We start from the raw sequence: 57,671 nt of genomic DNA on the forward strand, positions 1-57,671 counted from the left end.
AGTGAAAGCTTAAGCAACTCCGTTTCAATGAGTGAGAGTTTAAGTAACTCCGTTTCAATGAGCGAAAGCTTAAGTAACTCAGTCTCAATGAGCGAGAGCTTAAGCAACTCCGTTTCAATGAGTGAGAGTTTAAGTAACTCAGTCTCGATGAGTGAGAGTTTGAGTAACTCCGTCTCAATGAGCGAAAGTCTCAGCAACTCGGTATCGATGAGCGAGAGCTTAAGCAACTCGGTATCAATGAGCGAGAGCATGAGTAACTCGGTATCAATGAGTGAAAGCTTAAGTAATTCAGTATCGATGAGCGAGAGCTTAAGCAACTCCGTCTCAATGAGTGAAAGCTTAAGCAACTCCGTTTCAATGAGTGAGAGTTTAAGTAACTCAGTCTCAATGAGCGAAAGCATGAGTAACTCAGTCTCGATGAGTGAAAGTTTGAGTAACTCAGTAAGCATGAGCGAAAGTCTCAGCAACTCGGTATCGATGAGCGAAAGCTTGAGTAACTCAGTCTCAATGAGCGAAAGCATGAGTAACTCGGTATCAATGAGTGAAAGCTTAAGCAACTCCGTATCGATGAGTGAAAGTATGAGCAACTCAGTCTCAATGAGCGAGAGCTTAAGCAACTCCGTCTCAATGAGTGAAAGCTTAAGCAACTCCGTTTCAATGAGTGAGAGTTTAAGTAACTCAGTCTCGATGAGTGAGAGTATGAGTAACTCAGTCTCAATGAGCGAAAGTTTCAGCAACTCGGTATCGATGAGCGAGAGCTTAAGCAACTCCGTTTCAATGAGTGAAAGCTTAAGCAACTCCGTATCGATGAGTGAAAGTATGAGCAACTCGGTATCAATGAGTGAGAGTATGAGTAACTCAGTCTCAATGAGTGAGAGTCTCAGCAACTCGGTAAGCATGAGCGAAAGCTTAAGTAATTCAGTATCGATGAGCGAGAGCTTAAGCAACTCCGTCTCAATGAGTGAGAGTTTGAGTAACTCAGTCTCAATGAGCGAGAGCTTGAGTAACTCAGTAAGCATGAGTGAAAGCTTAAGCAACTCCGTTTCAATGAGTGAAAGCATGAGTAACTCGGTATCAATGAGCGAAAGCTTAAGCAACTCCGTTTCAATGAGTGAGAGTTTGAGTAACTCGGTATCAATGAGTGAAAGCATGAGTAACTCGGTCTCAATGAGCGAGAGCTTAAGCAACTCCGTTTCAATGAGCGAAAGCTTAAGCAACTCCGTTTCAATGAGTGAGAGTTTAAGTAACTCAGTCTCAATGAGCGAGAGCTTGAGTAACTCAGTAAGCATGAGTGAAAGCTTAAGCAACTCCGTTTCAATGAGCGAAAGCTTAAGTAACTCAGTCTCAATGAGCGAGAGCTTAAGTAACTCCGTCTCAATGAGTGAGAGCTTAAGCAACTCCGTATCGATGAGTGAAAGTATGAGTAACTCGGTATCGATGAGTGAGAGTCTCAGCAACTCGGTATCAATGAGCGAAAGTTTAAGTAACTCGGTATCGATGAGCGAGAGCTTATCTAACTCCGTCTCAATGAGTGAGAGCTTAAGCAACTCCGTCTCAATGAGTGAAAGTATGAGTAACTCAGTCTCAATGAGCGAGAGCATGAGTAACTCGGTATCAGTGAGTGAAAGCTTAAGCAACTCGGTATCAATGAGCGAGAGCATGAGTAACTCGGTATCAATGAGTGAGAGCTTAAGTAACTCGGTATCGATGAGCGAGAGCTTGAGTAACTCCGTCTCAATGAGCGAAAGCCTCAGCAACTCGGTATCAATGAGTGAAAGTTTAAGCAACTCGGTATCAATGAGTGAAAGTATGAGTAACTCGGTATCGATGAGTGAAAGTTTGAGTAACTCCGTTTCAATGAGTGAGAGCATAAGTAACTCGGTATCAATGAGCGAAAGCTTAAGCAACTCGGTATCAATGAGTGAAAGCTTAAGCAATTCAGTCTCGATGAGTGAGAGTTTAAGTAACTCAGTATCGATGAGCGAAAGTTTAAGTAACTCGGTATCGATGAGCGAGAGCTTATCTAACTCAGTATCAATGAGTGAAAGTCTTAGCAATTCGGCCTCAACCTCACTCAGTCAAAGCACCTCCGCCTCATTAAGCACCAGTGAATCAGTTTCCGCTTCAATCAGTGGTTCAACTAGTGATTCGGCAGTAAACCCACACCCAGATAACCCGTCTGAGTCAATTAGCGATTCAGTATCAATGTCGATTAGTACGAGTGAATCGATTTCAGTAAGCTCAAGCACATCTGCTTCGACGAGTGCTAGTCTTTCACCTTCAACAAGTGGAAGCACCTCAATTAATCCTAGTGAAAGTACTTCAACTTCAATTAGTAATTCTTCATCGATAAATGGATCAGAATCTACTAGCGGTAGTCAATCGCCAGTAACGCCACTCCCAGATAACAGTGGCTCTGGTTCAATGTCGACGAATGGGTCTGGAAACGGCTCAGCTTCATTGAGTTTGAGTATTACTAATAGTACAAATGCTTCCGGCCTTGAAAATACAAATACATCTATTGCTGATAAACACACAACTGTTGACTTAACTGCCCAAAATTCAGTTGAAAACAGTAATGTAAATAAGGCCAGTCAGCAAAACAAGAAGCTTCCACAAACCGGTAATGCCAGTCAAACAACGGCTGAATTGCTTGGCCTGATGTCATTAGAAGCAGTCTTACTCTTGTTAATGGCGAAAAAGAAAAAGCACAACGAAGATAAATAATTAGGTGCATAAGAAAAGCAGCCCCTAAGCTGGAAATTCCAACTTAGGAGCTGCTTCTTTTTTGTCTTACAGGTTCTCGTCCGTATTAAAGTTTAATTCACAATAATCAGTCATCTTTGTAATTAGCTCAAGGCTTAATTTCTTATATGCGTTCAATGTATCGGTGGCATAGCCGTCACTTTGCCGCGTTAAGAAGGTTGCTCGTGCTTCTCCTTTGAGACTCGGGAGGCGACGATCAGTTTCGGCAATCATCTTAATGGCCGCGGCGTTTCGTTCCTTTTGTACGTCCCGTAATAATGGAAGAAAATCGTGCAGGTGGCTGTCAACTAGCACACTGGCATGCTTGAAAATCCAGTAAGCAGAGTTGAGCTGGGCCGGCAGCTTCCCACGCTTGTAAGGGGCTGGCGTATCAGTAATGCCGTTGAAGAATGGCACATAGGTACTTTCAGCAGCGACCCCCATTGCTAACCAGTGAATGTTAGCACCGGGCCGCCGGTTCATCTGTAAAATATGTGACTCTTGGGTCTTAGCTAAACTGATTGGCCGGTACTTATGGGCGTGTTCACCGTGACCAAGGGGATCGAATTCGGTTCCCTCATAGTGGTTACTGAGATAGTTCTGGGCATCAAAAATCGATAACTTATGATCCGGCTTCATGATAAATGGTAATTCAGTTGATTCTGGGGTCTCCTCCGTTGCTTGCCGGGGACTAAACATTTGGTGACCAGCCCATACCCGCGGTTCAGAGTAAATTGCGTCTGACCGATCAGCTGTCCCAAAGATTTTGCGGAAATTGAAGGTGGATGGATCAGGATTTAAGTCATGCTTTTCCACAAACTCTTGAATCCCTGGGTGAAACATGAAATTATTCGGATCATTAAAGTCAATTTCTTGAATTGCCAGTTGGTTGGCAACCACCGCGTATGAATCATCCGGAATTCGTTGTGCAACCCAGTAGTGACCTGCACCGGTTTCGAAGTACCAAGCTTCATCATTATCAGCAAAAAGTACCCCGTTTGTTTCGCCGGTCCCGTACTTCGCGATCAAATTCCCGAGGCGTTGGACCCCTTCACGTGCCGTCTTAACATAAGGTAAAACCACGGTAATCATTGCCTCTTCGTTTAGACCATTTTCAACTAGTGGATCATAGCCCAAAACGAGAGGATTAGAATAAGCACTTTCAGTCGCACTCATTGCTACATCATACTCATTAATCCCGTCTTCTTCAAACAGCCCGTCTTTATCTGTCCATTCCGGAGTTGCCGTATACTGAGCGCTTTCTTCTGGCAAGTCGAGCTCTAAACGGGTATCCTTAGAGATGAAGTGGCTGGGCATCTCCCCACGGCGGTGAACAACCATATGCTTGGGCCAGGCAGCTTTGGCATCTTCATTTCGACCGATCATGATTGTGCCGTCGATGCTGGCCCCTTTACCAATTAAAATACTTGTACATGCAGTTAATTTATTCCCCATAGATAATACATTCTCCTTTTGCGTATTGTATTAATTGTACCGCGAACCGTGATTTAAGTCGATTTAGTTGGAATATTTTAATTTCAAGTTAAGGAGTATATAATATTGCTGTATAAAATAGGAAAGGAGAGGATAATATGCAACAATTATCACTGTTAATTGTTATGTTAGCGGCGTTAATTATTCCTATTATTATGGCACGGTTTAAGGTTTCCTCGATTCCGACGGCGATTGCGGAAATCTTAACCGGTATTATTCTCGGAAAAAGTTTTTTTAATATCGTTAATCCCAATTGGACATTGAATTTCTTGTCATCGTTGGGAGTTATTATGTTGATGTTTTTGTCGGGGATGGAGATTAATTTTGATCTTTTTCGTAAGACCCCCGGGAAAAAACGGGATAGTAAATCGCCAGTAATTATGGCTTCACAGGCGTTTGGCCTCATTGTTGTTTCTTCATTTGTGATTGCTTTAATTATTAGCCGTTTGCACTTATTTAGCGATATTTTGTTAGCGACAATTATTTTTTCAACCGTCGCCCTCGGAGTTGTTATCGCAACGTTAAAGGAAAAGGATATTTTACAAAAGCCAGTGGGGCAGACCCTGCTACTGACGGCGGTATTAGGGGAAGTGGTCCCGATGCTTGCATTGACCTTCTATGCATCCATTAATGGGGGCAATGCCAAGCGCTTGGGCTTAATTGTCTTCCTTTTCTTGGCAGCCTTTTTCCTCTTGAGGCGGTTCAAGCAACCGTTTATTTGGTTTAATAAAATTTCCAAATCAACCACTCAACTTGATATTCGGTTAGCTTTCTTCTTGATCTTCGCCTTAGTAACAATCGCCGAAACGGTGGGAGCGGAAAATATCCTGGGAGCCTTCCTAGCCGGGATGGTCATGAAACTGCTTGAACCAAGTGAAGCCACTGAAGACCGGTTAAACTCAATTGGTTATGGTTTTCTGATTCCGTTCTTCTTTATCATGACGGGTGACCGCCTTGACTTAAAGAATTTATTTGCTAACCACCAAGCGCTAGCCCTGATTCCGATTTTGGTCATCGGCTTTTTGCTTGCTAAATTGCCAACCATGTTCATTTATCGGCGACGTTTTAAGCCTCGCAATTCATTTGCCGGCAGCTTTTTAGTAGCGACAACGATTACCTTGGTATTACCAACCTTGCAAGTTGCACGGAATTTGCATGCAATTACTAGTGCGCAATCCGATGCCTTTACATTGGCCGCCGTAATTGTCTGTATCATTGCGCCAATCGTCTTCAATTCAATGTATAAGCTTGAAAAATCTGATTTGATCAAGCAAAAGGTTAATTTTATCGGAGCCAATACCTTAACTGTTCCGATTTCCCAACAATTATATAAGAACTGGTATGACGTGCGGATGGTTACGGATAATGAAAATAACTTCAAGACCTATAATAGTCAGGTGAAGCATTTAGAGTATCTGCCTAAGCTTGACGCGGAGGCCCTTGAGCAAGGGGGATACTTTGATTGTGATATTGTTGTTGTTGGGTTCTTAAATGATCATAAATCAGCGCGTCTAGCTCAGATCGCCAAAGAACATGGGGTAAAACGGGTTATTGCCAGCCAAAATAATCCGCGGCTGGATCCGAAAGATATTAGTGCGCTTCGTGAAAAAGGGATTGAAATCTTTAATAGCTTCAATGTCCAAAGCAGTGTTCTGCGTGCCTTGATTGAATCACCATTGATCTTGCAGATGCTGACCGATACCGAAGCCGGACTATATGAAGCAACCGTCCTTAATTCACGTTATACAGGGCGCGAACTGCATACATTGCCATTTGTTAATAACATTACGATTAGTCGGATCTTCCGGAAACGCAAGCCGATCGACCCGCATGGTGATACGATTATCGAGTATGGTGATCATATCCTCTTTACTGGAGACCGGAAAGCAGCCGAAGAGGTTCGTGAAGCCTTGCGCGGCGTTAATTAAAATATTTTTCGTTAATGTAATTGCCGTAAAAGCGCTATTATGGTAAGATTTTAAATGAATTTAGAAGGAGGCACGGATTATGCCATTAGTTCATATTGACTTAATTGAAGGCCGGACCGATGAGCAGTTAAAGGCTCTCGTAAAGGATGTTACAGCAGCAATTTCAAAGAATGCCAATGTTCCTGCCGAACGGGTGCATATCGTGTTGAATGAGATGCGCAAAGACCGCTATAGTGTAGCTGGTAAGATGGTCAGCGACAAGTAACAACAAGAGAGTCATCGGGGAGGCAGTTCAGTCTTTGCACGGTGGCTTTTTTGTATGATCCAAAATCCATCAAGTTTCTTCTTATTATATAGGTAGAAACTGCTCGCAATTAGCAGCGAAAGGATGAATATAATTGAGTGAACAACAATATATCATGGCGATTGACCAGGGAACGACGAGCTCACGGGCGATTATCTTTGACCATGACGGAAACAAGGTCGCAATCAGCCAGCAGGAATTTCCCCAATACTTCCCGCAACCAGGGTGGGTCGAACATGATCCTCTGGAGATTTGGGATAGTGTCCAGTCGGTGATTTCAAACGTAATGATTAAGTCCCAGATCAAACCCTATAAGATTGCGGCGATTGGGATTACTAACCAACGGGAAACGACGGTTATTTGGGATCGCCATACCGGGAAGCCGATTTATAACGCAATTGTCTGGCAATCAAAGCAAACGAGCGATATTGCTGAACAATTGATTAAAGATGGTTATAAGGATATGATCCACAAGAAGACCGGCTTAGTGATTGATTCATATTTTGCGGCCACTAAGATCAAGTGGATCCTTGACCATGTCCCTGGCGCCCGGGAAAAAGCGGCGAAGGGAGACTTGATGTTCGGGACCATCGATACCTGGTTGCTATGGAACTTATCGGGACGCCGGGTCCATGCAACAGACGTGACTAATGCCAGCCGGACGATGCTTTTCAATATTCATACCCTCGACTGGGATCAAGATATCCTCGACTTGCTTGAGATTCCGCAGTCGCTTCTGCCAGAAGTAAAGCCAAGTTCAGCCATTTACGGTTATACTGGCGATTACCACTTCTATGGGGTGCAGATTCCAATTGCCGGGATTGCGGGTGACCAACAAGCGGCCCTCTTTGGTCAAGCAGCCTATGATAAAGGTTCAATCAAGAATACTTATGGGACGGGAGCCTTCATCGTTATGAATACGGGGCTGGAACCCACGCTTTCGGATAATGGCTTGTTGACAACGATTGCGTACGGCCTGGACGGGCAAACCCATTACGCGCTTGAAGGAAGTATTTTCGTGGCCGGTTCAGCCGTTCAATGGCTGCGGGATGGCCTCAAGATGTTTAAGAAAGCCAGCGAGTCCGAACAAATGGCTGTCGATGCCAAGACAACTGGTGGCGTTTATGTCGTTCCCGCCTTTACGGGATTGGGAGCACCGTACTGGGATCAAGAAGTGCGGGGCGCAATGTTTGGTCTTACCCGGGGAACTGAACGGGGACACATCATTCGTGCAACCTTAGAAGCAATCGCCTACCAGACCAAAGATGTTGTCGATACGATGGTCAAGGACACCCAATTACCACTAACAGCCCTAACGGTTAATGGGGGAGCATCACGGAACAACTTCATGATGCAGTTCCAGGCCGATATCTTACAAACGCCAATCAAGCGGGCAGCAATGGAAGAAACGACCGCCCTTGGAGCAGCCTTCCTCGCTGGATTGGCCGTTGATTTCTGGGAAGATCAGGATGAGTTACGGCAGCTATCACGGATTGGCGACCAGTTTGATCCGCAGATGAATCCGCAAAAGGCAGCTGATTTGTATCGGGGATGGCAACGCGCCATTGCAGCTGCACAGTTTTATGGGAGAAATTAACTAAAAACACCGATCACCATTCAACAAACTAATATAAAAGGAAAATGAGAGAAATGAAAATGAAAACACCGGCTCAGATGACTGATGATTTGGCACGCTTTATTAAGGAAACCCGAGAAGACACGGCTTTCCCTCATGAATCACTCTATGTTGATTTGTTAGAACAATGGAAAGTTTTAAGTCGTTATCAGTTAGAATACGCTGATAAGGAAAGCAAACGCCTTTATAATGCCTACTGGAACTCCATGGCACGGTGGTATGAGGTTTTTAATAACGAACGAAACCACTTATTAGAGCCAACCGCTGTGCCAAGTGAAGATTTAATGGACTTCTATGCTGGTTTGATTGAAGACCTCATGGATCACGTCCTTGATTTGGTACCACCATCGCCCCATTCGACGATTATTAAATTAACTGACTTCCGGGTCTTATTGAGTAATGAGTTACAAAAGATCACCCAACTCGACCTCGGAATTCAAGGCCCTATCGACTTTGCAATGATCATGGATTATTGGAAGATGTTGGGGGAAAGCTTTGATCGGGAAAGTATCAAGTAAGAGAATAGAAAGGGAGCGAGACAGAAGTCACTTGTGACTTCGTTTTCGAGCCCCCGCAAGCAACAATAGGCCTCCAACGTTCGGTTTTACCGGGCGTTGGAGGCCATTGTTGTACTGCGCTATTTGTCTTTTATGAAAGTAACTTGGTTTAAGTCACAGACCCTTTCTATTCTATCCACTTTTGCAAGTAGTCAATCAATACCTTTGCGTCCTCTTTTGTCAGTGCAAAAGTATTATCATGGCTGATATTATCAAAATCAATATTTGACACCAGCATTTGCAGTTCTGACTCATCAGCGTTCTGATAAATGCTAAGCTCATTAGCGCACTCATCATCACGATCTTCGCCATCATATTTAATATGGAGCCACTTAGCTTGATGGTCGATTTCATGTTTTTCCACATTCTCACCTCAAAACTCTCCTTTCATTTTAGCACGAAGCTGGTGGGCACGAGTAATTACTCCTCGTCGCCATTGCGAAACGGCTGCCCGACTGACCCGGTATTCATCCGCAATCTGCCGGTCACTCAAATGGTGGTTGAGTTTGGCAATCAAATACCGTTGTTGAACGCGGGGACAGTGGTGGTAGAGGTAGTTAAGAAAGTCGCTATTTTCTAGATGAGCAAATGGCGCGGTCGCTGAATGATCAACCATTGTCTCATCGTAGTCATGATCATCTTCTTCGTTGTTAAGGGTGTAATTAAAGAGGAAGCCTTCAAGTTGCTGCCGCCGTAACCGGTCCAGTAAACGCCACCGCATCCGTTGGTAAGCAAAGCACATCAAGTCCCGTTCGTTTTCGACTTCATCTTTCTCCTGCAAGAAATCAGCGTAGGCCTGGGCAAAGATAATCGAAGCATCTTGGACAAAATCATCGTAGTCGTCCCGGCGCGGTGAGATCCCGAGGCTCTTTAATACCCCATGAACAATCGTGATCCGCTTATCGCTCATCAGAAAAGTTAAACCGTCAGAAATTTTTTTATAATTCATTATTGAGAACATCCTTTGAAAATATTCTCAAGAGCTCTTGAGTACCGTTAACTTACCAAAAAATCTACCGTCTTAGCGAACGATAAAATAGGGCGAAAGTATCCTAAAAAGACGTTGACAGGGAAAATTTATCCCAGTATCTTAATATTCAAATTAAAAGTGAATCGTTTTACAGCGAATTTGCACTTTTTTAAGATTTGCTTGGAGGAGATAATTGTGGTACGTAAAACCATTGATATGAGCATGCTGGATAAATTAAAAATTGATGGGGAGGTGGCAAACTATCTGGTTCAGTGGGATAACACCTTACTGTTAACGGCTTACGATCAAAATCGAACGTTTGTCTTAACTGCCGACGGGGAACAGCTGCTTATTCGGGAACGGTTGAAAGATGTCCTTAGTCGCTTTGCACAGACGAATCTAATTTATGAGTATGAAATGGAAGTGCATTTTGCTAAGGTTGGCTGTCAAACACGGGGGTATGTTGCTGGTCACCATCGCCTAGTGCCAACCTGTGGATCATCAAATGAGCAGGTTATTTATTACATGGTTCATTTAATGGAAGATGCTAGTGAGTTAGAAAGTGATAAGAGGGTAGAAATGATTATGAATGGCCGAGCGGGAGATAAATACCACGTCCAAATTGCTACTTCTGAGCGCACTTTTCGACGAATTGTAAGTGCTGCTGATGAAGTTGCTAATGACCAGCTTTCCCTCTTTGAATACTGGATGCATCGCCTTGGAAAGGTGAAAAGAGAGATCTTTGAACGAACCTACTTTGGTGATTATTGCGTTTATACGAAACTTCGGAAACTGGCACTTGATCTCTTTATCCGCACAGTTTTGCATATCTTGAACAAGGCTCATAAGAAGGTATATGGCGAAGAAACACCCGCTGAACTTGTTAGAGAAGTAAAACGGGTGATAAATAAGTTCTGAGAGAAAAAGCAGCACAAAAATGCACAATAATTAAACATTAGTCCATTAGCTTGTTATAATAGGTGGTGAAGAGGAGTAGCTTAAGTAATAGAATGGAGCATTTTTATGACTGAAAAGAAAGATGAGTGTGGCGTAAAATACACACTAGATGTTTTAGAAGATCGATGGCAACCACGGATTATCTTTTGGTTAGGCTTTCGGCCATTTGCCATTGAGGAATTACATCAATTGCTACCAGATTTAACAGATGTTGCTCTTAAAGAAGAAATAACATCCTTGCAGAACTTGCGAATTGTTAATCCAGTTGTTGATGAAGAAAACAAGTATTCATTGACCGATGATGGTAATGACTTGCGTAACATGGTCCTAACCATGAGCGTCTGGGGCCGGCAACAAATGGATGACTCTGCTAACCGAGTTTCCACGCAGATTGTTGAGCCGGAAAAAGATGCCAGTATGGCGGAATTGATAAAGTATAATGAGAAGCTTAATGAGTATATTTAACGAACGGTGAGCGCCTAAGGAAAGTTTCCTGGGCGCTTTTTTTATTAGGCAAAACAACCAAATTTGAATTTGTAACTAAAATGAAATAAACAGGTGATTACTGATCAGAATTCACGATTGGCCCGTTAAAAGGCTGATATAATCACAAGGAAAGCGAGAAGGAACTTGATGATTTGCCGAAAGTGTGAAAAAGTTATGAAATTCGTCCTTGACTATCCATGTTACATTCTTAATAATGTATTAAGTAATTATAAAATTTGATTGACTGACAACTGATATTAAAAAGTTCGCAACTCGTTATTTACAATTGTTAGTGTAGGTTTCCAGTAATGTAACTTGTTGCACTAGTGGATTTTTTTAATTACGGCGTTAGTCAAAAATGGGAGAAATTTTTTATGTCAGACGAAAATAATCGACCCTTGAATAATAATGATGATGGTATGCAACAACCGGAACATCACCATCATCACCACAGACATCATCGGCGTCACCGGGGATGGAAGATCTTCTGGTCAGTTGTAGGGGTATTAGTCCTCGTCGCCCTGTTCTTTGCGGGGATGGCATGGCACAACCTAAAATCAACGACCGATGATATGTATAGTAGCGCGGGTGCTACCAAGTCACGGGATGCACAAAAGGTCCTTGATCAAAAGAAACCCGTTTCAATCCTCCTATTAGGGACTGATACCGGGGCGCTTGGTCGGGACTATAAGGGTCGGACGGATACGATCATGGTAATGACCTTGAATCCAAAGACGAAGACCACCACGATTGTTAGTCTTCCTCGAGATATGAAGGTTAACTTACCAGGTTATCCGCAATATTCACCAGCAAAGATCAATGCTGCTTATACCTATGGGGGAGTCAAGGAATCGATTAACACGATCCAGGACCACTTCAACATCCCAATTGACTACTATGTGTTAGTTAACATGGGTGGTTTGGAAAAGGCAATCAACCAAGTCGGTGGGGTTGATGTCAAGTCCCCATTGACGTTTGATTATGAAGGCTATCACTTTGAAAAGGGTGAGACCTACCATATGAACGGAAAAAAGGCCCTTCAATTCAGTCGGATGCGATATGACGATCCAGACGGTGACTATGGTCGGCAACAACGGCAACGGTTAGTAATTACTGCTTTGCTTAAGAAGTCCGTTTCATATAAGACGGTTCTTAACCGGTCATTTTTACGGTCAGTATCTGATAACTCGCAAACTGATTTGACCTTTAATGATATGATGCGGTTAGCGCAAAGCTATCGTGATACTAACGAACACATCGTTCAAGATCATGCGCAAGGACGCGGGCAAAATGAAGATGGTCAAGCCTTTGAAATTGTGCCAACAAGCGAGCAACAACGGATCACTAATTTATTACAAAATAGTCTAAAAAATTAAATACATGAGGAGTAGAAGTCGTGAATAGTTCACAACAAACAGCGAATAATACAATTGATTTGCATCGGTTAATGATGCTCTGTCGTAAACATATTAAGATGTTAATTATCTGGACATTGTTGGCCGGAGTACTGGGGTATGTCGTGGCTCAGTTCGTCGTGGTACCAAAGTATACCGCAACGACGGAAATCTTGGTTAATCAAAAGCATGAAAATAACGATAATGGTCAGGCCTATAATAATCAGCAAGCGGATATCCAAATGATCAACACCTATAAGGATATTATTACTAACCAAGTGATTTTGAGTAAGGCTAGTAAGCAACTTAAAAATCCAGTAAAGGTAATTAAGCCTGCGCAGCCAGCAGAATACCGTCGTAATGCAGACGGTACACGGAAGTTGATTAAGGAAGCCCAACCAACAGTCGTTGAACGTGGTGGCAAGAGCTATAATCTTTCAACCGACGAATTAAAGAAGGCTATCAGTGTGCAAACTCAACAAAACTCACAGGTCTTCTCTCTTCAAGTTAAAACTGATGATCCGCAAGAGTCAGCAGTAGTTGCTAATACAGTTGCTAATGTCTTTAAGCAACAAATCAAGAAGATCATGAGTGTGAACAATGTAACAATCGTTTCACGGGCAAGTACGCCAGATGAACCATCATTTCCTAATAAGAAATTATTTGCCTTAGCTGGTGCGGTCTTAGGCTTGATCCTTAGTTTCTTATACATCCTGATCGGCGACTTAATGGATACCAGTGTGCATGATGACGATTACCTCACGAATGAATTAGGCTTAACTAATCTGGGCCATGTGAATCATATTGAGATGAGTCGGGACTTTAAAGTTAATAATCAAGAAAGTCGGCGCCAAAATAACGGTAATCGACGGGTCTAAGGAGGAAAGAATATGTCATTATTTCATCGAACACAACAACAATCAACAGATACCATGGATAATGGGGCCAAATTGATTACTGTCGCTCATCCGAAGAGCCCAATTTCCGAACAGTTCCGGACGATTCGGACCAATATTAATTTTATGGCGATCGATAAGCCAATCAAGACTTTAGCGATGACCTCTGCCAATGTGAGTGAAGGTAAGTCTACGGTTACAGATAATGTGGCAGTAGTATGGGCACAAACTGGTCAAAGAGTATTATTAATTGATTCGGATTTAAGACGCCCAACTCTTCATGCCACGTTTAGCAAGAGTAATCAACATGGACTAACGACGATTTTGACTAGTGGAAATAATTCCGTTGATTTACGCGAAATTATTCAACCAAGTGGCGTTGATAACCTTGATATCTTAACCGCCGGTCCGATTCCACCTAATCCAGCAGAATTGTTAAATTCACAACGGATGAAAACATTGTTAGATACGGTTAAAGGCATTTACGATATGGTGATAGTGGATGTGCCACCAATGCTAGAAGTTACTGATACGCAAATCCTTTCACGTCATCTTGATGCAGTTGTCTTAGTTGTGAAGCAGGGACAAACCCAAAAGCTAGCCGTTAAGCGAGCCGTTGAATTATTGAACTTAGCACATGCTAATTTGTTAGGTTATGTAATGAACGATGTTAATGCCGATGGTGATGCTGCTTATGGTTATGGATATGGCTACGGTTATGGAGAGGATACGAATAAATAGATATTCTTAAATTAAAGGGGGAGATTCTTAAAAATGGACGGAAAATTGCAAAATGCTAATGTTGAGCAAATCAGTAATTTTAGCTGGTATCGGGATGTCTGTAAACGATTCTTTGATTTTGTGTTTAGCTTAATTGGAATTGTAGTGTTGGCTGTCCCTATGTTAATTGTTGCAATCATGATTAAGATAGACTCTCCTAAAGAACAAATCTTATTCCGGCAAAAACGAGTTGGTAAAAATAATCATGAGTTTACTATCTATAAGTTTCGGTCAATGCGGCAAGATGCGCCACACGAGATGGCAACGAAGAATTTTGAAAATCCTGAAGCCTATATTACCCCGGTTGGTAAGTTTATTCGAAAGGCTAGCCTTGATGAATTACCCCAACTATTTAACGTATTTAAGGGGGAAATGAGCATTGTAGGGCCACGGCCGTTAATCCCAAATGAAGGGAAAGTCTTAGAACTCCGTGATGAATATGGGGCTAATAAGATTCTCCCAGGAATTACAGGTTTAGCTCAGGTCCACGGGCGTGATGAAATCACTGATGAAAATAAAGCTGCTTATGATGGTAAGTATGCTTTAAATATGAGTTTTTTAGTAGACATTACAATTATTTGTAAAACTTTTTTTGATGTTTTACGGAGTCGAGGAATTAAAGAAGGAAAGTTAAATAAGTGAAGGTTGTTTATGAGTAGAAATACTTCTGAATTTTCTGTATTAATGACAATTTATGAAAAAGAAAAGGCTGAATATCTTGATAGATCTTTAGAGAGCTTAGAGAATCAGACGGTTCTTCCAGTACAAATCGTGATAGTCAAGGATGGCCTCTTAAATGAGGCGTTGGATACGGTGATAGAAACTCATGCTAAGAAATTTAGTAATATTTATACAGTTATATCACTAAAGAGGAATTGCGGAAGAGGTTATGCTTCGAAAGTTGGGATAGATCATATATCTAGCAAATGGTTTGCAAGAATGGATTCTGACGATGTTAGTTCTAAAGATAGATTTGAATTGCAAATTGCTGCTATAAAAAAATATATTAAAGTTTATCCTAAGTTAGCTGTAGTTGGTGGACAAATTAGTGAATTTATGAATAATGAGAATAATATTGTTGGGTATAGGCAAGTTCCACAAGAACCAGAGCGGATTAAAGAATTTGCAGCTTATCGAAGTCCAATTAATAATCCTACAGTAATGATTAATAAAGAAGCGTTACTTGCAGTAGGAAATTATTCGGAATTGAATGTTTTAGAAGATTATGATTTATGGGTACGATTCTTAAGTAATGGATATACATTAATAAATATTCCTAATATTTTGGTTAATATGCGAGTAGGAAATGGAATGTATAAACGCCGCGGCGGAATTAGGTACTTAAATACTTATATTCGACAAAAGCAAATATGGAAAAAGCAGGGGATTGGGACGAATAAAACTGTCATTTTTAGCAGTATTGTCATGATGGGGAGCATTTTAGTTCCACCATCTGTTCGAAAAATCCTGTATCAAAAAATTTTACATAAGTGAAAATGGGAAAGAAAATAATGGCTGACATAAATTATAAAATTATTTTACCTACTAATGTTAAATACTTAGATATAACGCATAATTTTATTGAACTTCTAAAAATTACTTGGCCTGAAGCAATAAAAAATTTGGTTATTTCAGTTACTGGACAAGAAAAGGACAAAAGCATTTCAATTGGAAATATTCCAGTAGTTCTGAATGAATCTACAAGTAGTTTACCAACTTGTATTTATAACGCCGTTCAAAATAATCCAGCAGAGTATTATCTTATTTTTCTTGGAGATGCATTTATTTCTAAAAGAATTGATAATAGAGAGGTTGACTCATTACTAAAAAGACTAATTGAGAATTCGATTAATTATTGTCGATTACTTCCTCAATTTTCTCTATATCGAAAAGGCATAGTAAAAGAATATAGAAAGCTTAATAGTGACGAACGTTATGGTCATAGTTTTGTGGCATTCGGAGCATCTTCTGAATTTATCAAAAGTGAGTTTGCTAACGGTATAACTGATCGTCAATTTGAACTGAATTATCTTGAATTGGCCAGTAAAAAAAAGAATATCTATTTTCCAGATCGAGTAGTTTTAAGACAAAATATGTTTCATATACTTCCAAGTATTCAAAAAGGAAAGTGGGATCGTATAAATATTTTGTACTTAAAAAGAAAATACCCACAGATCAACTTTTCAAATAGAGGAGTAATTAGTTTAAAGTATGAAAGCATTTTGCTGATAAGGAAGGCTATTTTACCATTTATATCAGATAGTTTACGACTAAGATTAAAGGCAAATAAAAGAAAGTACTTTGATACAGATTTATAATTATGAATAGAAAGAATAAATTTGCTTGTGGAATTGTAACATATTTCCCTAACAATGATGTGATAGATAAAATAAATAGATATTCTAATGAGTTTGATGAAGTATATGTTTTTGACAATACACCACAAGAATCAGATGTTTTGAAAAAGCTTGAACTAAATCAAAAGATCCATTTATATAGTAATAAAGAAAATAATGGCTTGTCAGTAGCGTACAATTACTTTATAAAGGAAGCAATTTTTAATTGTGATTTTTTGTGTACATTAGATCAAGATAGTGATTTTTCAAAAGAAAATATTAGGAGAATAGCAAATTATATCAATAATAATAATCTAGATAATATTGCTGTAATTGGGCCAAAAATTATTTATAACGATAATCATGAGATGATTACTCGAAATTGTGATATTACTGATAAAAGATATTTAATAAGTTCTGGTAGTTTTCTAAACTTATCTATTTTGAATAATAATAATATTAGATTTGACCCGCAATATTTCATAGATCGTGTTGACGTTGATTTTTGTCAAGAGTGTATAAGAAAAGGATTACGTGTTGTTGAGTATACAGGTTCAGTATTGTATCAGACACTAGGAACACCGACAAAACATATGAATAAAGGTAATCATTCATATAAACGTCATTACTATATGTTCAGAAATAGATTTTATTATAATAGAAAGTTTAGTAATAGTTTTTTACAGCGAGAGAGTTTAAATATAATTCAATCATTAAAGCAATGTTTAAGAATATTGACCTTTGAAGATCAAAAAGTTAATAAGCTTAAACAGTTGTTACTAGCTATTCATGATTATCGACACAATATTATGGGATCTGGAAGATATTAAAAGGAGCAAAAAAATGAAGATAGGTTTCGTTTTGCCTATGCCAACCACTAAAATAGTTGGTGGTTATAAAGTAGTGTATGAGTGTGCTAACTATTTAGCCCAAAAGGGTCATGATGTTACTATTTTTTACAATAGTGATAAAGGAAGAAATTCTAAGTCATTGCCACCTTTTCTAGTTTATTCCCTTAGGCAATTAATCTGTTTAAAGGAGCCTAGTTGGTTTAGATTGTTACCAGAAGTAAAAAAAGTGAATCTTTATTCATTAGATAAAAAATATTTTAAGGATTACGATGTTGTAATCGCAACAGCTGCTGAGACTGCAATTTTTGTTAACGAACTTTCCGTAAAAAAGAAAATCTATTTAATTCAGGATTTTGAAAAAGATTGGCAGTTAAGTGAAGAACAACTTTTTAAAACCTACAATTATCCAGACATGACACTCGTTGTTGTTTCAAAATGGTTATTGAAGAAAATATCAGAACATACTAACAAAGAAATTCATTATATTCCAAATGGGATAAATGAAAGAGTATTCAGGGACTACAAACAACCTCGAAAAAAATATAGTATTGCTATGCTATACCACCTTGATCAACGAAAAGGTGCTGAAGTAGGATTAAATGTAATTTTTAAATTAAAACAAAAATACCCTAAATTAGAAGTCAATTTGTTTGGTACTCCTAAACGTGATGCGAGTTGGCCTAGTTGGATTAAATACACTAGATTTGCAAAGCCAGAACAGGTAGCGCAAATTATGAATGGCTCTAGTGTATTTTTATGTACTAGTAGGTTTGAAGGATTTGGTCTAACAGGATTGGAAAGTTTATTTTGCGGTTGTGAATTTGTAACAACAGATTGTGGTGGAGTTAGAGAGTACGCTTCTGAAGATAATTCAATAATTTGTGAAGTTGATGATGTTAATGGATTAGTCCAAGGAGTAAGTAAAATATTTGAAAATTTAGAACAAAAGAACAGCTCGACTAAAGAATTGGCAATAGCTTTTAGTCGAGCATCAGCAAATAAAAAATTTGCGCAATTAGTGGAAAGTTAGGAGAAGAGCTTTGATTGATTTAGGCATAGGAATATTTATCACGATTATTATATTAGAACTAGTCTTAAAAGTTAAAGTTTATAGTCCGTCTTTTTTATTTGTTCTATCTTTTCTAATTTTATTTGTTTTAGAAAAAGTTCAACTGTATGGACTTTTTGCCGCAAAAAGTAGTGCTTATGTTGTAGTAATCATAGGTGTTCTTAGTTTTTGTGCAGGTTGTATTGCTGTTGTACCATTTTTTGACCACATCAAGTTAAGGGATACTCAAGCGAATTTAGATAAAAATTATGCCTTGCAGATAGATGAAATACGAAGAACATTATTAGTGTTAATATTGTTTTCTCTACTTATTGAATTTATATATGCAATTCCTTCCATTCTTTATTTGAGAAGTGGTGGTAGTCTGTATGATATGAGGTATGTTCATCAAGATATAATCCAACGCAGTGGAATTGTATCATTTCTCCATGTTTATGTTGCGTTACCTATTTTGTACATAGTTCTTCCTATCTCTACCTTTGATTTCTTTGTTAGTGGAAATAAAAAAATATTTTTACTAACATTAATTACCACCTTGCTTTATTTTATTGGAAATGGGGCAAGAATGCCGCTTATATATTTAATATTGTCTTATATAAGTATATTTTTGCTGTTTTTTAATTCGTTAAAGGAAAATAAAAAGCTAAAAAAAATACTTTTAGGTTTAATTGTTATAGTTTTCATAATTAATTTGTTAACAATATTACGTAAAAGTGGACAAGAAATGTCATCCGACGACCAGACTTTCTTTCAAGGAATATATTATTACATTACTTGTAGCATGATAAATTTAGGTGAAAAGTTAACTTATATATCAGCTCAGCCAAATTTATTTGGAACTGCCACTTTTTATGGCTTCTTCTTACCGTTAACTAATATAATAAAATTTCCTATTAGTAGTAGTACAAAAGATTTTTTTGACCTTATTCAAAATGGGATTATAAATATTTCTAGTGTTGATAGTAGTCCTTATAATTTTTGTGTTACTGGTTTTTTACCATCGTATGCAGATGGTAAAATTTTAGGTGTCGTACTACTAAGCTTTCTTATTGGAAGTTTTATACAATTTATTTTTGAAAAATTAAAACAGTCCAATAAGCTAAAATGGTTGGTTTTATATTCTCTAATGATGGAAGCAATAATGATGTATGTAATTACAAATATGTTTTCTAGTATTAGTTTCTGTATGGCAATACTTTTTACTTTATTTTTCTTAAATATCAAGGGCGTTAGGGTGAATAATTTTGAAAATAAATATTTCCAAAAATGATATTATTTGGAATTATATTGGTATTATAGTTTCTTTAATGGGAAACTTTTTACTAATACCATTTCTATTAAAATTTCTTTCTACTGATTATTACGGTTTATGGAATGTTTTCATTAGTTTAGGAGCAGTATCTGCCCTTTTTGACTTCGGCTTTAATTCACTATTTGCTAGAAATGTTGCATATAGTTGGAGTGGAGTTAAAAATCTAAGTAAAGAAAATGTAGTTGCTACTGACAATGACGGTGTTAACTATCCTTTACTGAAGAAAGTTATAAAGACCTGTCAATTAATATATTTAATCATTTCTTCAGTAGCACTTCTTATATTGGTTTCAATAGGAACTGTTTATGTGAGTCATGTTGCAAAAAGTATTAGTAATAATCTTGTTGTTATTATTGCATGGGAGCTTTACGCAATAGGGATCTTTTTAGATTTACTATATGGATATTATGATGCTTTTTTAAGAGGAATTGGTGAGATAGGTGCTGATAATAAAGCTAGAGTTATTGCAAAATTAATTCAAATAGTTTTAACTGTTGTGCTATTATTTCTTAATTTCGGAATTATAAGTACTTCTATTGCTAATATTGTATATGGTTTAGCTTTCAGGGAATTATGTAAAAAGAGATTCTATAGTTATAAAAACATGAAAACTAGGTTAAATGAAGTTGGTGCTGTGCCAATCAGTGATATCTTTGAAACCTTTAAGATTGTTTGGCATAACGCATGGCGCGAAGGAATTGTATCAATAGCCAACTATATTAGTAATCAAGTTACAACTTTACTTTGTTCATTATATCTTGGCTTAGCTGCCACAGCTAAATTCGGACTGGCAGTACAATTCACTTCGGCTGTAGCACAAATAGCTACAGCATTACTTATTTCCTACCAGCCTGCCTTACAAGAAGCGTATGCACATAGAAATAAAGAGGTTATTAGTGCAAAACTTTCAATGGGAGTTATTTCATATGTAATTCTATATCCATTAGGTTTAATTGGATTAATGCTTTTCATTCCTGTTATCAATATAATTAAAGGCAGTGCAATATTGACCATACCATTACTTTTTTCGGTAGGATTCTATCAATTTATTTTAAAGTTCAGAGATTGTTATGCTTGGTATCTTGGGAGTACGAATAGGGTGATATATTATAAATCATTTATATTTTCTTCAGTTTTATGCACTACTTTATCTGTACTATTTGTAGGTTACTGGCATTTAAATATTTCTGGCTTTGTCTATGCTCAAATTATCAGTCAACTTGTATTTAATGTTTGGTATTGGCCACTGTATGTGCATAGGGAATTACATTTAACACTAAAAAATATGATTTTAAGGTTTAGAGTCCAATTAATGAGAACTATAAAGGAGGAGCTTTAAACAATGAAAGGAATAATTTTAGCCGGTGGGTCAGGAACCCGCCTCTATCCAATTACGCGTGGTATTTCAAAACAATTGATTCCGGTTTATGATAAGCCGATGATTTATTATCCTTTATCGACTTTGATGTTAGCCGGTATTAGAGATATTTTGGTGATTTCTACTCCAGAATATATGCCCCTTTTTCAAGAACTTTTAGGGGATGGGATCAATTTAGGACTAAACTTCTCTTATAAAGTTCAAGAAAAGCCAAATGGACTCGCCGAAGCTTTTATTCTCGGCGAAGATTTTATTGGTGACGATAGTGTTTGTTTGATTTTAGGAGACAATATTTATTATGGAGCTGGTCTGTCCGACTTAGTTCAATCAGCAGCAAAAAAAACTGATGGCGCCACGGTCTTTGGTTACCATGTCAATGATCCAGAACGTTTTGGGGTAGTTGATTTTGATGACCAGATGCATGCCTTATCGATTGAAGAAAAACCGGCTCATCCCAAGAGTAATTATGCGGTGACTGGTCTGTACTTCTATGATAACCAAGTAGTTGATATTGCTAAAAACATCAAGCCATCAGATCGGGGCGAACTTGAAATTACTGATGTTAACAAGGAATACCTGCGTCAAGGCAAGCTCGATGTCAAGTTAATGGGGCGTGGGTATGCCTGGTTAGATACTGGCACGCATGATTCAATGCTTGAAGCAGCTAATTTCATCGCCACGATTGAAAAGCGGCAAAACTTAAAAGTGGCTTCCTTAGAAGAAATTGCTTATCGGATGGGTTACATTAATAAGGACCAGTTAGTTGAACTTGCTCAACCATTAAAGAAGAATGACTATGGTCAATACTTATTACGGTTAGCACAACAGAACTAGGAGTGAACAGATAATGGGAAAATTAAACGTTCAAACAACCAAACTACAAGACGTCAAAATTATTACCCCCGCCGTCTTTGGTGATCACCGGGGGTTCTTTGAGGAAACTTACTCTGATCGGGACTTCAAGGCAGCTGGGATTGATTTTAACTTTATTCAAGATAACCAATCACTTTCAACGCAGGCGGGTGTTCTGCGCGGATTACACTTTCAACGGGGAAAAGCAGCCCAAACAAAGTTAATCCGGGTCGTTACCGGTGCCGTTCTTGATGTGATTGTTGACTTACGGAAGGGTTCCCCAACATATAAGCAATGGGAAGGTTATATCTTATCAGCAAGTAATCACCGTCAACTCCTGGTTCCACGGGGATTTGCGCATGGCTTCTTGACTCTAACTGATAACGTTAACTTTGTTTACAAGTGCGATAACTATTACGATGCAGAAGCCGATGGGGGAATCTCCTTTAAGACGCCGGAATTAAATATTGACTGGCCAATTGAATTTGATAAGGCCATTACTTCCGAAAAAGATGCTGCACAACCAACCTTAACTGAATTTGAAAAAGACAACCCATTTGTTTATGGTGAAATTTAAGCGAGGTCGTTATGGAAGAATTTAAGAATATTATTGTTACCGGGGGAGCTGGCTTTATTGGCTCTAACTTTGTTCACTATGTTGTTAACCACCACCCGGAAGTTGAACACATTACGGTTTTAGATAAGCTGACTTATGCTGGTAATCCGGCCAATCTTGATGGCTTGCCAAAGGATAAAGTTGAACTCGTAGTCGGGGATATTTGTGATAAAGATTTAGTTGATAAGTTGGTAAGTCAAGCTGATGCCGTTGTTCATTATGCGGCGGAAAGTCACAATGACAATTCCTTGATTGATCCCACCCCGTTCATCCAAACCAATATTGTCGGTACTTCAATTTTAATCAATGCTTGTCGGAAATATGATGTTCGCTACCACCATATTTCAACGGATGAAGTATATGGGGATTTACCATTACGGGAAGACTTACCCGGTCATGGTGAAGGGAAAGGAGAAAAGTTTACTCCTGAATCACCATACCGACCATCAAGTCCTTATTCTTCATCGAAGGCTAGCTCTGACTTGTTAGTGCGGGCCTGGGTTCGGTCATTTGGCTTACGGGCAACTATTTCCAATTGTTCTAACAATTATGGTCCTTACCAACATATTGAAAAGTTCATTCCCCGTCAGATTACTAATATCTTGAGCGGTATTCGCCCTAAGCTTTATGGATCCGGTAAGAATGTGCGGGACTGGATTCACACCAATGATCATTCGCGCGCCGTTTGGGATATTTTGACCAAGGGGAAGATCGGTGAGACTTACCTTATCGGGGCCGATGGTGAAAAGAACAACAAGGAAGTTCTGGAAATGATCTTAGAGCTAATGGGCCAACCTAAAGATGCCTATGACCAAGTTAAAGATCGTCCCGGTCACGATTTGCGTTATGCCATTGATGCCACGAAGCTCCGGACAGAATTAGGCTGGGAGCCCGAATTTACTGATTTCAAGACCGGTTTACAACACACCATTGATTGGTATACCGAACACCAAGATTGGTGGAAAGATGAAAAAGCCGCAGTTGAAGCGAAGTATGCGAAAAACGGTCAATAATAGATAAATTAATAAATAATCAGTTTGTATTACGATGTAAGATTATTTTATTTTTCGATTAAAAGGGTCATGTTATTTCCATCAACTTGGATCATCACGACTCTTTATTTATATAAAAATTGATTAGATTATAAGGAGATAATAAAAGATGATTCCTAAAATAATTCACTATGCTTGGATAGGGACAGAGTTGCCAAATGATATAAAAAAAAGGATTGATATGTGGAAGTATAAATTACCTGAATGGGAATTTATACTTTGGAATGAAAACAACTATGACTTTGGAAAATTTAAATTTACAAAACTTAACTATGACCAAAAACGATGGGCATATGCTACAGATGAGTTAAGATATGATGTAGTGAATAAATATGGTGGCTTTTATCTTGATACGGATATGGTTATAAAAAGGAATTTAGATGAGTTTAGGAAGAACAAAATGACAATGGGCTTTATGTATGATAATAGTATTTTAACGTCATTTTTTGGAGCTGAAAAGGATCAACCTTTATTAAATGAATTATTAGAATTTTATGAAGCTAATTATTCGAAATTAAATAGGACAACAAATAATCCTATTGTCACATATTTTCTTTTACAAAAGTTTCAATTAAATTTTCGATTAAATAATGAGTACCAAGAAATTGGACCGGGGATTAAAATATATCCCCGTGAGTATTTTTGTTGTCCCAATAAAAATACTCATGCTAATTATGCTGAACATTTATTCGATAACTCTTGGGGAAATGCAAACGAAGGGATATATGGTTTCTTAAAAAAACAGTTTAAGCAAAGTTTACCGTCTGTTTATTGGAATGTTTCCAATAGACGTGGTATTAAAGGGGCACAAAATGATTTACAAATATTAAAAATGTCAAACCTGAAAATATAATTAACGGTATAGAAAAATATATAGTAATATTGGATTTTTGATGGGGAGAGTTAAAAATGACAAAAATTTTAATCACTGGTGCCAATGGCCAACTCGGTTCAGAATTAAGGAAATTATTAGATGAACGTGAAATTGCATATGACGCCTTTGATTCTAACCAAATGGATATCACTGATCAAGTTGTTGTAAATGAAAAGATTAGTGCGCTTAAGCCGGAAGTAATCTATCATTGTGCTGCTTATACCGCCGTTGATAACGCGGAAGATGTTGCTAAAGACCTCAATTGGCAAGTAAACGCCGATGGTACGCGCAATGTTGCCGAGGCCGCTAAAAAAGTTGGCGCTAAGATGGTTTACATCAGTACCGATTATGTCTTTGATGGGACCAATGAAGGCGAGTATGAAGTTGATGCGCCCACTAATCCACGAAATGAATATGGTAAAGCTAAACTTGCCGGTGAAAAAGCAATCCAAGAAATCTTAACTGATTACTACATCATTCGGACATCCTGGGTTTTTGGTAAATACGGTAAGAATTTTGTCTACACAATGCTTCGTCTTGCCAAAGACCATGATAAGCTCACCGTCGTCAACGATCAATTTGGCCGCCCAACATGGACTAGAACCCTTGCAGAGTTTATGACGTACTTAGTCGATCATGATCAGCCATTCGGTACCTACCAGCTATCTAACGAGAATAGTTGTTCCTGGTACGAATTCGCTACCGAGATCTTAAAGGATAAAGATGTTGAAGTTGCTCCAGTTGATTCATCAGCATATCCAGCCAAAGCTTACCGCCCTTGCCATTCAGTTATGAGCTTGAAGAAGGCAGAAGCCACTGGGTTTGAGATTGTGGATTGGCAGACTGCATTGAGTAAGTTTATAGAGGAGATTGAGGAGTAAAATACTGAAACCGGTTTGGATTGGATACTGTTTTTTATGGGCGGCGCAATAAAGCTAGATCTAACTGGAGAATACTGTGAACTAAATTGAAATTTAGTGTAAGCAGCTAATATCCTTGATCAACGTAGTATAATTGCAATTTTTTTACTAGGTAAGAAAGTATACTGTGGAAACATTTAAGAATATTGTCGTTACCGGTAGAGACAATTTTATAAGTTCTAACTTTGTTCACTATGTTGTTAACCCTTACTAGGAAGTTGAACATATTACGGTTTTAGATAAGTTAACTTATACTGGCATTTAGTCAATTCTGATATCTTTGTTTAAAATTACAAATTTGAACTTTGTTTGAAGAAAATGTGGGAAGAATTTGAAAATTTCCTTTGAAAAAATTAAACATCATAGTATTATAATATCGATAATTAATTGTTTATTCTGACATGAAGGAGATTAAAATGGAAATAAAGAAACATTTTAAGTTGTATAAAAGTGGTAAACAATGGGTGACAGCGGCAGTTGCTACTGTTGCTGTTTCAACCACGCTTCTTTACGGGGGAGTTGCGCATGCTGATCAACAAGTTCAGTCTTCCACAACCCAAGAACAAACTTCTACTGTGAATGCTGATACTACTAAAACAGTAAATTTAGATACTAATACTGACCAACTAGCCCAAACAACTGATAAAAATCAAGTAGCAAATGACACTACTACTAACCAAAGTAAAACTGATAGTACATCAACAACTGTTAAGAATCCTACTTTTACACCAGTTTCTACTTTGTCTTCATCAGATAATGAAAAACAAAGTCAAAATTATAATAAGCAGGATAATGGAAACTATGGAAATGTTGATGCTGCTTACTTTAATAATAATCAATTGCATATTTCAGGATGGCACGCAACAAATGCATCTCAAGGAACAGATAGTCGTCAGGTGATTGTACGTGATATCACAACTAATACTGAATTAGGACGTACTAATGTAACAAACAATGTTTCACGCCCAGATGTTAAAAATGTCCACAATGTTTATAATGCTGATAATTCTGGATTCGATGTCAATATCAACATTGACTTTAGTAAGATGAAGGACTATCGTGATTCAATTGAAATTGTTAGTCGATACAGTGGAAATGGTAAATCTGTTGATTGGTGGTCTCAACCGATTACCTTTGACAAAAATAATTACGCATACCTTGACACATTTGAAGTTAAAAATGGGGAATTGCATGCAACAGGATGGAATGCTACTAATAAGGCAATTAACTATAACCACCATTTTGTGATTTTATTTGATCGAACAAATGGTAAAGAAGTGACTCGTCAAGAAGTTCGTGATGGTCAATCGCGTCCAGATGTTGCTAAGGTATATCCACAAGTAGTTGGGGCAAATAACTCTGGCTTTGACGTGACATTTAATATTGGTGATCTAGATTATACTCATCAATACCAAATTCTTAGTCGTTACAGCAATGCAGATAATGGCGAAGGTGATTATGTTACTTACTGGTTTGCTCCACAATCAATTGCTCCTGCTAACCAAAGTAATCAGGGTTATTTAGATTCATTTGATATCAGTAAAAATGGTGAAGTGACAGTAACTGGTTGGAATGCTACTGATCTATCTGAATTACAAACTAACCATTATGTAATTTTATTTGACCAAACTGCTGGTCAACAAGTTGCATCTGCAAAAGTTGATCTAATTTCTCGTCCAGATGTTGCAAAAGCTTACCCAACAGTAAAAACTGCTGAAACTTCTGGCTTTAAGGTAACATTTAAGGTTAGTAAGTTACAACCAGGTCATCAATATAGTGTAGTAAGCCGTTTTTCTGCCGATGAAAACGGTAATGGTAATGATAAACGTCATACCGATTACTGGTACAGCCCAGTAACCTTAAATCAAACTGCTTCAAATATTGATACTATTACAATGACATCGAATGGATTGCATATTACTGGTTGGATGGCAAGTGATAATTCAATTAATGAAGCAACTCCATATGCCATTATTCTTAATAATGGTAGAGAGGTTACTCGTCAAAAATTAACTTTAATTGCGCGTCCAGATGTAGCAGCAGTATATCCTTCACTCTATAACAGTGCTGTTAGTGGATTTGATACTACCATTAAATTGACTAATGCTCAATATCAGGCGCTTAATGGTCAACTACAAGTATTGTTACGTTTTTCTAAAGCTATTGATGGTAATCCAAACGGCACTAATACTGTAACAGATCAATTTAGTAAAAATTATGCAACTACTGGTGGTAACTTTGATTATGTCAAAGTAAACGGCAATCAAATTGAATTTAGTGGCTGGCATGCAACTAATCAATCAAATGATAAAAATTCTCAATGGATTATTGTTTTAGTTAATGGTAAAGAGGTAAAACGGCAATTAGTTAATGATACTAAGGATGGTGCTGCTGGGTTCAACCGTAATGATGTTTACAAAGTAAATCCGGCTATTGAAAATAGTATTATGTCTGGGTTCCAAGGTATTATTACTTTACCTGTAACAGTTAAGGATGAAAATGTTCAGCTTGTTCATCGTTTTAGTAATGATGCAAAGACTGGTGAAGGTAATTATGTTGATTTCTGGTCAGAAGTAATGTCTGTTAAGGACAGCTTCCAAAAGGGTAATGGGCCGCTTAATCAATTTGGTTTACAAACTATTAACGGCCAACAATATTATATTGACCCAACAACTGGCCAACCTCGTAAGAATTTCTTATTGCAAAATGGGAACGATTGGATTTACTTTGACAAAGATACTGGTGCTGGAACTAATGCTCTTAAGTTACAATTTGATAAGGGAACAATTTCTGCTGATGAGCAATATCGTCGAGGAAATGAAGCCTATAGTTATGATGACAAGAGTATTGAAAATGTAAATGGTTACTTAACAGCTGATACTTGGTACCGACCAAAACAAATCTTAAAGGATGGTACTACCTGGACTGACTCTAAAGAAACAGATATGCGCCCAATTTTAATGGTATGGTGGCCAAATACTGTTACACAAGCATATTATCTTAACTATATGAAGCAATATGGTAATCTATTGCCGGCTAGTTTACCAAGCTTCAGTGCAGATGCTGATTCTGCTGAATTAAATCATTACTCCGAACTTGTTCAACAAAATATCGAAAAGCGGATCAGTGAGACTGGTAATACTGATTGGTTACGTACATTAATGCATGAGTTCGTTACTAAGAATTCTATATGGAATAAGGATAGTGAAAATGTCGATTACGGTGGTTTGCAATTACAAGGTGGATTCCTTAAGTATGTAAATAGTGATCTTACTAAATATGCAAATTCAGATTGGCGTTTAATGAACCGTACAGCTACTAATATTGATGGTAAGAACTATGGTGGTGCGGAATTCTTATTAGCTAATGATATTGATAACTCAAATCCAGTTGTTCAAGCTGAAGAATTAAACTGGCTTTACTATTTAATGAATTTCGGTACAATTACAGGAAATAATCCTGAAGCTAATTTTGATGGCATTCGAGTGGATGCTGTTGATAATGTAGATGTTGACTTATTGAGTATTGCACGTGATTACTTTAATGCAGCATATAACATGGAGCAAAGTGATGCCAGTGCTAATAAGCACATTAATATTTTGGAAGATTGGGGATGGGATGATCCTGCTTATGTAAATAAGATTGGAAATCCTCAATTAACAATGGATGATCGTTTACGAAATGCAATTATGGATACATTATCAGGAGCACCTGATAAAAACCAAGCATTGAATAAATTAATTACTCAGTCATTAGTAAATCGTGCTAATGATAATACTGAAAACGCGGTTATTCCAAGCTATAATTTTGTTCGAGCACATGATAGTAATGCTCAAGACCAAATTCGTCAGGCTATTCAAGCTGCAACTGGAAAACCATATGGCGAATTTAACTTAGATGATGAAAAGAAGGGTATGGAAGCATATATTAATGATCAGAATTCTACTAATAAGAAGTGGAATCTTTACAATATGCCTTCTGCTTATACTATTCTTCTAACAAATAAAGATTCAGTTCCTCGTGTTTACTATGGAGACCTCTATCAAGATGGTGGTCAATATATGGAACGTAAAACACGTTACTTTGATACTATTACTAACTTATTAAAGACACGGGTTAAATATGTTGCCGGTGGACAAACTATGAGTGTTGATAAGAATGGTATTCTTACAAGCGTTCGTTTTGGTAAAGGCGCTATGAATGCTACTGATACTGGTACTGATGAAACAAGAACAGAAGGTATCGGTGTTGTAATTAGTAACAATACTAATTTGAAGCTTAATGATGGTGAATCAGTAGTCCTTCATATGGGAGCTGCTCATAAGAATCAAAAGTATCGTGCTGTGATCTTAACAACTGAAGATGGTGTTAAGAATTACACTAATGATACAGACGCACCAGTTGCATACACTGATGCTAATGGTGACCTTCACTTTACTAATACTAATTTGAATGGTCAACAATATACAGCTATCCGGGGATATGCAAATCCTGATGTAACAGGATACCTAGCTGTTTGGGTACCAGCTGGAGCAGCAGATGATCAAGATGCACGTACTGCACCAAGTGATGAAGCTCATACTACAAAGACTGCTTATCGCTCTAATGCAGCCCTTGATTCTAACGTTATTTATGAAGGATTCTCTAATTTCATTTACTGGCCAACTACTGAAAGCGAACGGACTAATGTGAGAATTGCACAAAATGCGGATCTATTTAAATCATGGGGAATTACTACCTTTGAATTAGCTCCACAATACAATTCAAGTAAAGATGGTACGTTCCTTGATTCAATAATTGATAATGGATATGCCTTTACTGATCGTTATGATTTAGGAATGAGTACTCCTAACAAGTATGGATCTGATGAAGACTTACGTAATGCTTTACAAGCCTTACATAAAGCTGGTTTACAAGCAATTGCCGACTGGGTTCCTGATCAAATTTATAACTTACCTGGTAAAGAAGCTGTAACAGTAACACGTTCAGATGATCATGGTACTACATGGGAAGCTTCACCAATAAAGAATGTTGTCTACATTACAAATACGATTGGTGGGGGTGAATACCAGAAGAAGTATGGTGGTGAATTCTTAGACACTCTTCAAAAAGAATATCCACAATTATTTACTCAGGTATATCCAGTAACTCAAACGACAATTGATCCTAGTGTTAAGATTAAAGAGTGGTCTGCTAAATACTTTAATGGTACTAATATCCTTCATCGAGGTGCTGGATATGTATTGCGCTCTAATGATGGTAAATACTATAACCTTGGCACAAGTACTCAACAATTCTTACCGTCTCAATTATTAGGTCAAGATAATGAAGGATACGGATTTGTAAAAGAAGGAAATAATTACCATTACTATGATGAGAATAAACAGATGGTAAAAGATACATTTATTCAAGATAGTGTTGGAAATTGGTATTACTTCGATAAAAATGGTAATATGGTTGCTAACCAAAATCCTATTGAAATTAGTAGTAATGGAACTTCAGGAACTTACCTTTTCTTGAACAATGGTACATCATTCCGTTCTGGATTAGTGAAAACTGATGCAGGTACGTACTATTATGATGGTGATGGTCGAATGGTTCGTAATCAAACAGTAAGTGATGGTGCGATGACATATGTTCTTGATGAAAATGGTAAACTTGTTAGTGAATCATTTGATCCATCTGCTACTGAGGCACACCCATTAAAACCTGGTGATTTAAACGGCCAAAAATAGTTACAATATGAAAATTGGAACTTGTATTTTACCTTCTTTGAAATAATAAGTTCTACAATATCTGGTATTGATATAGAGATACTACTTTCTATACCAATACCAGATTTTTGTTTTTAAATAAAAATCTATTTAAAATTAACATGAACTTCTAAAGAAAGCGCTTGCAATAAATACAATTAGTGTTAATATGTACTTGAGTACTCAAGTAGTAAGGATGAGAAAAATGTATTTAGATAGAAATGGTAATTTGCGTGCGCAAATAGTTTCAGCAATTCAAAATGATATTTTTACAAATAGGAAGGTTGGAGATAAGCTGCCTTCAGAAGCAGAATATGCGTCAGCTTTTAATGTTACTAGATCAACTATTCAAAAAGCTCTCAAGGATCTTGAACAGATGAATCTTATAGAAAAAATTCAAGGTAAAGGATCTTTTGTTCATCAAACAAAGCCTCATGTAAAATTATTTAATTTCAAAGGTTTTACCGACTATGCTCATCAAATTGGAGCAGAGGCAGTAAATAAAATTATTTCAACTAAGGTTAATAAGGATCACTATATCCTTCGGCGGTTACGATTGATTAAAACTGATCAAAGTTTAACCCCGATGACACTTGATGAATCAATTATTAATTTAAAGAAATTTCCCGGATTAGATAAGTATGATTTTTCGAAGCAATCACTATATGAGGTAATTCGACAAGAATATAAGACTTATCCTTCAACTTCATCCCTTCGAATGACAGCAATTTCTGCTAATAAAGAAGAAGCAAAATTGCTTGATTGCAGTGAAAAGTCAGCTTTATTACAGGCTGAAGGAATCGTTCATGATCAAAGTGGTGAAGTTGTTGAAAACGTTAAGGTTATTTACAGTAATTATGCAGAATTTGATTTAACACTTGGTATGTAGGGAAGTGCATAGTGATGAGGAATAAAGATAAAATTTTAGGTGCATTATATGGGCAAGCAATTGGTGATGCAATGGGAATGCCTACCGAATTATGGCCAATCCAAAAAATTCAAGCAAAGTTTGGCAAGAATATTACAACCTTTTTAGATGGAACAGAAGATAATGACATTGCAATTAACTTCAAGGCTGGCGAGTATACGGATGATACTAATCAGGCATTTGCTATCCTAGATGCCCTAATTGAGACTGATTGGCAACCAAACACGAAAGTACTTGTTAAACATATTATGCAGTGGGCTGACCGTGTTGGGGCGTGGACTAATAATATTTTAGGACCAAGTAGCAAAGCGGCTCTTACTTTGGTTAAGGAAGGGAAAGATCCTTCTGAAGTTACAAAATCAGCCTTAACAAATGGGTGCGGAATGCGTATTTCACCAATTGGGACACTATATACTCCAGAACAACTTGACGACCTCATTCAAATGGTTTATGAGGTTACTAAGATTACCCATTCTAGTGATGTTGCAATTAGTGGTGCAGCAATGATTGCTGGTGCAGTAACGGCTGCTGTTGCTGATTACAGCTGGGATGAAATTATTGAATATGCGGAGAAAGCCAATAACGCTGGATTTAAATTGGGAGCACCAACTTGGGCAGCTCACAATAAAGAACGCTTAGAAATAGGTTTATCACTTGCAAAAAAGTATGAGGGTAATGATGAAGCATTTAGCCGAGCAATTTACGATACTGTGGGAACAGGGACGATGATTTCTGAGAGTATTCCTGCCGCTGTTGCAATTGCTTATTATGCAAAAGATGTAAAGAAGTGTGCGATCATCTGTACTAATTTAGGTGGTGATACTGATACAATCGGAGCAATGGCAACTGCAATTTGTGGTGCTAAAAATGGTGCTAGTGCTATCCCAGAAGAATGGAAGAAATTAATTGATAGTAAAAACCCACAACATAATATAAAGGAATTTGCTAATAAGATTGCTGCTTTGAACGCTTGATGTAGAATACGGGGTGTGATTCTAATGGATAATGATTTTGTTAAAGTTCCCGAAAAAGATAAAACATTAAGTCCTGGTAAACTATTCTATAATTGGTTTGCCGCTAATATTGGGATTATGGGATTTGTTTATGGTGCAATCATAGTTAGTTATCATTTATCATTCTGGCAGTCAATTTCCGCGGCCCTAATTGGTGCGTTGACATTTGCTATCCCAGGATGGGTAGCAATGATTGGTCGTCGCGAAGGTGTAACAACTTTTAAAATGAGTCGGGCAGCCTTTGGAACTTATGGTAATAAGATTCCGAACTTTATGGCCTGGTTAAATATGGTCGGTTGGTTAGCCGTTAATGTTATTACTGGGACACTTCTATTTTCCGCTATGTTAAAAACAATTAAAATTCCACAAACTGTTTTTACAAAGTTTATTTGTTTAGTGATTTTTGCGGGATTAGTTATTCTATCAGGTGTTTTTAAGGAAGACACATTAGCCAAAATTCAAACATGGTTAAGCTGGATTTTTGGTGCATTAACACTTGTAATGTTAATTATGTTTCTGATGAATGCTAATTGGCATGAAGCATTTACGATGAAATCAGGTAGTTGGTTAACGGGATGGTTGCCAGCTGTAGCATTTATTGCTGCTGGTTCAAGTATTTCATGGTCGATGGCTGCTGCAGATTGGGGAGCTTATGTACGGCCTAATACTAGATTATCAGCAACGTTTTGGAATACCACGTTAGGAGCAGCTACACCTCTGTTTATTCTGATGGCTGGTGGAGTTTTACTTAGTACAATTTCTCCAAGTTTGGCTACTGCTAGTGACCCATATCAAGTAATGTATAATGCTATTCCTGGCTGGTTTGGTTTTTTGTACTTCTTAGTAGCTGCGGGTGGTATTATTCCACAATGTTTAGTATCATTTCGTTCAGCTCGAATCAATCTTTCGACAATTGGGATTGAAGTCAGTCAAAAGACATCGCTCACTATTCATGCCTTAATTATTATTGTAATTTCTGTTTATGTTTTATTCATTTCAGGTAACTTTTTAACTAACTTTGAATTGTTTCTGAACTTCTTAGGAATCTGTTTAGCTTCATGGGTAGCAATTTTCTTAGTTGATAATGTTATTTACCGTCATGATGGATATGATGTCTTCTTGATGAAGGAAGATTCTCCTGTTCATTATAATTGGCCAGGAATTATTTCGTGGATTATTGCAACTGTCTTTGGGTTCTTATTTACTTCTAATGCCGCTTATAGAGGACCATTTGCATATGGTATCTTTGAAAATAATAGTAGTTTGGCTGTTTTTGTTTCGGGAATTGCCGCTATCGTTGTAATGTTTGTGATTTCTCTATTTGTAAAGAAAAATAAGACAGGGGATGAAACTGCATGAACAAGAAAAGTTTAATAATTGGCGCTGCATTTGTTGATGTAATTATGGATGTTCCTAATATGCCCACATCTGGCGGAGATGTTACTGCCAATTTTAAATCTAATGATGTTGGTGGTTGTGCTTTTAATGTTTATGGTGCGATTAAACATTCTCTTGGAAACGGTAGTGCTGATTTATTTGTCCCCGTTGGTAATGGTCAATATGCACAAATTGTCCAAAAAGTAATGGAAAAACGTTCTATTCCAGTTTTACTACGCGATCAAGGAAAGGATAATGGTTGGGATCTTTGCTTGATCGAGCCATCTGGTGAAAGAACGTTCATTACTGTTCCAGGAATTGAACAATGCTGGAAAGATGAATGGTTTGATAAGATTGATTTAGATGATTATGATTACTTTTATCTAAGCGGTTATGAAATGGAGGATGAACAAGCTGCTAAGGTTATCTTGAGTAATTTAAGTAAACGTAATAAAGGATCATATCTTTTATTTGATGCCTCTCCCCGTATTAGCTATATTAGTAGGAATATTTTATCTAAAATTTTGAAAGCGAATACAATGGTGAATGCTAATCAAGATGAAATTGGGTATTTAAGTAATAAAGATTCTTTAGAAGAACAATCCGCAGATATTTACAGTAAAACCCATGCTCCTGTAATGATTACTTTGGGAGCAAAGGGAACCTATCTATATGATAAGCATGGTGGTCGATTAATCCCCGGCGAAAAAGTAAAGGTCGTAAATACTATTGGTGCAGGTGATACCCATTGCGGTGGTGTAATCGCTGGTTTGCAGAAGGGGATGGGCATTGACGAGGCTATATCGCTTAGTAACGTATTGTCAGCTAAGGTTATTCAACAAGAAGCAGGAAGTTTGTAGGAGTATAAAAGATTTTCAATTATTAGGGGTTACTCTAAGAATTGAGAATCTTTTTATAAAAAGTAAGTGCTTTATAATATTAAACTATGATACTATAAGGATATTGTGTTAATGGTAGGCTTGGTTGAGGAATATATAATTCTAATAAATATCGAATTCTTACAAAAATTACTTAATATTGTTATGAACAAATGTTAATATTCTGATATAATAGGGTTATCAGATTTATAAAAAGCAGGTAATTGAAGATCTGAAGAAGCTTATAGCTTAACATTAGAATAATTTCAACAAGAATTTTAATGATTCTAAGAAGTTCTTCTAGCGTGGAGGCTTTACTCCAAATGAGTAAGCAAGCACTTAAAGTAATGATTAATAGATTCATTGCGGTCAAGTCACCTCTACTTATATTAAGTAATTTGAGAAAGGCATTACTTGCCATGACTAAAATGAACCGACTAAGCCTGTAAGGTCAAGTTCAATGCAGCCCTCATAATTTTTCTTATTTTCTCGTAAGAATTGAGTGGTTGCTTTTTACATTTTAAAGGACGAGTTTTATGGAAAAGAATATTTCATTTAGTGATATAAGAGTTACAGTTTTAAAAAAATGCTGTAAAAAAGATGAATTAGAGAAAATGACAACAACATATAAGCATTTTGATAAGCCCTTATCTAATAATATTAAACGTAAAATAATAAAGGAAATTCTAAGGGATAATAATTATGTTGCTCGGTACCGTCATCTTCCATTTATTGAATTTCCAATTGTTTTTCAAAAATATAGTAGAAAAAGGAAAAGATATGAGAAAAAAAGAATTATATCACTTCCATCTCATCATGATGCCTTCTTATATAAAGTATATTCAAAATTATTAAGCGATATGAGATTTACTTAAGACAAAAAGGACTTTCAGAGGTACCGCTAGCTTATAGAAAAGGGCATTCAAATATTACTGGTGCTAAAGAGGCAATAGATAAGATGTCAACTCAAGATTCATGGGTAATAAAAGGAGACTTTTCGCATTTCTTTGATAATCTAAATCATGATGTTTTGCTAAAAAATGTAAAGAAAGTAATTAGAAACATTAATGGTGGGGAATTTTCAAATGATTGGCTAAGACTTTTAAGAAACTTAATGAATTATAGATATATTAACCTTGAAGATATTTCAAAAGAAATAATGTCTAACCATAATAGAATATCCTATATTAATTCTCTGTCAGAACTTGATTCACTTTTAAAAAACGATAAATTGAAAGTTTCTAAAAAGCATAAAGTTGGAATCCCTCAAGGTACTGCACTTAGTGCAGTTTTAGCTAATATATATATGATAGAATTTGACGAATGGGTTAGAGATTATCTACGACAATTTGATGGGTTTTATAGGCGTTATTCTGATGACTTTATAGTTATAATACCTAAGCAACAAATTGAGACTGGAGAAATAGGTGAAGTAGAAGAAAAAATAATAGATAAAAGTCGTGATAAGTTATCATTAATTATAAAAAAAGAAAAAACACATTTATATTATTATAGTAAACAAGATAAAAAAGTTTATTTATATAGCTCTGACAAAAGGTTGCATGAAAGTGAATTGAATTATTTAGGTTTTTCTTTTAATGGGATGGAAGTTAATGTACGACCTAAAACTATATATAAATTTCGCTATAGAGGAAAGAAAGCAATAAATAAGCTTGTAGAAAATATTTCAATATATCGGCAAATACAAAATAGTACGTATAATATGGATAATGATAAATTAAATGGTTGGCAAAAGTATGTTAAAGAAAGTGCAGAAAAAGGATATGCTATACCGAAAAGAAGACAATATACAAAAATGTATTTAATCTCTCATCCTGTTAAAAGAAAAAACTTCCTTTCATATGCTTTTAATGCCGAGAAGATATTTTCGGAAAATAGTGGAAACTACAAAGTTAATATCCTGAAACCGGCTCTTAGACAAGTGGGATATTTACAAAGAAACTTTAACAAAGAGAGAGTACCGATAAAATAGATTTGTTGTTAATTCTAAAAAGAAAGACTATTATGCTCCTCCCTAAAAAATAATAGGTATCCCTATATGCTTTTTGCTAGCTAATAAATTAAATAGTTTAGCCTATACTTATGTAAGTACAGTCGGTTTAAATGAGGCCATGATCAGGAAGTATATTCAAGCCTGAGAAAAACATGACATGATTATAGATAAAGTTAGCAAGTACAAAATACTCAGATCTTTTAAGGGGAGGTGAAGTAATACAAACGCTACTTAAAACAGTGGTAAAGTAGTCCGGGCATTTTTGCTTGAGCAAAGCGAAAGGCAGCGCTTAGAGATGCCGCCTTTTCTAATTGGCTTATAGTCTTAGCCTAGATAATTTTATAAAAGTGAACAATTCACAATCTAAATTTGATATAATCTTACAGTCAAGGTCAACCAACGCATACACGCTGATTGACTTTTTATTTTTGTATTATGAAGGGGTTATATTATTATGATTTGGGTCCACTACTTTTATGAAGGACAAGCATTAGTAATTTGGGGAGCATTATTATTAATTAGTATCTGTGTTACAGAATTTTTATTAAAGTTTGTAACTAAAATTGTATTTTTAAGGCCTTATACTAATGAATTAATTATAGGGCTTTTTGGAATTTTACTACTTATGAGGGGCTATCTGTTTAGTGCAGGATTAGCTTCTTTGGTTGGACTTTTATCTATTGTAGTTGGAATTATCTTAGCTTTACTAAGGAAAAAACATTATAGGCTTTTGAAGTGGGAAAACTGGATAATTGGAGTTGTCTTTCTATTAGCAGGACTTTGCTTTAGAGCAGTTGACTTACTTCTTGTTGGTATTATATATATAGGGTTTATCTTTTTTGGAAAGTTCCTAAAGAAAAAAGCTGTGAATAATTTTATTGTACTGAGCGAGATATTAATATTTGTAGGAATCGGACTATGGTCTGTATCTTATATTCAACTAAGGTCCCCTTTCCTCGAAATCAATAGAAATATTGTTACTCTTGACGAAAAAGAGGCAAATCTTAAAATAAATGCTAATCCCGATAGCAAAGTTGAAGTATGGAAGCATCATAAAAATAGGAGGGAATACACTACTGACAAATATGGTATGACAAAAGTGAAGTTCTATAGTCCGGGAGATTATGAATTAAAAACAAGTAAAAACAATCATATAGCTAAAAAGAAAGTCTATGTTAAAGCTTCTAAAAAATATTTAAGGCATAAAGCTCATGAAGAATTGCTGAAGAATAATAAAAATGGAGTTAAAGAGAAATTAATAATAACATCGAAAGCTTTGACTTGGAATAAAGAGCAAAATGATAGTGAATATTCTGTAAATATTGAGGGAACAACTGCTCCTAACATTCCTGTAAAGATTAGTGAAGGATATGATGAAAAAAAGATATATTCTGATAGGAAAGGTAATTTTAAAATCAAGTGGGAAAGCTATAGCAATGATGCAAGCGAAATTACTGTTTACGTAATTAATGATAAAAAGACTAAGGAAAACAGAAAAAAAGTTAAAATAAAGGTAAATGAAGAATTAAAGAAACAAGAGGAACGAAAAAAGCAAGAAGAACAAAAGCAGAAAGAGGAGGAAAACAACGATACAAGCAGTGATAGTGCAACAGGTCTTTTAGTTAATAAACATAATGATGATAATAAGTATAAAAATAGTTATGCATTAAAAGTAGCTGTTGAAGACTATATAATGGACCACCATCCAGGGTCCGAAGTTGATCCATTTAATTATGAAATTAAAAAAGTTTCTGACGGGATGTACGAAATATACGGATCTTATGATAATGAAAATGGTGTTAAACAGCATTATGTTGCCCTTGCAATGGATGATGGTTCTAGTAAGGTAGAGATTTTGCAATTAGCAAACCAAAATTAGTAATAAGTCGTAATTTATTAGTCTTGTCGAAAAAAATTAGGCTCTTCGTCAAGTAGTGCTGATGAGAAAAGAATAATGTTACTAAATAGCTCGTGTCTTTTCGCCAGGGACATGAGCTATTTATGTCAATGTAATTACTTTTTTGATTACAAATGGTATAATAAAAGAAAGTGAATGATAGGATGTGAGTATATGGATACTACAAAAGCTAGAATTCAAGGAAATGCAGTGGTAGTAACAATCCCTAAGTCGCTAGGTGTTGAACCCGGCACAGAATATCGGTTTAGTAAAGAATCTGATGGTTCATTGAAATTAACACCAACTAAAAAAGTACCCGAAACCATGGCTGAACTTTTTAAGGGATGGCATGGTAAATATGAAACACCAACTGATTTGCAAGATTGGGATAGCCATGATCCAGCAGGTGAAGAGTTATGGTAAAGACGGATGAAGCTACTAAACTAAAACGAGGAAGTATTATTTATATTAACTTTGATCCTTCGGCAGGAGCAGAAATTCAAAAGCGTCGCCCAGCTGTAGTAGTTAGTAATGATATTCTTTCGGAAACTTCACCTTTTGCATGGGTAGTTCCCATTTCGCATGGCACTTTTAATGGTGAAGACTATCCTTTACACGTCCAATTGGATAATCGCACACAGACAAATGGAACGGTTTATGTTGAGCAATTAAAATCATTTGACTTTCATCAACGCAAATGGCAATTTGTAGAAACAATGCCGGCTGATTTGTTTGAAGAAATCCAGAAAAAGGTTCAATTAGTGATTAAATAAGATTGTAATGCTTGTTATAGAAAAGGCATCCCCGTATTCTTTAGTGAGGATGCCTTTTAACTTATCCAACAAGCAAACAGGAGAGAAAAACGTAAAGGTATTCCCTTGGCGTGTTGAATCTTACTCTAACTTAATTTTACAAACAGCGATAAAATAATTGACAAGTTAAGCTCTTAGTATTAGGCTTAACACAGTATTGAAAAGCAATATTTGTTTTTGTAGGGAGTAAGATTTCATCTTACTTCTGATTTTTTATAATGAACATGATTTACTAAATAAAAACGAGTAATTATTGAGTTTTTGTATAAGAGTGCTGAACAGATAACAAGAATATTTGTTAGGTAATGATGTGAATAGGCAAGTATATTTACTTGTAAAGATTGTAACTCTCAAGATGATTAAAACTCTAATATATAACGTTTGATTGACGATGACTAATTTTAGTCGTCGTTTTTTATAGAAAAAATCATAAATCTTATATTAATATCATTAGGTATTACAGCAGTATGCCTAGTAGCATTTGCAGGAATTAGATCAAATCAGCATCACGCGAAACATAACTATGCAGAAACATCTAAGACTAATGCCAAAAAGAAAAGTTCTAGTGAAACTATAGGATCAAGTGAAATTGACTCAGAGAAGGGAAACAATAAATCAAACCAATTATCTGAGAATCATAAAGATAGGCCAAATGCAGGGAAAATTATCAAACTTGATAGCGTTGAAGCAGCAGAAACAACGATAAAAGAGCATGAAGCAACTTGTTCATATGGCAATGAACCTTTTTATCCAGGGTTGGTTTATACAGGAACATACACTTGTAAATGTGGATTGAAAATTATTTGGTGGGATAAAGCTATGAAAGAAAGTGTTGATCGGGATATGGAAAGTTTCTCTAGTAGGGGAATTCATGGACCGGAAGAATATAGCTATGGAACCGATGATCCGTGGGAGAAAAAGACGGGTAGTAATCCATTGCCAGAAAATCAAGAGAATACAGAAATAAGTAGTACTAACTAAAAGGAAAACTTAAGAGGAATTGGCTATAATGCCTTTAAGCAGCTACATAAAATAGCAATTGTATAGTATAGACTTTATATTTAAGAGTATGGTAAATTCGTTCTCGAATATGTGTTCGATAGCAAAAAATGCTTGTGGGTATGGTCTGCTCATGAAAAGAAACGAGATAATATTCTAAAAGAAGGAGGCAATAAATCATGATTCAATTAGTCGAATTAGTTACAGTTGATAATGAAGATTTGGCCTACCATTATGGTTCAGATAACATAGATGAAGTGTTTGAACATGAAAGATTCTTTAATGAATTGATTAAAGATATTCCATTATCGTTTAGTTCGCATATTCTTGCTACAGAAGATGCTTCATTTGATTCTTTATGTGAAAAAGATCCATATTTTAAGCAGTTTCTTGCATATCACGACTTGAAATTTTTCATAAAAAAAGTGAAAGAAAAAAGTCAACTTACAGATGAGGAAGTGGCGGGTTATTTAAAGACTCAGTTTAACTTACATGCATTTCCTCTTCAAAAAGTTCTATATTATAGTTATGCTGACTACTTAGAGAGTAAGGGACATCGTCTTTTCTTAGCATCATTTCAAGCTTTCGACCATGGCCCTGTTGATCGAAAAGTATGGCGAAAGGCCCAGGATAATTTAAAGGAGTTGCAAGAAAAGAATTATGATTTTATCCAAAAAGCAGCATTAAATCCTTCGATTAAGGAATTTATTGATAATTCAGTCAAAAAATATGCTAATTTTTTTGATTCTGGACAGCGATTTGAGAATTCAGATCAAAATCCAACTCATAATAATGGTACGCCATGGGATAGAGCATATAGTAAAGGACGAAATACGCTACTATCTGATGATGATATAAAAAAGTATCATTACCTAGAACAGGTACCTTAATTCTTTATCACCATTAGTCAAAAATATGGAGGTACAACAATGTTATTCATTCATCAAAACGGTTTTGCATAAGTGGCCTAAGTTAATTGGGCCCTGAAAGGACTATTATGCAAAATGTTCAATTGTTATGTTATTCATGACTATATTTACAGTCATGATGACAAAGTATATATGTATTCTGAATTGGTAAAGGCGCTGAATAATGCTAAGCCGCTAATAGATTTTACATTCTTTAGTACGGTGACTCTTTACCAAAATGTTCACAGTATTAAACGTGTAGTGTCAGGTGCAGGTTCCTCCTTTGAAATTGATTGTGATGATTGCAAAAAAATTGAGGAACAAAACTTAAAGGACTTGCACAAAAAAGCTAAGCAATGGTATGAGGTTGCCAAAGCGCATGAAGCTTGGGATGGTCAGCTTAACTACCTGGCTCAGTCAAATCAACTTGGTCAGGAAATATCAGTTGAAATGATTGCTAAGCCTTGCAAACCGTGGAGGCCAGTTCATTATTTGACTCCTCACTCTAGTAGTGGAATTAAGCATGGACGGGTCAATCATTCGATGAGTGCAAATGCCCGTTATACTCACCGCAAGCGCTTATCTGCAAGAGAGTTAAAAGACTATCCACTTACTCACCACAACCATAAAGATCGTCGCCATTATTTTAGATTTCCAGTTTTTGATGATGACGAATACTTTACTGCTAAGCATTCAACTGGCTGGAAATATTCAACTAAGTATCGCCATCAATATCAGGTTAATTTCTAAATTAAAATCACATTAAAAACACCCTTGACGAATTCGCCCTCGCTCGTTATACTAATCGTAAATTTATATGAGAATTTGCTGAGATCGAATGAGTAACTAATGATAGATTTATCAGAGAGCTGTGACTGGTGCAATGCAGTATTTCTAGAGTTAGTGAAGATGGTTCGTGAGCGATTGATCGGTGAATAATTAGCAGATCACGGCGTTGCTACCGTTACCCAAGCTGCAAATTTATTACTATGAATAAGTTTGTTTGAGTGCAGGATTTTAACTTTCCTGAATTTGGGTGGTACCGCGTATTGAGCGTCCCTTGAAAAGACTAGTTTCTTTTTGAGGGGCTTTTTTATTTACGAGGAGGGGATAAAGATGACAAAGATTACTGCAGAATTAACTAAACCATTATTAATTGACGGCGCAATGTCAACGGCTTTGGAACAATTAGGTGCTGATACCAATAACTCATTATGGACGGCGAGTGTTTTAGCTAACCAGCCAGCATTAGTTAAAAAAGTTCACCAGAAATATTTTAAGGCAGGTGCCCGATTAGCAATTACTGATACCTACCAGGCAAATGTTCCGGCATTCATCAAGAACGGCTATTCAAAACAAGAGGCCCATTCATTGATTCAGCGAGCAGTCGCCTTGGCTAAAGAAGCGCGTGATGAATATCAGCAGGAAACCGGGATTTATAACTATGTTGCGGGAGCGCTTGGTCCTTATGGCGCTTATCTTGCCAACGGAAGTGAATATACTGGTGATTATCACCTCAGTACAATTGAATATCAACAATTTCATCGACCACGATTAACTGATATTTTAACGGTTGGTGTCGATGTGATCGCGATTGAAACTCAGCCACGCTTAGATGAAGTGTTAGCAGAATTGGACCTTGTCAAAGAACTGGCTCCGGATACTTTATGCTATGTCAGTTTTTCGCTAAAGGATTCCACGCGTTTACCAGATGGGACACCGTTAGCAGTTGCTGCCCGTACCGTTGCAAAGTATCCAAATGTTTTTGCGGTTGGCGTAAATTGTATTCCATTAGAAGAGGTAACAGCCGCCATTGAGACAATCCATCAGGCAACTGATAAACCGGTTATTGCTTATCCTAATTCAAGTGCGACTTATGATCCGACAACAAAAACGTGGAGCTATCCCCATGGACGTCGTGGTTTAGTTGATTACTTACCACAATGGCTCGCGGCTGGATTGACAATTGTTGGGGGATGCTGTACTACTACGCCCCAAGATATTGCTGCCTTACATGAGTACTTAAAAGGAGGCGCCCATCATGACTAAGAAAACGCATTTAGCCCGTGAAATGAGTGCGCGTCATATCCAGATGATTGCGCTTGGTGGGGTGATCGGGACCGGCCTATTTCTGAGTTCTGGTTACACGATTCATCAGGCTGGGCCACTGGGAACCGTTATTGCTTATTTGCTTGGCGCCTTAATCGTCTATGCCGTCATGCTATGTTTAGGTGAGCTGAGTGTTGCGATGCCGTATACGGGGGCTTTTCATGTTTACGCCAAAAATCTGATTGGGCCGGCCACTGGATTTACCGTTGCGATCCTTTATTGGTTGACCTGGACAATTGCGATGGGCTCCGAATTTACCGCGGCTGGCCTCATTATGAAGCGCTGGTTTCCCCAGATTCCGGTTTGGTGGTGGAGCTTGTTATTTATCGTCATTATCCTCTTATCCAACATTTTTACTGTCAAAGCATTTGCGGAAAGTGAATTTTGGTTTGCGGTGATTAAAGTAGTCGCTATCTGCGCGTTTATTTTGTTGGGGGCTTTAGCAGTAATTGGCCTTATTCCGATTCAAGGCTATCATCATGCACCTTTGCTGAACAACTTTACTAAGGATGGGCTGTTCCCGAGTGGTTTTAGCGGATTATTTATGACGATGTTAACAGTTAATTTTGCTTTCTCTGGGACTGAATTAATCGCCATCACCGCGGGGGAAACTAAGCATCCTGAAAAGACCCTCCCTAAGGCGATCCATACTACTTTATGGCGGCTAGTGATCTTCTTTGTCGGGAGCATGATTGTTATGGCCTCTTTGATTCCTTATCAAAAAGCGGGGGTAACGCAAAGTCCATTTGTCTACGTTTTTAGCCAACTCGGAATTCCATATGCTGCCGACTTAATGAATTTTGTCGTCCTCACCGCGATTATTTCTGCGGCTAATTCTGGTCTATACGCATCAACGCGGATGTTATGGTCATTAGCTAATGAAGGAACAATTCCGGCTATCATCGCCAAAACTAATAAACGCGGGATTCCTGTTTTTGCCTTGCTCTTAAGTATGCTTGGTGGGGTGTTAGCTTTGCTTTCCAGCATCTATGCGGCTGGGACGGTCTATTTAGTCTTGGTTTCAGTTTCTGGATTAGCGGTCGTCTTTGTATGGATTGCGATTTCCTTATGTGAGCTCATTTTTCGTCGGCGCTTTTTAGCGGCAGGTCACCAGTTAAGTGAGTTAAAGTATCGCACGCCATGGTATCCGGTTGTTCCATGGTTTGCGTTTATTGCTAGCAGCCTTTCTTGCATCTTAATTTGGTTTGATCCGCAACAACGAATTGCCTTGTATTGTACGATTCCGTTTGTAATTGCTTGTTATGCTGCTTATTATTTACAAACCTTGTGGCGCAAGTATACTACGAAGAAAAAGGTTTCAGCAGTTGTTAAATAGATGTAAAAAAGCTGTAATTAAAAAATTCATAACGTGTAGTAAAATGTACGAGGATAATTTTTAGGTAGGAGATATAAAATGCATTCACTATTTTTACTACAGTTGATTCAGGCAGTCTTAGTAGCAATCCAATTAGTAATGATCTTCTCAGCTAATAAAGTTAAGCGAGAATGGTTAACGGTTGGCCAGCTTTGTATCGCGGTCGTAATCTTAGCCGACTTATTTTCAGAATTGATCTTCTTCAGTTATACAAGTGTCCTTACTGGCTGTGTATTATTCCTCCAGTTATTCTTGCTCCCAATGTTTTGGAAACAACTAAAGGCATTTGAAGAATAATATAAAATAGGTATAAATGAAAGTGAGTGGAAATTAACTTCCTTGACAAGACGGTTAATTCTTACTCACTTTTTTAATCAAAAAAAGCACCATGAAACTTATTTCACAGTGCCTTTCTATATTATTAGTTGCCAACCATATCATTTACATATTGTTGTAATTGTTTAATCATTTTTTCAGATAAATGATTAATAATAACTCCATTGCGAGCGTGATAGTCAAAATTCTGTAATTGCCATAAAACAACGTATCCTTTAACCCCGGTGCCGTCACTACCATTTATTAAAATGGGCATGTAACGAGGATTGTTAGAATAGTTAGCGGTTGTGATTGGCATACCAATAAACATATGGGTTGCCTCATTATAGGCGGATGTACTCATGACAACATAATGTCTGCGGATATTTCCTTTTTTAGGATTATGTCCACCCATTTCATGTCCTGCGTGAGGTTCTGCATCGGCAATTATAATATCTCCCTTTTTAGGAAATTCCATTAATCAATTACCTCACGTCCTACTTGTTTTACTGGCTGTAATGCTGGGTCGTTTTCGATATCTTTTTGATAATCGTATTCTTTCCAATCTTTAGTTGCAAAAATATTTTTCCTTTTTGCAACAGGGGTAAATACAATTGTCTTACCAACATTCTTTACGGTATATTCTTTTCCAGTTACTTTAATTCCTGACGGTACAGTTAAAGTTCTTGAATTACCAACTTGTCTTAATTTAACAGTCATATTATCCCTCCTTATGTGTATACCCAGTATATACTAAAACGGTGGAAAGAGAAAGACTTTTACCAGGACGTTCACGAAAGTAGTATAAAGTATGCTAAAATGATAAAGATTATTAAGACCAATCAACGTTATGCGCTGACTGGCCTTTTGTAATTTTAAATATAATTAAGTGGGTTTTATTTATGAAGAAAAGAAAATTAAAGAAGAGTTTAGCAACAACTGCGACGGTGATGGCTGTTACAACGGGGGTGACGGCCATTAGTAATTCCGCTAAAGCTGATACAGTACAAAATAGTAAAAATACTATTCAACAAACGCTGCCTGATGTGAACCAACAAGCTCAGCAGAATGTCTGTGCAGCTCAAGATGCGGTTAATAAAGCCAATGCAGATGTAGCAACCGCAAATAATGACCTTAATATTGCTAATCAAAATTTGGCAGACGCGGATCAAAATGTTGATCTAAATAAGAATCAAGTTAAACAGACGAAAGAGCAATTATCATCTCTTGAGCAAACGAAAGAAAATGCCCAACAAGTTTTAACTAACGCTCATGATGAATATTATGAACTATTGAAGCAACCAGTTAATATTTCATACACGGCATTTTCTGGTGATGGATTGAGCGTTTATGAAAGATCAATGCTTGATTATATTGCTTATGACAACCAAGGAAATCTAATTTCTAAGAATCAAGCGTATAAAAATTTTCTTGCGAATAACTATCAAGGAAACATTGATTTCTTGAAAAAGATTATTGCAGAAAATGAGAAAACCATTAATTATCTGAAAATGGGTAGACCATTCGAAGATAATATCAAGAATCTTGAACAAGCAAAAGTAACAATAAAAGAAGAGCTAGAGGAATTGTATAAGGTTGCAGCAGCGCAAAGAGAGGGAAAATATTATAAGCCTAAAGATGATATCGGCTGGATAAGTACTGATTCATATGGATTATCGTATTCTTATAGTTCCGCTAATTATAATGAATGGTATAATGTTGACAAAATTGATCATACAAAGAATTTAATTGAAAATCATGAGGAAGCTCTAAATAAAATTCAACAAAGATTAGCCGAATTACATAATAAAATGCAGTCGGCTGTTGAAAGGGCCGAAAAAATCTCCATTGCTGCCCAAGAATTGCTTCAAAAGTTAGAGCAGATTTCACAACCGCTTATTACTGCTACTCAACAAATTAAAGATGCCGAAAGTGCAATGTCACAAGCTCAACAAAATCTGGCACTTCAAGAAGAACTACTTACTGAGGCCAAAGATAAGCGCAATATTATGCAATCCCAAGCAATCAATGCGCAAACGAAGCTCTTACAAGCACTTCTCAATAAGACAAATTCACAAGAAAAGCTAGCGTCAGCAAAAGAGAAACTTCCTGCACAAACCGATGCCTTAAAGTATAGCTCGCTAATTAACCTTGAACCACTAACTGTTGCGCCAGGAGTAACTCCTGCTCCTAAAGTTACGACGGCGATTGCGGTTGAGAATGATGATCATCAGAATAAAGCTGTTATTACTTTGCCCGGCGATGAACAGGAAAATAAGCTACCCCAGGGAACAAAGGTAGTGTGGAAAGATGACACTAAAGTTGCAGCCGGCCTTCAACATCCCGGAAAGTATACTGAAGATGTCTTAATTGTTTTTCCTGATGGATCGGTGATTTTAACTAACGAGCAGGTTACTGTTACCGCAATAGAAAAACAGGCAGACTTTGATAAAGAGACTTCGCTTGCACAGAAAACGATTGATAGTGCCCAAGAAAATAATATGCGTGCGAATGATCTTTCCGCCCAGGTTATAGAAGTTAATGATAATAATCAAACCTCAGCACCAGAAATATTGGTGACTCCTCAAACCAAGCAAAATACTGTCCAACCAAACGGAGTAATAAAAGGTCAGGCAGCTCAGAATAACAGTGTTCGGTCTTCATTAGCTAAGTATAATAAGACCAAGACAACAAATGATGTTTTGCCACGGACCGGGGATGAATTTTCACTTTCGATTATTGCCCTTGGTGCAGTTATTGGGCTAGTAGGAATTGGGGCAACACTCAAACGGTACGAATAAATTGCTAGTTTATATTATCAAGGAAAATATAATACTTGAAATCAGTCATCAATAGGGAAACGTTCCTCAGTATCTGCAAATAATATAGGTTTTGTGAAGTTTTATCCTAAGTACCTATAAAATCCAGCTATAACTTGCTATACTTAAAATATTAATATGTGAAAAAAGGGATGAGAAGAATGGTAATGGTTGATTTGCATTGTCACCTTTTGCCGGGGATTGATGATGGTTCAAAAAGTATGGAGATTTCATTGCGACTTGCAAAAGAAGCAACAGAAAACGGGGTTACCCATGCACTTTTGACTCCTCATCATATGAACGGGCACTATGTAAACCATAAACAAGATGTTTTAGCGCGAACAAAAGAATTTCAAGAAGAACTAGAGAAAAATAATATTCCATTAACTGTCTTTCCTGGACAAGAAGTGCGAATTAATGGTCAGCTAATTGAAGCCCTTGATAATGATGATATTTTATTCGCTGATGAGAGTGGAAAGTATATGATGCTGGAATTTCCAGACAATGATGTACCTTATTACACTAACCAGATGATTTTTAATCTTCAACAACGAGGGATTACGCCAGTGGTTGTTCACCCTGAACGGAATACCAAGATCATGGCTAAACCAGACTTGCTTTATCAAATGTTGGAAAAAGGATGCTTGTCGCAAATTACCGCTAGTTCCTATGTTGGTACATTTGGTAAAAAAGTCGAAAAATTCAGTAAAAACCTGATTGCGGCTGGTCAAGGATATATCTTTGCTTCTGATGCTCATGACCTTCCAGGACGAAAATACGAAATGCGGCAGGCCTTTGACAAATTATCGCGTGAATTTGGCGCTGACGTTGCTCAAGAATATCAAGATAATGCGCGAGCCATCATTAACGGGGATGAAATTGGTCGTCATCAGATTAAGAAGATTCAGCAACGTAAGAAATTGTTTGGGTTATTTTAAAAAGCTAAGATTAGTTCAGAGACTGTGACATAAATCAAATTACTTTTATAAAAGACAAATAGCGCAGTACAACAATGGTCTCCAACGCCCGGTTTAAACCGAACATTGGAGGCCTATTATTGCTTGCGGGGATCGGAAGAGGGATAAATTGATGGCATTATATTTTACAGACGTTTTTTCAGGAAGTGCCGATTGGATCGTGACTGACCCTCATGCACAAGGCACGATTGTTAAAGTATCACAAGGGACTGGCTACTTAAATCTAAAGTACCAATACCAATATTCGTTAGCAAAGAATGCGGGGCGGCTTTTAGGGCTTTACCATTATGCTGGTGGTGGCAACCCGATCGCAGAAGCAAATTATTTCTTATCGCATATTCAAGATAAGCTCGGCCAGGCGGTTTTAGCCGTTGATTGGGAACAATATCAAAATGCTGCCTGGGGTGATACGACTTGGGTACGGCAATTTGTTGATGAAATTCACCGCCAAACGGGGATATGGCCGTTAATCTATGTTCAAGAATCAGCAATTTGGCAAGTTGCCAATTGTGTCAGTGATTGTGGCCTCTGGGTAGCCAAGTATGCTTCGATGGATTGGCATTCGTGGACAGTTCCGGCAATGACAGTTAATACGAGTCCATGGCAGATATATACTCTTTGGCAATTTGCAGGGGATGATGAGGACCGCTCAATTGCAACGGTTGATCGTGAGGGCTGGGAGCGCCTTGCTAATCCAACTGGTCAAGTTGATGTTAAGCCAACCTTAACACAAAACGATTCGTCAACGTGGACAGATTCCTTGGGTGATGAGTGGCACCGTGAAAAGGGACGTTTTATCACAGATCGTGTTCTTGATTTACGTTGGGGTGCACTACCGACATCTTCTGTGATTGCGACCTTGCCAGCTGGCTCCATTATTGATTATGATGCCTGGTCACGTCATAATGGATATGTTTGGTTACGCCAGCCCCGCGCAGATGGGCAATATGGCTATCTTCCATGTCGAAACGCTGATAGTAATGAGGCATTTGGTAAATTTGAACCACTTAGTTAAGAATCTAATTCCACGTATTATTCGTGAAAAAGGTGAGGCTGAGAGAAAAATTTTTCTCCCAGCCTCACTTCTGTAAAATGCAAGATTTTAAGTGGATTTAACGATTTTTTGCGTATATATAATATTAGAGACACTATTTTTAGGAGGAACTTATGCGCTTTTTACATACGGCTGATTGGCATATTGGCAAGACCTTAAACGATTTTAGCTTGCTTGATGATCAGCTAGCAACCTTTAAGCAGATTGAAGCAATTGCCAAAGACCAGCAAGTTGATGCGATAGTGATTGCCGGGGATTTATATGATCGGTCCGTGCCAAACGAAGCAGCGGTTAAGCTCTTAAACCAGATGCTGCAAGATTTAAACTTGACTGATCATTTTCCTTTACTGGCAATCAGTGGGAACCATGATTCAGCGGTCCGTTTGAGTACGGGGACTGATTGGTTTGCTTACCAGTCATTTTTCTTAAATACTAACATTAATGATACTTTTATCCCAGTCACAATCAAGGATACCCAATTTTTCTTATTGCCTTTCTTTGGGATTCAAGAAGTTCGCAACTATTTTAATGATGACAAGATTAAAAATGTCAATGATGCGATGGCGCGGATTACAACCGAGATGGAAAAGCATTTTGCCCCTGATAAAAGGCATGTCCTTGTCGCCCATTTCTTTGCAGCTGGAAGTAAGCGAACGGCGGATTCTGAAACTTTGATTGAGGTTGGCGGACTGAGTGCGGTCACGACAGATGTTTTAGCTCCCTTTGATTATGTTGCCCTTGGTCACCTTCATAACCACAACGCTTTAAATGACGAAAAAGTTAAGTACAGTGGCTCTCCAATGAAATTTTCAGTATCGGAAGCTAAGCAAGAAAAGGGCGTTTGGATTGTTGATACAGCACCTTTTAAGACCGAGTGGGTTCCACTATCGCCAGTTCATGATATTCACCTTTTGAAAGGGAGTTTTGCTGAACTAGCTACAAAACCCGCAGAAGCATTACGGAACGATTTTTATGACATTGAATTGACTGACCAAGAACGAATTCCTGATGTACTAAACAAGTTACGCGAATATTATCCAAAGATTGTCAGCCTTCACCGGACACATCAGGCCAAGCAAGTTCAACTCAACCTTAGTAAAAAGCGTGCTCAGGAATCGCCTCTTGATTTGCTTACGGATTTTTATTCCCAAACAATGGGAAACGATTTAACTGACCGCCAAAAGAAGTGGGCAGAAAAGGCCTTGACTCAAATTATGAAAGGGGAGGAATAGGATGCGTCCATTAACGATTGAACTACATTACTTTGGGCCGTATGAGCATCAAGTGATTGACTTTACGCAGTTTACAGAGCGTTCCTTATTTCTGGTAGCAGGGAATACTGGTGCGGGGAAAACCACGATTTTTGATGCGATGTGTTATGCACTTTTTGGTCAAACAACCAATGATCGTGATCGGTCGGCTGCTGCTTTACGTTCTGATTTTGCACCAGCTGACCAAGAAACAATGGTGAAGTTTACCTTTGAACACCAAGATCTTAAATATCAAATTATGCGTCGTCCTAAACAGGTTTTAAAGGGACGCCGCGGCAATTTAGTTGAACATAATCAAGCTGTTGATCTTATTTACCCGCTTGAAAGCGATCATCCCCATGAAATTACTAAAATCAAGGAAGCAGATACGTTTATTACTGACCTGCTCAACCTAACCCGTGATCAATTTAAGCAGATTGTTCTTCTCCCTCAAGGAAAGTTTCGGCAGTTTCTTGATTCAGATAGCAATACGAAGGAAGCTCTTCTAAGAGACCTCTTTAATACGTCCCGTTATGAGCAGTGGGCAACGCAATTAAAAAACGATTTGCGCGAACAGAAGAAGTCATTAACGACTCAAGAAACAAAACTTCAATCATTAAAGGAAACAGTAACCGAGATTGATGCGCAATTAACAACTAAAGAATGGTTAGCAGAAGCAAAAAATTACTTATCCCGACTAAAGGCTAATCTTAAACACTTAGGCGATGATGAGCAGCAACAGCAAAAGAAAGTTGATCAGCTTGATGCCCAACTTCATGCTGAGCAAGAGTTGAAAAAGAACATTGAGGCATTGGCTGAGCTTGTTAAGGCTGGAGAAATACTGCAAGCTCAAGCAGGAGAGATTCAAGAAATAAAGCAACAAGTAAGATCCCTTGACTGGTATCAAGAACACCAGACAGAATACCAACGGTGGAAAGATGGCGAAAAGCGTCTCCAAAAATTAACAGCGGACAATGAAATTCTCCATGAGAACCTGCGCAACCTTCAAAAGCAACAGCAAGTAATTGAAACTGAACTGCAGCAAACGAGCAAGCAGCAAGAAGAGATTGATCAGCTTCAAACAGAAGTTGCCGACTTGACGAATAAACTACCATTATTCGATGATCGAGATAAACTAAGATCAACTGTCGATGAACTACAAACAAACTTAAAGCAGCAGGAAAAACAGCAAGCTGCTTCCCAGAAGAAGTTGCAAGACGCTCAACAGCAATTGACGGTTGTTACTAATAATTTAAAAGAGCATGAAAACTTAGGGGAAGTTCAAGTTCAACTAGCAAAGAAGGAAAGCCTTCAAGAAAAATTAACGACTGCTGGAAAAGATTTAAAGCAATTAGAAACAGAACTTTCATCTGAAAAGGAAAATTGCGCGAAATTAGAGCAAAAGCAGGGGGATGCTGAAAAACTCGTTCAAGAATCGCAAAGTAGGTTGGATGACTTGAATGATCGCTTTGCCCGTCACCAAATTGCCATTCTTGCTCAAAAATTAAAGCCGGATACACCTTGTCCAATTTGTGGATCGCTTGACCATCCCCATCCAGCAAATTTAGCAGATGATGGTGAGTTGGTAACGGAAGCACAAGTTAAAGCAGCAACCGTTAAAGTTCAACAAAATCGTAGTACGTTTGACCAGTTAAAAGAGCAAGTTCGCCAAAGCGTTGCCAAAATTGTGGACTTAACGACACAGGTAGAAACTCAGCAGGCATATTTAGCTGAACTGTTAGGGGATGATGAATTACCGCAGGATTGGGAGGGACAAATCGAAAAGCAGGCTCAGAAACTAGCGCAAATGAAGACTGACCTCGATAGAATAGAACAACAAGTTAAACAATGGCGCCAAGAAGAGGAAGAATTGCAACAGGAATCCAAGTTCTCCCAAGAAGAATTAGATAAAATAGACGAAAGTGTGAACCACTACAAACAGGACTTAATCGCCAAGCAAACTATTCTGAAAGAAAAAACAGCCGCTTTACCAGCAAAATTTCCTACTAAAGAAGCAGCTGACAAGCAAATTCAAACTGATCAACTAAAGATCAAAGCCTTTAATAGCCAGCTTGAATCATTACAACAACAACGACAAGAAAATGCCGAAAAATTAGCAGGGACAAGTAGTCGGATCGATCAGACTAAAGAAGAGCTTGCTACCCAAACGACGCAACAGGATAACTTACACCAATATCTTGTGAACCTTTTAGCACAATATGATGTCCGACTTAAATGGAATTTCTGGCAAGAAGCTAGTGAACAAGTATCAACGTTGTCATCATTACGTGAACAGGTAACGACCTTTGAGAATCAAGTCCAGGATAATCAGTCCCAACAAGAGCGGTTGACTAAGTCAATCAATAATCAGCTCATGCCAGATATTGCGTCAACGCAGACAAAACTTAATGCTGAGCATGAACAACTTCGGCAATATCAGCAAGAAATGGGTCAGTTAACTGCTCAGTATAAGCAATTAGAAGAAACGGATCAAAAGATTATTAAGGTAGTTGAAAAAACAGGAAAACTTGATCAAGAAATTAATGAATTACAAACATTAACAGACGTTGTGACCGGAAATACCGAAAACCACGTTAGCTTAGAACGGTATGTATTACAGGCATATTTTCAAGATGTCTTAGTAGCAGCCAATGTTCAGTTAGAACGATTAACTAATGGCCGCTACCAGTTTGAATTAGCAACGGAAAGTCATGGGGCTGGTGCCAAGTGGAGTGGACTTGAAGTTAATGTATATGATGATAATGCTGGTAGAACGCGAAGTGCCCGGACGCTTTCTGGTGGTGAAAGTTTTATGGCTTCACTTGCCCTTGCTTTAGCTCTTTGTCAGATTGTCCAAGAGCAAAGCGGGGGGATTAAGATTGATGCGCTCTTTATCGATGAAGGATTTGGTTCCCTTGATCAACAAGCTCTTGAAGATGCTCTTCATTCCCTTCAAGAACTCGAAGGTCACCGGATGATTGGAATTATCAGTCATATCACTGAATTGGAAGAGCAAATTCCAGATCAGTTAATTGTTCGATCAAGAAATGGCCGTAGTTATGTCTCATACCAGCATGAAATATAAGCTTAGAACAGTATCTAAATTTGCGATGATGAAATTAGATAAAAAACTTTAAAAATAAAAAGTGCAAAAATCAGTTTTTTGCGTATATATATTTATAGGGGAGGTGATTTGCGAGATGAAGACTCGTTCGTTCATAGACTCCTTTCCCCATTATTTGCTGTCTTCGTCTGCAGTCACTTCCCTAATGGGAGCTGTGACATGAGTCATGTTGCTTTCATAACGAGATGGCGCAGTACAACAATGGTCTATCATCGCTTGGCAAAGCTGTTGGTGACTATTGATGATTGCGTGGCCTTCAAAGGCTAGGTTCGCGTCAAAAAACGAAGTAACAAGTGATTCCTGTCTCGCTCTCTTTCTTCTCCCACAAATCTTAATGTAAAGATCTCTTATCTGCTCTTTTACGTACCACCAGATAGGAGATCTTTATTTTTTAAAATAAAAAGTGCAAATGTTATTTTTTTACGTATATATTTAAGTGAAGGCCTAAAAAATGCATTTAATGCTCTTTAACTCCATATTATCTTCCACAGTCAAATCGGCCTTCATTTCAAAAGCTAGGAAATTCTTCTTAGCTTTTTCTTATAATAAAAAAGTCATTATTGTGGGGAGGGCAATAATGACTTTGAAATTATTTATCTTAATGATTTGCGGTATCCAGCGGCTTGCGCTTCTGCTTCTGAGTTGAAATAGACCGCATTTGCTGAATTCATATGATAGCCTTGCTGATCAGGCGTATGGTAGATTTTTGAACGAGCATTACCAACGATCATACCGGCCTGATCGGTTCGCATATCACCGTTATTCGATGGTGCAGTTGAACTGCTGCTTGTATTAACTGCTGAACTTTCCTCGCTACTGCTGCTAGATGATATTTCTGAAGATGATTCGCTTTCAACAACTGGTTTTACGTAAGTAGTATTAGTAACAGTAAAACTTGTTTTGGCGCTTTTATCATCATCACCGTTAGTGGCGGTAATATCGAAACGACACTTCTTGGTACTAGTAGCAAGTTTTAGACTCTTACTAAAATTACCATTATCATCGGCTTCGACAGTATAGCGACCGTTGTTTCCACCATGTTTTACAATTTTAATCGTTGCATTGGCTTCAGTCTTTCCTGAAAAAGTGACAGATCCGTCTGCTTCAGTATCAATCTTAATCCCTTTGTTTGTAGCTTGCGCATTCTTACCGTCTGGGATATTAACGGTGAGCGGTAAATTACTGGCAAGTACTGAGTGTTGGTTAATTGGAATAATAAATAGACATATTCCAGCAAAAAAGCTAGTAAATATTGTAGCTAGTTTTCTCACAGTCCACTTCCCCCATATTCATTAATAGTTGTTTTCCCCTGTAAGATCATATCATATAAAAGGTGATTTAAAAAGTTAATCTAATCTCATTGTATACCCTTACAAAATTATCGAAATTGCTATAAAAATTAACTTTTAGTCATGATAAAATTAAAACAAATTTTAAGCTATTGTCCATTGTATATTTATAGAGGAGTTTTTTATGAAGAATAATAGTTCAAAATATTGTTTATTGTTAGGTACAGCACTGTTAGGATTATATTTCCAAGCTAATAGCGTTCATGCGGATACGACTGATACAACAATTAATGGAGAAACTACCCATAGCAATGTTACTCCAATGGTTCAGACTAACAAGGATGAGGCAAGTACACCGCAAACAACTACTGATTGGTCAGACCCGGCCAAATATCAAAATGACATTCCTGTTCAGATTTTAGGAATCAATGACCTGCATGGTGGGTTAGAAACGACGGGGTCAGCTACGATTGGAGATAAGACTTATTCGAATGCCGGAACAGTTGCACGTCTAGCTGGTAACCTTGATGCGGCAGAGGAAAGTTTTAAGAGCGCTAATCCGACAGGAACCTCAATTCGGGTAGAAGCTGGAGATATGGTTGGGGCTTCTCCAGCAAATTCTGCTCTGCTCCAAGACGAATCAACCATGCATGCTTTAGACGCAATGCATTTTGAAATAGGAACTTTAGGAAACCATGAGTTCGATGAAGGTTTAGCTGAATATATGCGGATTGTTAATGGTGGTGAACCTACTAAACAATATAATGAAGCTGAGATGGCCTATCCTCATGTGAAAACAGGGATTAATATCATTACTGCCAATGTTGTAAATAAATCTGATGGTCAAATCCCATTTGGAATGCAACCATACTTGATTAAAGAAATTCATACTAGTGATGGTAAAGTTGCTCGGATTGGATTTATTGGGATTGAAACTGCTTCCCTACCAATTTTAACCTTATACGATAATTACAAAGATTATGATGTTTTAGACGAGGCTGAAACAATTGCAAAATATGATCAAATTTTACGTAAAAAGGGTGTTAATGCAATTGTAGTTCTTGCCCATACAGGGGTTTCAACGGATAAAGATGGCAGCACTAAAGGTAATGCTGTTGATATCATTAAGAAGCTTTACCAAATTGATCCTGATAATTCTGTCGACCTTTATGTTGCTGGTCACTCCCACCAATATGCTAATGCTACTGTTGGTAGTGTAAAATTAGTGCAAGCCATTTACACAGGTAAGGCTTACGATGATATTATCGGTTACATCGATCCAACAACTAATGATTTCGCACCGAATAGTCTCGTTTCGCATGTCTTTCCTGTATTATCAGAAAAGGATGCGCCTAATATCAAAACAGATGCAA

General features: G+C 37.4%; 51 protein-coding genes and 1 other annotated feature (1 of these 52 running past the window's edge). Of the genes, 44 read left to right on the top strand and 7 right to left on the bottom strand.

Going from position 1 to position 57,671, the window contains the following annotated elements; all coding sequences use genetic code 11:
• Positions 1–2,057: hypothetical protein (locus tag LMB56_RS08350; protein WP_229287868.1), on the bottom strand; the 2,057-nt coding region annotated here is incomplete at its 3' end.
• Between LMB56_RS08350 and LMB56_RS08355 the strand changes: the two genes are divergently transcribed.
• Complete coding sequence (locus LMB56_RS08355) at positions 2,008–2,727, top strand: LPXTG cell wall anchor domain-containing protein (protein ID WP_229284005.1); 720 nt, start codon at positions 2,008–2,010, stop codon at positions 2,725–2,727. The genes LMB56_RS08350 and LMB56_RS08355 overlap by 50 nt on opposite strands.
• A gap of 66 nt (positions 2,728–2,793) precedes the next feature.
• Here the strand turns inward: LMB56_RS08355 and LMB56_RS08360 are convergent, their stop codons facing one another.
• On the bottom strand, positions 2,794–4,200 hold the full coding sequence (locus LMB56_RS08360) for a C69 family dipeptidase (protein WP_229284006.1): 1,407 nt from the start codon (positions 4,198–4,200) through the stop codon (positions 2,794–2,796).
• A 137-nt stretch (positions 4,201–4,337) separates the two neighbouring features.
• Between LMB56_RS08360 and LMB56_RS08365 the strand changes: the two genes are divergently transcribed.
• The 4 genes from LMB56_RS08365 (at position 4,338) to LMB56_RS08380 (ending at position 8,625) form a co-directional block, all read left to right on the top strand.
• Entirely contained in the window at positions 4,338–6,167 is a 1,830-nt protein-coding gene (locus LMB56_RS08365) for a cation:proton antiporter domain-containing protein (protein WP_229284007.1), read from the top strand.
• A 79-nt stretch (positions 6,168–6,246) separates the two neighbouring features.
• A complete protein-coding gene (locus tag LMB56_RS08370; RefSeq protein WP_065533034.1) occupies positions 6,247–6,432 on the top strand; it encodes a 2-hydroxymuconate tautomerase in 186 nt (61 codons plus the stop codon).
• Between the two features lie 133 nt (positions 6,433–6,565).
• The gene (gene glpK, locus LMB56_RS08375; RefSeq protein WP_229284008.1) at positions 6,566–8,068 is read left to right on the top strand and encodes a glycerol kinase GlpK; all 1,503 of its coding nucleotides are present in this window, start codon (positions 6,566–6,568) and stop codon (positions 8,066–8,068) included.
• A gap of 44 nt (positions 8,069–8,112) precedes the next feature.
• Positions 8,113–8,625: a hypothetical protein gene (locus LMB56_RS08380; protein WP_324293971.1), complete on the top strand. Its 513-nt coding sequence runs from the start codon at positions 8,113–8,115 to the stop codon at positions 8,623–8,625.
• Between the two features lie 166 nt (positions 8,626–8,791).
• Here the strand turns inward: LMB56_RS08380 and LMB56_RS08385 are convergent, their stop codons facing one another.
• Both LMB56_RS08385 and LMB56_RS08390 read right to left on the bottom strand, forming a co-directional pair.
• Positions 8,792–9,028: a hypothetical protein gene (locus tag LMB56_RS08385; protein ID WP_229284009.1), complete on the bottom strand. Its 237-nt coding sequence runs from the start codon at positions 9,026–9,028 to the stop codon at positions 8,792–8,794.
• A gap of 9 nt (positions 9,029–9,037) precedes the next feature.
• A complete protein-coding gene (locus LMB56_RS08390; protein ID WP_229284010.1) occupies positions 9,038–9,613 on the bottom strand; it encodes a helix-turn-helix domain-containing protein in 576 nt (191 codons plus the stop codon).
• A 216-nt stretch (positions 9,614–9,829) separates the two neighbouring features.
• Here LMB56_RS08390 and LMB56_RS08395 point away from each other — a divergent pair, with 216 nt between their 5' ends.
• The 33 genes from LMB56_RS08395 (at position 9,830) to LMB56_RS08555 (ending at position 45,767) form a co-directional block, all read left to right on the top strand.
• Positions 9,830–10,552 (top strand): hypothetical protein, encoded by a 723-nt coding sequence (locus tag LMB56_RS08395; RefSeq protein ID WP_229284011.1) that lies wholly within the window; start codon positions 9,830–9,832, stop codon positions 10,550–10,552.
• A gap of 105 nt (positions 10,553–10,657) precedes the next feature.
• Positions 10,658–11,056 (top strand): winged helix-turn-helix transcriptional regulator, encoded by a 399-nt coding sequence (locus tag LMB56_RS08400; RefSeq protein ID WP_229282447.1) that lies wholly within the window; start codon positions 10,658–10,660, stop codon positions 11,054–11,056.
• Between the two features lie 395 nt (positions 11,057–11,451).
• On the top strand, positions 11,452–12,453 hold the full coding sequence (locus tag LMB56_RS08405; protein ID WP_229284012.1) for an LCP family protein: 1,002 nt from the start codon (positions 11,452–11,454) through the stop codon (positions 12,451–12,453).
• A 20-nt stretch (positions 12,454–12,473) separates the two neighbouring features.
• Complete coding sequence (locus LMB56_RS08410; protein WP_229284013.1) at positions 12,474–13,349, top strand: YveK family protein; 876 nt, start codon at positions 12,474–12,476, stop codon at positions 13,347–13,349.
• 12 nt (positions 13,350–13,361) lie between these two features.
• A complete protein-coding gene (locus tag LMB56_RS08415; RefSeq protein ID WP_229284014.1) occupies positions 13,362–14,108 on the top strand; it encodes a CpsD/CapB family tyrosine-protein kinase in 747 nt (248 codons plus the stop codon).
• A 33-nt stretch (positions 14,109–14,141) separates the two neighbouring features.
• On the top strand, positions 14,142–14,789 hold the full coding sequence (locus LMB56_RS08420; RefSeq protein ID WP_267865224.1) for a sugar transferase: 648 nt from the start codon (positions 14,142–14,144) through the stop codon (positions 14,787–14,789).
• Positions 14,790–14,798: 9 nt separating this feature from the next.
• Positions 14,799–15,641, top strand: a complete 843-nt coding sequence (locus tag LMB56_RS08425) for a glycosyltransferase (protein ID WP_229284015.1) — start codon at positions 14,799–14,801, stop codon at positions 15,639–15,641.
• Between the two features lie 17 nt (positions 15,642–15,658).
• The gene (locus LMB56_RS08430) at positions 15,659–16,465 is read left to right on the top strand and encodes a hypothetical protein (protein WP_229284016.1); all 807 of its coding nucleotides are present in this window, start codon (positions 15,659–15,661) and stop codon (positions 16,463–16,465) included.
• Positions 16,466–16,467: 2 nt separating this feature from the next.
• Positions 16,468–17,313, top strand: coding sequence for a glycosyltransferase (locus LMB56_RS08435; RefSeq protein ID WP_229284017.1), 846 nt, complete (start codon positions 16,468–16,470; stop codon positions 17,311–17,313).
• A 13-nt stretch (positions 17,314–17,326) separates the two neighbouring features.
• Complete coding sequence (locus LMB56_RS08440; RefSeq protein ID WP_229284018.1) at positions 17,327–18,364, top strand: glycosyltransferase family 4 protein; 1,038 nt, start codon at positions 17,327–17,329, stop codon at positions 18,362–18,364.
• Between the two features lie 10 nt (positions 18,365–18,374).
• Positions 18,375–19,673, top strand: a complete 1,299-nt coding sequence (locus LMB56_RS08445; protein WP_229284019.1) for an O-antigen polymerase — start codon at positions 18,375–18,377, stop codon at positions 19,671–19,673.
• Complete coding sequence (wzx, locus tag LMB56_RS08450) at positions 19,648–21,054, top strand: O-unit flippase-like protein (protein ID WP_229284020.1); 1,407 nt, start codon at positions 19,648–19,650, stop codon at positions 21,052–21,054. The genes LMB56_RS08445 and wzx overlap by 26 nt, the downstream gene beginning before the upstream one ends.
• Positions 21,055–21,057: 3 nt before the next feature.
• Positions 21,058–21,927: a glucose-1-phosphate thymidylyltransferase RfbA gene (gene rfbA, locus LMB56_RS08455; RefSeq protein ID WP_229284021.1), complete on the top strand. Its 870-nt coding sequence runs from the start codon at positions 21,058–21,060 to the stop codon at positions 21,925–21,927.
• Between the two features lie 13 nt (positions 21,928–21,940).
• Positions 21,941–22,522 carry a dTDP-4-dehydrorhamnose 3,5-epimerase gene (gene rfbC, locus LMB56_RS08460; RefSeq protein WP_003664372.1) on the top strand — a complete coding sequence of 194 codons (582 nt, stop codon included), beginning with the start codon at positions 21,941–21,943 and terminating at the stop codon, positions 22,520–22,522.
• A gap of 11 nt (positions 22,523–22,533) precedes the next feature.
• Positions 22,534–23,574, top strand: a complete 1,041-nt coding sequence (gene rfbB / locus LMB56_RS08465; protein WP_229284022.1) for a dTDP-glucose 4,6-dehydratase — start codon at positions 22,534–22,536, stop codon at positions 23,572–23,574.
• A gap of 148 nt (positions 23,575–23,722) precedes the next feature.
• Positions 23,723–24,466 carry a glycosyltransferase family 32 protein gene (locus LMB56_RS08470; protein ID WP_229284023.1) on the top strand — a complete coding sequence of 248 codons (744 nt, stop codon included), beginning with the start codon at positions 23,723–23,725 and terminating at the stop codon, positions 24,464–24,466.
• A gap of 56 nt (positions 24,467–24,522) precedes the next feature.
• Positions 24,523–25,368, top strand: a complete 846-nt coding sequence (gene rfbD / locus LMB56_RS08475; protein WP_229284024.1) for a dTDP-4-dehydrorhamnose reductase — start codon at positions 24,523–24,525, stop codon at positions 25,366–25,368.
• Positions 25,369–25,823: 455 nt separating this feature from the next.
• The gene (locus LMB56_RS08480) at positions 25,824–31,142 is read left to right on the top strand and encodes a glycoside hydrolase family 70 protein (protein ID WP_229284025.1); all 5,319 of its coding nucleotides are present in this window, start codon (positions 25,824–25,826) and stop codon (positions 31,140–31,142) included.
• A gap of 223 nt (positions 31,143–31,365) precedes the next feature.
• Positions 31,366–32,049, top strand: coding sequence for a GntR family transcriptional regulator (locus tag LMB56_RS08485; RefSeq protein ID WP_122481701.1), 684 nt, complete (start codon positions 31,366–31,368; stop codon positions 32,047–32,049).
• 14 nt (positions 32,050–32,063) lie between these two features.
• Complete coding sequence (locus tag LMB56_RS08490) at positions 32,064–33,062, top strand: ADP-ribosylglycohydrolase family protein (RefSeq protein WP_086131980.1); 999 nt, start codon at positions 32,064–32,066, stop codon at positions 33,060–33,062.
• Positions 33,063–33,086: 24 nt separating this feature from the next.
• Complete coding sequence (locus tag LMB56_RS08495) at positions 33,087–34,460, top strand: purine-cytosine permease family protein (RefSeq protein WP_122481700.1); 1,374 nt, start codon at positions 33,087–33,089, stop codon at positions 34,458–34,460.
• Positions 34,457–35,338 (top strand): PfkB family carbohydrate kinase, encoded by an 882-nt coding sequence (locus tag LMB56_RS08500; RefSeq protein WP_122481699.1) that lies wholly within the window; start codon positions 34,457–34,459, stop codon positions 35,336–35,338. Before LMB56_RS08495 ends, LMB56_RS08500 begins: the two co-directional genes overlap by 4 nt.
• Before the next feature lie 554 nt (positions 35,339–35,892).
• The gene (locus LMB56_RS08505; RefSeq protein WP_229284026.1) at positions 35,893–36,231 is read left to right on the top strand and encodes a hypothetical protein; all 339 of its coding nucleotides are present in this window, start codon (positions 35,893–35,895) and stop codon (positions 36,229–36,231) included.
• Positions 36,222–37,349: a reverse transcriptase/maturase family protein gene (locus tag LMB56_RS08510; RefSeq protein ID WP_324294826.1), complete on the top strand. Its 1,128-nt coding sequence runs from the start codon at positions 36,222–36,224 to the stop codon at positions 37,347–37,349. The genes LMB56_RS08505 and LMB56_RS08510 overlap by 10 nt, the downstream gene beginning before the upstream one ends.
• Before the next feature lie 475 nt (positions 37,350–37,824).
• Positions 37,825–39,249 carry a DUF308 domain-containing protein gene (locus LMB56_RS08515; protein WP_229280462.1) on the top strand — a complete coding sequence of 475 codons (1,425 nt, stop codon included), beginning with the start codon at positions 37,825–37,827 and terminating at the stop codon, positions 39,247–39,249.
• 192 nt (positions 39,250–39,441) lie between these two features.
• A complete protein-coding gene (gene mazE / locus LMB56_RS08520) occupies positions 39,442–39,690 on the top strand; it encodes a type II toxin-antitoxin system PemI/MazE family antitoxin (protein ID WP_102816884.1) in 249 nt (82 codons plus the stop codon).
• Entirely contained in the window at positions 39,684–40,040 is a 357-nt protein-coding gene (locus tag LMB56_RS08525; protein WP_229280461.1) for a type II toxin-antitoxin system PemK/MazF family toxin, read from the top strand. The genes mazE and LMB56_RS08525 overlap by 7 nt, the downstream gene beginning before the upstream one ends.
• A gap of 858 nt (positions 40,041–40,898) precedes the next feature.
• Positions 40,899–41,060 (top strand): hypothetical protein, encoded by a 162-nt coding sequence (locus LMB56_RS08530; protein ID WP_229280460.1) that lies wholly within the window; start codon positions 40,899–40,901, stop codon positions 41,058–41,060.
• A 197-nt stretch (positions 41,061–41,257) separates the two neighbouring features.
• Positions 41,258–41,968 carry a Panacea domain-containing protein gene (locus LMB56_RS08535; RefSeq protein ID WP_229280459.1) on the top strand — a complete coding sequence of 237 codons (711 nt, stop codon included), beginning with the start codon at positions 41,258–41,260 and terminating at the stop codon, positions 41,966–41,968.
• A 114-nt stretch (positions 41,969–42,082) separates the two neighbouring features.
• Positions 42,083–42,736 carry a hypothetical protein gene (locus tag LMB56_RS08540; protein ID WP_229284028.1) on the top strand — a complete coding sequence of 218 codons (654 nt, stop codon included), beginning with the start codon at positions 42,083–42,085 and terminating at the stop codon, positions 42,734–42,736.
• A gap of 71 nt (positions 42,737–42,807) precedes the next feature.
• Positions 42,808–43,050 (top strand) — a binding site (T-box leader).
• Between the two features lie 52 nt (positions 43,051–43,102).
• A complete protein-coding gene (gene mmuM / locus LMB56_RS08545; protein ID WP_229284029.1) occupies positions 43,103–44,035 on the top strand; it encodes a homocysteine S-methyltransferase in 933 nt (310 codons plus the stop codon).
• Positions 44,028–45,431, top strand: coding sequence for an amino acid permease (locus LMB56_RS08550; protein WP_229284030.1), 1,404 nt, complete (start codon positions 44,028–44,030; stop codon positions 45,429–45,431). The genes mmuM and LMB56_RS08550 overlap by 8 nt, the downstream gene beginning before the upstream one ends.
• Before the next feature lie 78 nt (positions 45,432–45,509).
• On the top strand, positions 45,510–45,767 hold the full coding sequence (locus LMB56_RS08555) for a hypothetical protein (RefSeq protein WP_003667061.1): 258 nt from the start codon (positions 45,510–45,512) through the stop codon (positions 45,765–45,767).
• A 124-nt stretch (positions 45,768–45,891) separates the two neighbouring features.
• Here the strand turns inward: LMB56_RS08555 and LMB56_RS08560 are convergent, their stop codons facing one another.
• Positions 45,892–46,263, bottom strand: coding sequence for a type II toxin-antitoxin system PemK/MazF family toxin (locus LMB56_RS08560; protein ID WP_229284031.1), 372 nt, complete (start codon positions 46,261–46,263; stop codon positions 45,892–45,894).
• Positions 46,263–46,505, bottom strand: coding sequence for a hypothetical protein (locus LMB56_RS08565; RefSeq protein WP_003663560.1), 243 nt, complete (start codon positions 46,503–46,505; stop codon positions 46,263–46,265). The genes LMB56_RS08560 and LMB56_RS08565 overlap by 1 nt, the downstream gene beginning before the upstream one ends.
• Before the next feature lie 182 nt (positions 46,506–46,687).
• Here LMB56_RS08565 and LMB56_RS08570 point away from each other — a divergent pair, with 182 nt between their 5' ends.
• From LMB56_RS08570 to LMB56_RS08590, 5 genes are all read left to right on the top strand, one after another.
• Complete coding sequence (locus LMB56_RS08570) at positions 46,688–48,586, top strand: hypothetical protein (protein WP_229284032.1); 1,899 nt, start codon at positions 46,688–46,690, stop codon at positions 48,584–48,586.
• A 179-nt stretch (positions 48,587–48,765) separates the two neighbouring features.
• Positions 48,766–49,542 carry a tyrosine-protein phosphatase gene (locus LMB56_RS08575; protein ID WP_229284033.1) on the top strand — a complete coding sequence of 259 codons (777 nt, stop codon included), beginning with the start codon at positions 48,766–48,768 and terminating at the stop codon, positions 49,540–49,542.
• 151 nt (positions 49,543–49,693) lie between these two features.
• Complete coding sequence (locus LMB56_RS08580; protein ID WP_229284034.1) at positions 49,694–50,596, top strand: GH25 family lysozyme; 903 nt, start codon at positions 49,694–49,696, stop codon at positions 50,594–50,596.
• A gap of 152 nt (positions 50,597–50,748) precedes the next feature.
• Entirely contained in the window at positions 50,749–51,867 is a 1,119-nt protein-coding gene (locus LMB56_RS08585; protein ID WP_229284035.1) for an exonuclease SbcCD subunit D, read from the top strand.
• Between the two features lies 1 nt (position 51,868).
• Entirely contained in the window at positions 51,869–54,970 is a 3,102-nt protein-coding gene (locus tag LMB56_RS08590) for an AAA family ATPase (RefSeq protein WP_229284036.1), read from the top strand.
• A gap of 632 nt (positions 54,971–55,602) precedes the next feature.
• On the opposite strand, the gene LMB56_RS08595 is transcribed toward LMB56_RS08590, so the two are convergent.
• Positions 55,603–56,280 (bottom strand): sunset domain-containing protein, encoded by a 678-nt coding sequence (locus LMB56_RS08595; RefSeq protein WP_229284037.1) that lies wholly within the window; start codon positions 56,278–56,280, stop codon positions 55,603–55,605.
• Positions 56,281–56,482: 202 nt separating this feature from the next.
• Here LMB56_RS08595 and LMB56_RS08600 point away from each other — a divergent pair, with 202 nt between their 5' ends.
• On the top strand, positions 56,483–57,671 hold the 5' portion of the coding sequence (locus LMB56_RS08600; RefSeq protein ID WP_229284038.1) for a bifunctional metallophosphatase/5'-nucleotidase. 1,070 nt of this gene lie beyond the right edge of the window; the window shows 1,189 of its 2,259 coding nt (coding positions 1–1,189); its start codon is at positions 56,483–56,485; its stop codon lies beyond the right edge, outside the window.

The sequence above is a fragment of the Limosilactobacillus reuteri genome (assembly GCF_020785355.1).
GTDB lineage: Bacteria > Bacillota > Bacilli > Lactobacillales > Lactobacillaceae > Limosilactobacillus > Limosilactobacillus reuteri_I.

What these genes read in the sequence shown, in the direction of transcription:
- LMB56_RS08355 (WP_229284005.1), top strand. Translation starts at nt 2,008, where the DNA reads ATGAGCGAGAGCTTATCTAACTCAGTATCAATGAGTGAAAGTCTTAGC.
- LMB56_RS08360 (WP_229284006.1), bottom strand. Translation starts at nt 4,200, where the DNA reads ATGGGGAATAAATTAACTGCATGTACAAGTATTTTAATTGGTAAAGGG.
- LMB56_RS08365 (WP_229284007.1), top strand. Translation starts at nt 4,338, where the DNA reads ATGCAACAATTATCACTGTTAATTGTTATGTTAGCGGCGTTAATTATT.
- LMB56_RS08370 (WP_065533034.1), top strand. Translation starts at nt 6,247, where the DNA reads ATGCCATTAGTTCATATTGACTTAATTGAAGGCCGGACCGATGAGCAG.
- LMB56_RS08380 (WP_324293971.1), top strand. Translation starts at nt 8,113, where the DNA reads ATGAGAGAAATGAAAATGAAAACACCGGCTCAGATGACTGATGATTTG.
- LMB56_RS08390 (WP_229284010.1), bottom strand. Translation starts at nt 9,613, where the DNA reads ATGAATTATAAAAAAATTTCTGACGGTTTAACTTTTCTGATGAGCGAT.
- LMB56_RS08400 (WP_229282447.1), top strand. Translation starts at nt 10,658, where the DNA reads ATGACTGAAAAGAAAGATGAGTGTGGCGTAAAATACACACTAGATGTT.
- LMB56_RS08405 (WP_229284012.1), top strand. Translation starts at nt 11,452, where the DNA reads ATGTCAGACGAAAATAATCGACCCTTGAATAATAATGATGATGGTATG.
- LMB56_RS08415 (WP_229284014.1), top strand. Translation starts at nt 13,362, where the DNA reads ATGTCATTATTTCATCGAACACAACAACAATCAACAGATACCATGGAT.
- LMB56_RS08420 (WP_267865224.1), top strand. Translation starts at nt 14,142, where the DNA reads ATGGACGGAAAATTGCAAAATGCTAATGTTGAGCAAATCAGTAATTTT.
- LMB56_RS08425 (WP_229284015.1), top strand. Translation starts at nt 14,799, where the DNA reads ATGAGTAGAAATACTTCTGAATTTTCTGTATTAATGACAATTTATGAA.
- LMB56_RS08430 (WP_229284016.1), top strand. Translation starts at nt 15,659, where the DNA reads ATGGCTGACATAAATTATAAAATTATTTTACCTACTAATGTTAAATAC.
- LMB56_RS08435 (WP_229284017.1), top strand. Translation starts at nt 16,468, where the DNA reads ATGAATAGAAAGAATAAATTTGCTTGTGGAATTGTAACATATTTCCCT.
- LMB56_RS08440 (WP_229284018.1), top strand. Translation starts at nt 17,327, where the DNA reads ATGAAGATAGGTTTCGTTTTGCCTATGCCAACCACTAAAATAGTTGGT.
- rfbA (WP_229284021.1), top strand. Translation starts at nt 21,058, where the DNA reads ATGAAAGGAATAATTTTAGCCGGTGGGTCAGGAACCCGCCTCTATCCA.
- rfbC (WP_003664372.1), top strand. Translation starts at nt 21,941, where the DNA reads ATGGGAAAATTAAACGTTCAAACAACCAAACTACAAGACGTCAAAATT.
- rfbB (WP_229284022.1), top strand. Translation starts at nt 22,534, where the DNA reads ATGGAAGAATTTAAGAATATTATTGTTACCGGGGGAGCTGGCTTTATT.
- LMB56_RS08470 (WP_229284023.1), top strand. Translation starts at nt 23,723, where the DNA reads ATGATTCCTAAAATAATTCACTATGCTTGGATAGGGACAGAGTTGCCA.
- rfbD (WP_229284024.1), top strand. Translation starts at nt 24,523, where the DNA reads ATGACAAAAATTTTAATCACTGGTGCCAATGGCCAACTCGGTTCAGAA.
- LMB56_RS08480 (WP_229284025.1), top strand. Translation starts at nt 25,824, where the DNA reads ATGGAAATAAAGAAACATTTTAAGTTGTATAAAAGTGGTAAACAATGG.
- LMB56_RS08485 (WP_122481701.1), top strand. Translation starts at nt 31,366, where the DNA reads ATGTATTTAGATAGAAATGGTAATTTGCGTGCGCAAATAGTTTCAGCA.
- LMB56_RS08490 (WP_086131980.1), top strand. Translation starts at nt 32,064, where the DNA reads ATGAGGAATAAAGATAAAATTTTAGGTGCATTATATGGGCAAGCAATT.
- LMB56_RS08495 (WP_122481700.1), top strand. Translation starts at nt 33,087, where the DNA reads ATGGATAATGATTTTGTTAAAGTTCCCGAAAAAGATAAAACATTAAGT.
- LMB56_RS08500 (WP_122481699.1), top strand. Translation starts at nt 34,457, where the DNA reads ATGAACAAGAAAAGTTTAATAATTGGCGCTGCATTTGTTGATGTAATT.
- LMB56_RS08505 (WP_229284026.1), top strand. Translation starts at nt 35,893, where the DNA reads ATGGAAAAGAATATTTCATTTAGTGATATAAGAGTTACAGTTTTAAAA.
- LMB56_RS08515 (WP_229280462.1), top strand. Translation starts at nt 37,825, where the DNA reads ATGATTTGGGTCCACTACTTTTATGAAGGACAAGCATTAGTAATTTGG.
- mazE (WP_102816884.1), top strand. Translation starts at nt 39,442, where the DNA reads ATGGATACTACAAAAGCTAGAATTCAAGGAAATGCAGTGGTAGTAACA.
- LMB56_RS08525 (WP_229280461.1), top strand. Translation starts at nt 39,684, where the DNA reads ATGGTAAAGACGGATGAAGCTACTAAACTAAAACGAGGAAGTATTATT.
- LMB56_RS08530 (WP_229280460.1), top strand. Translation starts at nt 40,899, where the DNA reads ATGAAAGAAAGTGTTGATCGGGATATGGAAAGTTTCTCTAGTAGGGGA.
- LMB56_RS08535 (WP_229280459.1), top strand. Translation starts at nt 41,258, where the DNA reads ATGATTCAATTAGTCGAATTAGTTACAGTTGATAATGAAGATTTGGCC.
- LMB56_RS08540 (WP_229284028.1), top strand. Translation starts at nt 42,083, where the DNA reads ATGTTCAATTGTTATGTTATTCATGACTATATTTACAGTCATGATGAC.
- mmuM (WP_229284029.1), top strand. Translation starts at nt 43,103, where the DNA reads ATGACAAAGATTACTGCAGAATTAACTAAACCATTATTAATTGACGGC.
- LMB56_RS08550 (WP_229284030.1), top strand. Translation starts at nt 44,028, where the DNA reads ATGACTAAGAAAACGCATTTAGCCCGTGAAATGAGTGCGCGTCATATC.
- LMB56_RS08555 (WP_003667061.1), top strand. Translation starts at nt 45,510, where the DNA reads ATGCATTCACTATTTTTACTACAGTTGATTCAGGCAGTCTTAGTAGCA.
- LMB56_RS08560 (WP_229284031.1), bottom strand. Translation starts at nt 46,263, where the DNA reads ATGGAATTTCCTAAAAAGGGAGATATTATAATTGCCGATGCAGAACCT.
- LMB56_RS08565 (WP_003663560.1), bottom strand. Translation starts at nt 46,505, where the DNA reads ATGACTGTTAAATTAAGACAAGTTGGTAATTCAAGAACTTTAACTGTA.
- LMB56_RS08570 (WP_229284032.1), top strand. Translation starts at nt 46,688, where the DNA reads ATGAAGAAAAGAAAATTAAAGAAGAGTTTAGCAACAACTGCGACGGTG.
- LMB56_RS08575 (WP_229284033.1), top strand. Translation starts at nt 48,766, where the DNA reads ATGGTAATGGTTGATTTGCATTGTCACCTTTTGCCGGGGATTGATGAT.
- LMB56_RS08580 (WP_229284034.1), top strand. Translation starts at nt 49,694, where the DNA reads ATGGCATTATATTTTACAGACGTTTTTTCAGGAAGTGCCGATTGGATC.
- LMB56_RS08585 (WP_229284035.1), top strand. Translation starts at nt 50,749, where the DNA reads ATGCGCTTTTTACATACGGCTGATTGGCATATTGGCAAGACCTTAAAC.
- LMB56_RS08590 (WP_229284036.1), top strand. Translation starts at nt 51,869, where the DNA reads ATGCGTCCATTAACGATTGAACTACATTACTTTGGGCCGTATGAGCAT.